The organism is Novosphingobium profundi, from assembly GCF_020524485.1.
In the GTDB taxonomy this organism is placed as follows: Bacteria; Pseudomonadota; Alphaproteobacteria; order Sphingomonadales; family Sphingomonadaceae; genus Novosphingobium; species Novosphingobium profundi_A.
In genome coordinates this window covers 685,747-743,417 of the sequence record NZ_JAIVLF010000001.1, presented here as the reverse complement: position 1 = coordinate 743,417, position 57,671 = coordinate 685,747, and the positions used below count along the sequence as shown (strand labels likewise).

Below are 57,671 nucleotides of genomic sequence, written 5' to 3'. Positions count from 1 at the left end.
GGCACGCGGCCTTCCTCCAGTTCGGCAATGATCCGGTTCGTGACCTCTCCATAGAGGCTCTGACGGTTGTCCTTGGCCATGCTCCTTCACTCCTTCCTTCAACCGCCATTGACCGGCGCCAGGGTAGCGGGGGGCGGCAGGAGCGAACCAGCAGCCCCGCCGGCAAAAGGCGGGGAGCACCTGCAAGGCCGTAACAACGTGAAGGACCCGGGAGCGCAGCGGACGGGTTGCGCCCCGTCGAGGCGGGGCTATCGGGCAGCGACGCCCCCCGTCACCTTGGAGCCGACAAAGGCCAACGCCGCCGCGCGGGTCAGCGCGGCGACCGCTGAAGGGATGCGAGCCGCATCCCGCCCCTGACAGGGATCGTCACGGCCCTGCCGACGAGACGGCGGCGCAGCCGGTGGCTCGGTTGAGCGTCAGCGAAATAGAGCCCGGCCGCGCCATCGGCGCGGATCAGCCTGCAACGCTTGCATCAGCCCTTCACACAGCCCGCTTTGCCTCACCGAGCTCACATGCGCGGCGCACAAAAGGCAGCCCAGTCCTTCATCATGCCACGTCGCTTCTCCAAGAGGTTGCCGCGCCGGTAAGCCGCCTCGGTCTTGTTCTTGACCACATGGGCCAAGGCCGCTTCGGCGACATCGCCTGGGTGATTGGTCGTCTCACTCACCCAGTCGCGGAAGGCCGACCGGAAGCCATGTGCCGTATAAGGCTCCTTCATTTCCTTGAGCAACTTGGTCAGCGTCATGTCGGACAGCGGCGCATTGCGCCGCGCGCCCGGAAAGACCAGCTGGCAATTGGCCAGCCGTAATTCGTTGCAACGCTCAAGGATGCGCAGCGCTGGAGACGTCAAAGGCACGACATGCTCGCGCTGGGCTTTCATGCGCTCTTTGGGAATCGTCCAAAGAGCGGCGTCGAAGTCGATCTCGTCCCAGGTTGCGTGGCGAACTTCCCCCGAGCGCGCGGCGGTGAGGATCGCGAACTGCAGCGCAAGACGACTGAAGGACTCACGCTCGCGCAACCGAATCAAGAACGCCGGAACCTTGTCGAAGGGCATGGCCGCGAAATGCCCCTCTTTCTTGGGCTGACGCGGCAAGCCGCGCGTCACCGCGCGCATGGGCGCTTCCGAATCGCGGTAGCCCGACGCGTAGGCCCAATCGAGGACCGTTCCGACCCGCTGGCGCACCCGCCGCGCGGTCTCAGGCTTGGTCAGCCAGATTTCCGCCAGCAGGTTGCGGATCATGGGGCCGGTGATGGCGTTGACCTGCAGATCCCCGATATGGGGGAAGGCATAGGCCTTGAGCGTGCTCGACCATTGGGCTTCATGCTTTTCGTTGCGCCAGGTCTTGCGATAGCTCGCGAGCACCTTGGCGGCAGCTTCGCGAAAGGTCGGAATGCCTTGCTCCTTTCGCCGCTCGAAGATCGGATCGAGCCCCTGCTCGACCCAGCCCCGAATCTCCCTTGCTCGCTCGCGCGCATCGGCAAGCGACACCTTCGCGGCGCTGCCCAAGCCAAAGTCGCGACGCATTCCATGCTTCTGCACCCGGCAGACCCAGCTTTTCGAACCACCCGGCTGAACGACGAGGTAGAGGCCGTCACCATCGCCCAATCGCCCCGGTCGCGTGGCGGCTTTTACAGCGGTTACGGAGAGCTTTCCCATGCCCAAATTCTCCCACATTCCTTCCCACATTTCCAATCGGACACCGGTGGATGAGGCTGGATGCAGGAGGACGCGAATCACCACGTAAGCCAAGGTATTCCTTGGCTTTTCGTGGACGATTATGAATGTGGGTGTTGCCACCAGTGGCGGAGCGGGAGGGATTCGAACCCTCGATACGGGGTTACCGTATACACACTTTCCAGGCGTGCGCCTTCGACCACTCGGCCACCGCTCCGCATCGCTGGAGCGCGTGCCACTAGCGCCACTTTTTGGCTTTCGCAAGCACTGAGCGCGTGGCATCGTCATTTCATGCGCATTTTCCTTCGGCATCTCCTGCCCTTGCTCGCCGCCACGTCCGCTCTTGCAGTTCCCCTAGCGGCGCAGGAGGGAGCACCGGACGTCACACCCGACAGCATCGTCAAGGCGTCCGAGGCCCGGGAATGGCGTAAGATCGCGCCGTCCGATCTCATGGTCATGGACCTGGCCCCTGCCACAGATGGCACGCCGCGCCGGGTGGTGATCCAGCTCATGCCGCGACCCTTCTCGGTACCCTGGACGCACAACATGCGCGCGCTCGTTGCCGCGCGCTGGTACGACGGCATCGCCATTGTCCGGGTCCAGGACAACTACGTGGTGCAATGGGGCGATCCAGAGGGTGAAAACCCGGCCAAGGCCAAGCCGCTGCCGGACGGGCTCTGCACGCCGGGCGAGGAGGACTACACCACCTCGTTCGCGGAGGAGGACTACTCCGAGTGCGCAGCGGAAGCGCGTGTCTCGGCCGACATGGCCGAAGTCGATTCGCAATCCCTGTTCATCGGAGAGGATCTCCCTCCCGCCTCGATTCCCGCCACAGCCACCGCGAAGGCCGACATGGGCTGGCACATGCGCGACAGCTACGCGCCCTGGGTGGAGTTCTACCAGGGCTGGCCGGTTGCCACCGATGCCCCGGAAGATCCCGACGAGACCGACCCGAGATTCTGGCCCCTCCACTGCTACGGCGCGGTGGGAGTGGGCCGCAATTATTCGCCCGACACCGGTACCGGCGCCGAGCTCTACGCGGTGATCGGACAGGCCCCGCGCCAGCTCGACCGCAACATCGCCGTCGTCGGCCGGGTGATCGAAGGGATGGAGTACCTCTCCTCGCTGCCGCGCGGCACGGGCGAACTCAGCTTCTACGAAACGCCGCAGGAGCGCACACCCATCGTCTCGGTGCGCATGGGTGACGAAGTGGCGGACCTTTCCGCCTTCGAATATCTCGCCACCGACAGCGTAAGCTTTGAAAAGTACGTCGCCTCGCGCGCCAACCGCAAGGACACATTCTACATCCAGCCCACAGGCGGCATCGACATCTGCAACATCCCCGTGCCCATCCGCCACGCCGCGAAATGAGCGAGACACTCACGCACACCGCCTCGCTCTGGCGCTGGACGGGCAGCGCGAACGGGGGGACCTGGTACTTCCTCAGTATCACCGGCGCCGATGCCGAGACGCTGAGCGCGACCGCGCTGATGCGCAAGCTGGAGGGCCTGGGGCGCGGCTTCGGTTCGATCAAGGTCCAGGCGCGTATCGGAGCGACGCGCTTTGCGACCTCGGTCTTTCCCAGCAAGGGCGACGGCGCCTGGCTGCTCCCCATCAAGGCCGCCGTGCGCAAGGCCGAAGACCTAGCCGAAGATGAGCCAGTCGAGGTGGAGCTGACCTTCTAGCCCGCGCCTAGATGCGCTCCGCGTCGGTCACCGCCGCACTTGCCCGTAGCGCCGCGATGATGCGCGTGAGGTGGGCCAGGTCGGCGACTTCGAGATCCGCCTCGTAGGTGCCGAAGGGATCGTCGCGCTGGACCATGTTGAGGCTGGCGACGTTGGCGTGCGCGTTGGCGAAGATCTGCGTGACTTCGGCCAGCGTGCCGGGCCGGTTGTAGAGCACGAGGCGCAGACGTCCGGTCGCGCCCGTCGTGCGCGAGCCCCAGGACAGGTCGAGCCAGTCGGCATCGACGCCATTGGCCAGCGTCAGGCAATCGATCGTGTGGACCTCGACCTTGTGGTCGGGACGGCGCAGACCGACGATGCGATCGCCCGGCACCGGGTGGCAGCACTTGGCGAGCTCGAATCCCATCCCCGCCGTCAGCCCCTTGATCGAGATGGCCTTCTCGCTGCGGGTCCATTCGGGATCGTCGGGCATGGTCTCGGTGCTGCCCGGGACCAGCGCTTCCATCACCTCGCGGTCGGTCACATGGGCCGAGCCGATCGCGAACATGAGGTCTTCCTCACTGCGCATTCCGAGGCGTTCCATTGCGGCGTGGAGCGCCTTCTTGCCGATGCGCTGGGGCAGGCGGGTGACGATCTCGTCGTAAAGCTTGGAGCCGATCTCGGCGATCTCGGCGCGCTCCTTGGCGCGCACCGCGCGGCGGATCGTGGCGCGGGCCTTGCCGGTCACGACGAAGCCCAGCCAGGAGAGCTGCGGCTCGGACCCCTCGCTCTTGATGATCTCCACCACGTCGCCATTGTTGAGACGGGTGCGCAGCGGCATGTGGCGGTTGTTGATCTTGGCGCCCACCGCCGAACTGCCAAGATCGGTATGGACCGCGAAGGCGAAGTCGACCGCGGTCGAGCCCTTGGGCAGCTGGTGCAGCGCGCCCTTGGGGGTGAAAGCGAAGATGCGGTCCTGGTAGATCGCGAGCTTGGTGTTCTCGAGCAGTTCCTCGGCGTCGTGCGTGCTGTCGACGATCTCGATCAGATCGCGCAGCCAGCCGACCTGCCCGTCGGGGCGCGAGCCGCCCTGCTTGTAGGCCCAGTGTGCGGCCAGGCCGAACTCGTTGAGGCGGTGCATCTCGCGGGTGCGGATCTGCACTTCCATGCGCATCGAGTTCTCGTAGATGAGCGCGGTGTGCAGGGACTGGTAGCCATTCGACTTGGGCGTCGAGATGTAGTCCTTGAAGCGCCCCGGGATCATCTGCCAGTGCTGGTGCAGCACGCCCAGCGCGCGGTAGCAGTCGTCCGGGTTTTCGGTGAGGACGCGGAAGGCCATGATGTCGGTGATCTGCTCGAAGGAGACGTGGCGCTCCTTCATCTTGCGCCAGATCGAATAGGGGTGCTTCTCCCGCCCCGTCACCTCGACCGCGATGCCCGCTTCGGCGAGCGCCTGCTTGATGGCCAGCGCAATCGCATCGACCTGCCCACCTTCCTGGCTGCGTATCTGGGCCAGACGCCCGGTGATCGTGGCGTAGCCTTCGGGCTCGAGCTGCTCGAAGGCGAGGAGCTGCATCTCGCGCATGTATTCGTACATGCCCACGCGCTCGGCCAGCGGCGCGTAGATCTCCATGGTCTCGCGCGCGATGCGCTGGCGCTTCTCCGGCTTCTTGATGAAGTGGAGCGTGCGCATGTTGTGGAGGCGGTCGGCCAGCTTGACGAGGAGGACGCGCAGGTCCTCGCTCATGGCAAGGAGGAACTTGCGCAGGTTCTCGGCCGCGCGCTCGTTCTCGGTCATCACCTCGATCTTGGAGAGCTTGGTGACGCCATCGACCAGCCGCGCAACGTCAGCGCCAAAGAGCTTCTCGATCTCGTCGGTCGTCGCCAGCGTATCCTCGACCGTGTCGTGGAGGAGCGCGGTGATAATTGTCTGCTGGTCGAGCTTGAGCTCGGTCATCAGGCCGGCGACTTCGACCGGGTGCGAGAAATAGGGGTCCCCGCTCGCCCGCTTTTGGGTTCCATGCTTCTGGACCGTGTAGACATAGGCACGGTTGAGCAGGGCCTCGTCGGCCTCGGGCGCGTATTCCTTGACGCGTTCAACTAGTTCGTACTGGCGCAGCATCGTTCCATGTCATGTGAAGATTTTTTGGCGCACGGCAAGCCTTGCCGTGCTCAGATGCAGTCTTTGCAACCAGATACGCGCGAGGCCGGGGCAGGCCGGAAAAGATTAACCCCGTGCACGGCGCAAATTCAATCGTTTTCATCGCAAATCCACCGGGGCGAGGGTTAACGCTTCGCCAGCAATGTCCCGCGCATCATCTAGATTGAGAGTGAGGAGAGTCTGCCGCCCGATGCGGAAGACCAGCGAGGAGACCCGACGATATGGGAATGCTGGATAGAGAGGCCGCGATAGCGGGGACGCAGCAGACGGCGGAAGCGAGTGCGATGAAGGCACGGGGCGGCCGCATGGCCCGCGTGACGCGCGCACCCCGCCACCGCACCTTGATGCGCGCGATGATGACGCTGCCCGGTCTGGACGGCACCCCGGTGATGATCCGCAACGTTTCCGAGCAGGGCATGTGCCTTGCCAGCAAGGACCTGCTCCCTTGCTGCGGCGAAGTGATCGAGCTTGACCTTGCCGGGACCTTCGGCCTCAAGGGCGAGGTCCGCTGGGTGGAAGGCCGCGAATTCGGCGTGCAGTTATCCGCCCCTCTCGACCTGCATGGCATCGGTCTGGCCAACCAGCGCCGCAACGGCAACATGGCCGGAACTCTGGGCGGGCAGGTGGAGAACCGCCTCTTGCGCGCCACACCCAAGGCAGAGAGCGCCCCTCTCTACGCCTGCTGAGGCGCCGCCCCCCGGCGTCGTCCTTCCTGGACCTCTCGCACATCCCACGCAGTCGGCCCTTACGCGTCCGGCTGCGTCTGCGTGTCTGTCGAAGGCACATCCTGATGCCTGCACGAACAGGCTGTTCCCGATTGTAAATTTGCGACAAAGGGCCTCCCCGGCACCGTAGACCTTCCCCGTTTTCAAGCGGAAGGGTTCGCGCGGCTGTCACAAACACCGGCTAGGGGGCTTCCCGCAAGCCACTCCAACGTGTCGCTTATTTCGTGAGGGAACCTTTTTTCCGTGAAACTGTCCGCTGTCTTCTCCGCACTTGTCGTCGGTTCGTCCCTTGTCGCGCTTGCCTCTGCCGCACAGGCCGCCGAGGCCGACGGCATTGGCGAAAGCGAAAACGCGATCATCGTCACCACGCAGCGCTATGAACAGCGCGCACAGGACGTGCCCGTCACCCTCAGCGCGCTTTCGGGCGAACGCATGGCGGAAATCGGCGTTTCCGAACTCGACGAGCTTTCGGCTTACGTTCCCGGCCTCAACATCCAGGAGCAGAGCGCCAACAACCCGGGCATCGTGATCCGCGGCATCACCTCGGACAGCGGCTCGGCGCAGGACGCCGCGCGCGTCACGCTCTATTACAACGGCGTCGACATCTCGCGCTCGCGCGGGGCCTACCAGGGCATCTACGACATGGAGCGCATTGAGGTCGTCAAGGGCCCGCAGGCGACCCTGTTCGGCACCGCTTCGACCGTGGGCGCGATCTCGATGGTCTCGGCCAAGCCCAAGCCCGGCCTCTCGGCCGAGATTTCGGGCGGCTACGGCAACTATGACTATTATGAAGCGGGCGGCTTCCTGAATGCAGGCAACGACGTGATCGCGGGCCGCGTCGCGTTCAAGTACAAGAACCGCGACGGCTACGTGAAGAACCTCGCGCCCGATCAGGACGACCTCTACGGCATCAACACGCTGGGCGTGCGCGGCTCGCTGCGCTTCACCCCCACCCCGGACATCACCGCGGATCTCGTCTTCACCTACGACCGCCAGCGCAACTCGGGCACGCCGTTCCTTTCGCGCACGCTCGGCTCGACGGCCGTGGACGACGTCTACGGCGATGCGTACCTGGGCGGCTCGCCCAATTCACAGGAAGTCCTGGGCAAGGACAAGCTGGGCCTCGACCGTGACGTCTACGACGTGAACTTCACCTTCAACTGGGACTTCGCGGACGGCTGGAGCTTCACCACGGTCAACGGCTACCGCAACTTCGATTCGCTGGAGGTCTTCGACGCCGATGGTTCGGCCGCCTCCTATCTGGAATTCGCCGAGCAGGCCGATGGCTGGCAGTTCAGCCACGAGGGCCGCTTCGCCTATGCCGATGACCAGTGGCGCGCCCACTTCGGCTGGAACTACATGATCGAGGACACGCGCCAGTACGTGCCCTTCTCCAGCGAAGTCGGCACCTACCTGCAGTGCACCGCGAACATCATCCCCGGCCTTGGCTGCGTAGCGCCCGACAATTCCGTGCCCGCCGCGCTCGCCACGGGTCTTGCCACCGGCGGCCTGATCGAAAGCGCGCCCTATGCCAGCTGGTTCCAGAACGAGGGCCGCAACCAGTCCTGGTCGATGTTCGGCGAGGCGACCTGGATCCCTACCCCGGCGCTTGAACTCAACGCGGGCGCGCGCGTCCTCATCGAGAAGCGCCGCTCGGGCTATTCCACCTACCAGCCGGTCGCCCCGATCTACGGCCAGCCGCTGCTGCCTTACGCCAACACCGATGGCGAGGTGGTCTACGCGGACCGCAGCTACGCGGCATTCCTGCCGCGCTTCAACGCGCTGCTGCGCGTGACCGACGAGGTCAACCTCTACGCCACTATCTCCAAGGGCCGCCGTTCACCCTCGGTCCAGGTGACGACGCTCACCGACGCCGACACAGGGGCACGCTATGCAGGCCCCAACGAGGTCGGCAACGAGACCGTGTGGAACTACGAAGGCGGCGTGAAGATGGCGAGCGGCATCTTCTCGGGCTCGCTCGGCGTCTACTACCAGCAGTACTCCGACTTCCAGGTCACCGTGATCGAGGCGGGCGGCAACGCGCGCACGATCAGCGCGGGCTCGGCCAGCAACCTGGGCGTCGAGGCCGAAGTCGAGGTGAGCCCCACTTCCTGGCTGCGCGCCTACGCCAACGGTGGCTGGATCGATGGCGGTATCGACAACGATCCCGAGAACGGCAACCTGGCCGGTTCGCGCTTCCGCCTCCAGCCCGAGTGGCAGGCCTCGGCCGGGCTCATCATCGATGCCCCGGTAACCGAGACCGTCGGCCTGTTCCTCTCGCCCAGCGTGACCTACCGCTCGAAGATCTACTTCGAGACGCCCAACACCGAAGCGATCAGCCAGCCCGGCGTGACGCTCGCCAACGTGCGCGGCGGCGTGACCTTCGCCAACGGCCAGTATGAAATCGCGGGCTGGGCGCGTAACCTCTTCGACGAGAAGTACCTCCTCGATGCGGGCAACACCGGCGGCGCCTTCGGGCACCCCACCTTCATCCCGGCCGAGCCGCGCACCTACGGCGTGACCGTGAAGGCCCGCTTCTGACGATCCGGGGTGGCCGGGCACAGGACACGTCCCGCGCCCGGCCACCCCGCCCCTTTTTCGCACTTCCCGATAGCCTGCGACACAGGACATTGCCTGCCATGCCTCTCACTCTCGACCGCCGCCTTCTCATCCAGGGCAGCCTCCTCGGCCTCGGCGCTCTGGCGCTGCCGGGCCTGGCCCAGGCGATGACCGCCCAGGGCTTCACCCACGGCGTGGCGAGCGGTGAACCGTCGGGCAATTCGGTCCTCCTGTGGACCCGCTACGTCGGCAGCGGTGAGACGAAACTGCGCTGCGAGGTCGCCGTCGACGAAGCTTTCCGCAAGGTCGTGTCGGGCGGCGAGGTGATCGCCTCGCCCGAGCATGACAACTGCGCCAAGCTGGTCGTCACCGGCCTTGCCCCCAACCGCTGGTACCACTACCGCTTCATCGCCCCCGATGGCTCCATCAGCGATGTCGGCCGCACCCGCACGCTGCCCACCGGCGATGTCGCGCGCTTCGGCATCGGGCTGTTCTCCTGCTCGAACATGCCCTTCGGCTTCTTCAACGCCTATGCCCATGCGGCCAAGCGCGACGACCTCGACCTCGTCATCCACGTCGGCGATTACCTCTACGAGTACGCGCCCAACGGCTCCTATCCGGCCAAGGCCATGGCCGGGCGCGAGGTCCAGCCCGACCACGAGATCCTGACGCTCGCGGACTACCGCCTGCGCTACGCCTCCTATCGTCTGGATCCGGACCTACAGGCGCTTCACCGCCGCTTCCCGATGCTGGCGCAGTGGGACGACCACGAACTGGCGAACGATGCCTGGATGAACGGCGCGGAGAACCACCAGAGCGACACCGAAGGCCCCTGGAGCGCGCGGCGCGCCATTGCCGAGCGCGTCTACCGCGAATGGATGCCGGTCTCCGACACTCCCTACAACAGCTTCCAGATCGGCTCGCTCGCCACGATCTTCCGCCCCGAAACCCGCATCACCGGACGCGTCGAACAGCTCGATTTCGCCAAGGCGCTCGTAGGCAAGGACGACATCGCCAAGGCCATGATCGAATTTCGCGACGGCGCCTGGCAGGACCCGGCCCGTACCGTTATGGGCGCGAAGCAGGAGCAATGGCTCAACCGCGAGATCGCGCAGTCGGTCAAGTCCGGTACGCGCTGGCAGGTCCTCGCGCAGCAGATCGTCATGGGCTCGCTCAAGTCGCCTACCGAGATGGGCGACATCACCCCTAACGGTGCGGACCCCAAGGTGCGCCAGGCGCTCATGGGCATTGCCGCAGCCAGCAAGGTCGGCCTGCCCTTCAACATGGATTCCTGGGACGGCTACCCAGCGGCACGCGAACGCCTGCTGCGCGCCGCGCGCGAGGCCGAAGCGAACCTCGTCGTCCTCTCGGGCGACAGCCACAACGCCTGGGGCCAGAACCTCAGCGTCGATGGCGCCCCCGTCGGTGTCGAGTACGCAGGCCACTCGGTCACCTCGCCGGGCTTCGAGAGCTACCTTCCCTCGGTTGCCCCGCAGAACCTCGCCCGCGCACTGCAAGGCGCCAACCCCGGCCTCTCGCTGTGCGACGCCAGCCGCCGCGGCTACGTCTCGCTCGACCTTACGCAAGACAGCGTGCGCGGGGCCTGGCACTTCATGAGCACCATCGCCGCGCGCACGACCACAGGCACGACGCACGAAGAGCGCGTGGTGAACTGGGGGGCCCACGCGTTCGCCGCCGTTTGATCGGAAAGTAGAAGAAGGGACATCCGAGGGCCATCGCCCTCGGGCTCCCGGAATCGGCAGCGGCAGTTCGCCTCCGGAACCATCGCGCTGCAAAAGCGAGGATGCGGGGCAATGGGGCTTCGCCCCGGGCGCTCGTTTGCAGAAACGCGCTGCGCTCGACAGGTTTGGGGAGCCCGAGGGCGATGGCCCTCGGAACATCCTTTTATTTCTTCAACCTAGAACGCCCCTGCCCGCTCCAGCTTCGCGGCCATCGCGCGCTCTTCAGGCCGCAACGTCAGCACGCGCACTCCGCTCGCCGTAACCGCAACGGTGTGCTCGAACTGTGCGGAGAGGCCGCCGTCGAGCGTGCGCACGGTCCAGCCGTCCTTCTCCTGGCGCACGCCGCGTCGGCCCTGATTGAGCATCGGTTCGATGGTGAAGGTCATGCCCTCCTCGATCAGGACGCCGGTACCCGGGCGGCCGAAGTGGAGGACCTGGGGTTCCTCGTGCATCTGCTGGCCGATGCCGTGCCCGCAGAACTCGCGCACGACCGAATAGCCCGCGCGATGCGCGTGGCGTTCGATGACGTGGCCGATATCACCCAGCCGCGCGCCCGGGCGCACTTCGGCAATGCCCTTCCAGAGCGCGGCGTAGGTCGTTTCGACCAGCTTGCGCGCGGCCGGGTGGACGTCTCCGACCAGATAGGTCTTGCTGGAGTCGGCGATGTAGCCGCCCTTCTCCAGCGTGATGTCGAAGTTGACGATGTCGCCGTCCTTCAGGACATCGCTGTCCTTGGGCATGCCATGGCACACCACCGAATTGATCGAGGAATTGAGCACATAGGGAAAGCCGTACTGCCCCTTGCTTGCCGGGCGCGCGTCCAGTTCATCGACGATGAAGCGCTCGACCATGGTGTCGATTTCCAGCGTGGACTTGCCCGCCAGCGGCGTACGGTCGATCAGCCCGAAGACCGAGGCCAGCAGGCGCCCGGCTTCGGCCATAAGATCGACCTCCCAGGGCGCCTTGCAGAAGTCCTGGCGGCTCAACTCCAGGTCGCCTCGGGCGGAAGGCTCATCAGGATGGCATCGATGTTGCCGCCGGTCTTGAGGCCAAACAGCGTGCCCCGGTCATGGACGAGGTTGAACTCGGCATAGCGCCCGCGCCATTCCAGCTGCTGCGCCTTGTCGGCGGGCGTGAAGTCCATCCCCATGCGGCGGCGCACCAGCTTGGGGAAGATGGCAAGGAACGCCTCGCCCACCGCCTTCGTGAAGGCGAAGTTCGCCTCCCACATCGCTTCGTCGGCGCATTCGAGGTGATCGTAGAAGATCCCGCCCACACCCCGGTGGACCTTGCGGTGAGGAATATAGAAGTACTCATCCGCCCAAGCCTTGAAGCGCTCGTAGTAATCCTCGCCATGCGCGTCACAGGCAGCCTTGAAGGCCGCGTGGAATTCCTCGGTATCCTCATCGTAGGGCAGCGGCGGATTGAGGTCTGCACCGCCCCCGAACCAGGCCTTGGTCGTGGTGAGGAAGCGGGTGTTCATGTGGACCGCCGGCACATGCGGATTGGCCATGTGCGCAACGAGGCTGATGCCTGTCGCCGAAAATTCCGGGCGCTCCACCGAGGCCCCGTTGATCGAGCCGGCAAACTCCTTGCCGAAAGCGCCGTGAACGGTGGAGATGTTGACCCCCACCTTCTCGAACACCTGCCCCTTCATTAGTCCGCGCGTACCGCCGCCGGTCTCGCCCTTTTCATCGTCGACCGCATCGCGCCGCCAGGGCGTGTACTGGAACGAGGCCTCGCTACCGGCTTCGCGCTCGATCGCCTCGAACTCGGCGCATATCTGGTTGCGCAGGGTTTCGAACCATTCGCTGGCGCGGCGGGTGTAGGGGGCCCAATCGGTCATAGCAGTCCTGTTTCTCGTTGTTGGCACGCGCTTGCCAAATCGGACCGGACACGGCAAGGAAAAGCCATGGTTCCCTTTTCGTTCTGCGCGCAGGAAATGGTCCTGCTGGAAGGCTCCGGTTCGCGCCCCGGTGCGCTCTACTGGCCGCGCGAGGATGCGCTGCTGGTCGCCGACCTGCATCTGGAGAAGGCCAGCTTCTACGCGCGCACCGGACAGATGCTGCCGCCCTACGACAGCCGCGAGACGCTCGAGCGTCTGGCGCAGGCGGTGCGCCAGACCGGCGCACGCCGGGTCTTCGCGCTCGGCGACAATTTCCACGACAGCGCGGGCCCTGAGCGTCTGGAGCCACACGCGGCAGGCATGCTCGATGCTCTCACCCGCGCACTCGAATGGGTCTGGATCACCGGCAACCACGACCCCGAACTGGGAACGGCGGCGGGCGGCACCTGCGTGGCAGAAATGCACGTCTCGGGCATTGCGCTGCGCCACGAGGCTCAGCCCAACGTCACCGAGCCGGAGCTTTCCGGGCATTTCCACCCCCGTCTGGAAGTGACCGCACGCGGGCGCCGCATCCGCCGCGCCTGCACCGTGGCGAGCGAGACGCGCCTTATCCTCCCGGCCTTCGGCGCGCTCACCGGAGGCATGGCGGCCGACGATCCCGCGATACTGGGTGCGCTACAGCCCGCCCAGGCCATAGATGCCCTGATCCCGGCGCAAAAACGGCTTGTTCGCTACCCCCTCTGGCGAAAAGCGGCCTGATTGCCTATATAAGTGAACAAGGCCGGGTCTCCGGCCGGGGCATTCATTGTGGAACGTTTGGAAAATCGCACTTTGCGCGAGGCCACGATTCGCATTAAGGACGCCCGCATTCGCACGATTTCAGAGTAACGACTCAGGAGAACGCATATAGCACCCCCACCCCGGCGCATGATGGCGCCACCGGTCAAGAGCGGACCGCGCTACAACAAGTTCATCCAAGCCGACAAGGTCCGCGTGATCGACGAGAACGGCGAGAATGTTGGCGTCCTTTCGACGCGTGACGCAATCGAGCGTGCGGCCGATGTCGGCCTCGACCTCGTGGAAGTGTCGCCCAACGCCGATCCGCCGGTGTGCAAGTTTCTCGATGTAGGCAAGTACCGCTACGAGGCCCAGAAGAAGGCCAACGCAGCGCGCAAGACCCAGAAGACGCAGGAGATCAAAGAGATCAAGATGCGTCCGAACATCGATGACCACGACTACGACGTGAAGATGCGCAACGTACAGCGCTTCATCGAGGCGGGCGACAAGGTGAAGGTCACCCTGCGCTTCCGCGGCCGCGAACTTTCGCACCAGCAGCTGGGCATGAACCTGCTGCGCCGCGTGCAGGAAGGCGTTGCCGAGATCGCCAAGGTCGAAGCCTACCCGCGCATGGAAGGCCGCCAGATGCTCATGGTGCTCTCGCCCAAGTAAGCATCTCGGGCCTTCGCGCCACGAACTTCCGGAAGGCGCCCCGACAGGGGCGCCTTCTGTCGTTTCAGGGGCCGCGAATTCCTGCGATATGAAAATTCCTTCGGACAACGCAGCACCTGCGGGTCGCCCCCTATTCCCCCTCACGCCCGGGCGTGTGTAAGGCTGGGTGATGCCTGTTGCCACCCAACTCGTCCCCGCTGAACTCGTTCTCGTCGGACCGATCCTCGACATCGTGAACTACACCGGGATCGCCGTGTTCGCGGTTTCGGGTGCGCTCGTTGCCGCGCGCAAGAACCTCGACATCATCGCCTCTATCTTCTTCGCCACCGTCGCGGGGATCGGAGGAGGCTCGCTGCGCGACGTCTTCACGGGCGTTCAGGTCAACTGGATCCTCTCTCCCGCCCCGCTGGTGCTGTGCATCGCAGTGGGCATCCTGGTCTGGCTCTTGCCCACCCGCATCTGGCCCGAGCGTGCGCTGGAATGGTTCGATGCGGGCGGCCTTGCCGCTTTCGCGGTCTTCGGCACCGGCAAGGCGCTGAGCCTGGGCGCAGCCCCCCTTCCCGCCGTAGCCATGGGGGTAATGAGCGCGTGCATGGGCGGCGTCATCCGCGACGTGGTCGCAGGCGTCCCCTCGATCCTCCTGCGCAACGAACTCTACGTCACCGCCGCGCTGCTGGCGGCGGGTGTCTTTCTGGGCCTGACCATGGCCGGGCTGTCGTCCGGGCTCGCGACGATCCTTGCCACGCTTTGCGGCTTTTGCCTGCGCGGCGCGGCGATCCACTGGGGCCTGCGGCTGCCGCGGCACAAGGGGTAGAAGTGATGATTCAAGGGGCCATCACCCCTTGACCCCATACTATCTGCCTCACCTTCCGCGCGCCACGGTGGCTGAGAAAGGTGAGGCAGACAGTTTGGGGAGCCCGAGGGCGATGGCCCTCGGAAAGCCCTTTTCTTACCGGATCGGGTATGTCGCCAGCTTCACATGCAGGATCTGGTTGGCGGCGGTGAAGTTCAGCCCCCAGTCGACCTGGTCCCCGTTCCACACCCGCTCGAAGACCCAGTTGCCTGCCTCGTCGTAGTGGCCCTGCTCGACGCGATCGAGGATGAGGTTCGCACGGGCCGGATCCGCCATCTCGAACGTCACGCGCGCGAAGCGGCCCGTGACAAGGTATTCGTCGGGGGCGATTTGGGCGATAGCCGCTCCACCCTTGGGCCAGTCATTGCCCTTGGCCTCGCCCATGCCCCAGTCGCCGCGCCCGAAGCTGACCTCGGCCTTGTAGCGGCCGAGGTCCAGTACCTCGCGGTGTTCGTCCGCCGGGTCTTCCGGCTCGGCCACGCCCCAGGTCTTGCCCGCAAAGGCCCATTTCGGCCAGAGCCGTTCGAGCCCCTCGAACAGGGCGTAGTTCGCCGAAAACGGGGTCAACGCCTCGTCGTTCAGCTTCGAAGTCACGGGAAAGCTCGGCAAATAGCGCAAGCGGTCGATCCCGAAGGGCGACCAGCCGATCGCGCCGCGCCCCATCGCCTCGAAGAAGAAGCGCGCGTACTCCTTGGCATGACCCGTCTCCGGCACGAAGAGCGCGTTGTCAGGGCGGTCGTACTTGTCGAGGAAGCCGAGGTAATCCTTGTGCTTCGTGGTGTAGATATCGGGACCGACAAGGTCGAGATGCGGCGCGGCCGCCTTGTAGACGTCGATCACGGTGTTGGCCGGGCCGCCGCTCGCGTAGGTATTGGGATCCTGCCAGTCGAAGGGATTGCCGGTCAGCGCGGCGTTCGCGTACATCGGCAGCGGCTTTACCGCCTTTCCCGCAGCGGCAACCGCATCGATGTAGCGCGCGACATGCCAAGAGTGGAAATAGAGCTCGGCATCGCGCCCGTAGAGCTCCTGCCAAGTCCCTTTCCCCTTGCCCGTCCGGCGGCGCAGCGCCTCGGGAACGGGGGCGGCAAAGGCCTTTTCGGCTGCGGGCGAGTGGTCGCGGGCAAGGCCATAGGTGCCCGGCTCGTTCTGGACCTGCACCATGATGACCGTGTTCTGCGGATCGGCCTCCTTCAGGTGGCCCATGAGCGCAGCGAAGGCGCGGCTGTCGGCCTCCAGCGTCGACTTCGCGAAAGGCGAAAGCGCGTAGTGGAAGGTGCCATCGGCCCGGCGCATGCGCGGGAAGCGGGCGTTGTCCAGCTTCACCCAGGCAGGTGCGTACTGCGGGTTGGTGTTCTTCCAGGTCGCGAACCACAGGAGAACCAGGCGCACATCATGCGCGCGGGCTTCGTCCAGCAGGGTATCGACGGCGGAGAAGTCGAACTTGCCTTCCTCCGGCTCGATCTGCTCCCAGCCGATCGGCGCTTCCACGGTGTTGACGTGCATGGCCTCCATCGCGGGCCAGACGCCGGGCATCGCGGCGGGCCAGGAACTGGAATTATTGATCTGCGCGCCCAGCATCAGGAACGGCGCGCCATCGACCATCAGAGCGTGGCGCCCATCCTTCGTGGCGATCCGAGGCAACTCGTCGGCACCTGCCATCGCGGGCAGGGCCGACAGCGCCAGAGCGCCTGCCATTCCCAAGCCGCACCGAACCATTCGCCGAAACATCGCTCTCTCCTGTCTTTCCATGCCTTCTCTACCGGGGCGATCAGACGAGCCCCGGCCCCTCGATCTTGAGCACCGGCACGAAAATGTCCCCCGGCGCGAGGTCGAGATGCAGCACGCCTGCGTCCTGACGGAAGGGCACCGGGCCACCGCCCACCTGTGTGATCCGCGCAATTCGGCCCTTGCCCGCCTGCGCCAGCGCGCGGCGGCCGAGAGCCCGGACCTGGAGCGGCGCATCGCCTGTCGCCAGCACGAAGAGGTAGAGCGCGTCCTCCCTGGTCGTGAAGCGCACGTCGCCCGGCACGAAGCCTTCAAAACCGCCCTCGTTCTGCATGCCGACCTGAAGCTGGGTCGGTCCCTCGCCGTAGACGTGCCAGGGGCGCGAGCCATAGACCGCCTCTCCGTTCACCGCGAACCAGCGTGCGAGATCGTCGAGGATCTTCTCTTCCTCGGCATCGATCGTGCCATCGCCGCGCTGGGGCACCGACAGGAGCAGGTTGCCGTTCTTCGAAATGACGTCGGCCAGACGCTGCACCACGGCGGCGGCGGGCACGTAGCTCTTGTCGGTAAAGCGCGCGCGGTTGTAGAACCAGTCGCCCAGGCACGTGTCGGTCTGCCAGGGCTCGTCCCAGAGATGGTCTGTGAAGCCGCGCTCGACATCCTGCACGAGCCCGAAGCGCGCGCGCGGGGTCAACTGCTTGGCCGTCAGCACCACGTCGATCTTGCCGTGCCATTCGAGCGAGCGGTTGTAATAGTCGGCCGCTGCGGCGAGGCCATAGGGCCCGAAGGGCAGCTCGTAATTGTCCGTATAGCAGAAGTCGGGGCGGTACTTTGCCACCAGGTCCATCTGGCGCAGCAACCACTGGCGCGCGAAGGCGGTGTCACCGGGCGGCACGGTCTCGATCCACTCACCGTCGTGCGCGTCATGCCAGGCGTTCATGGCCGCGACGCTATCAATGCCGTCCGGCGCGACCATGTGGCGGCCGGTATAGAGATCCTGCGGATCGAGCCCCTCCCACCAGGTGCCTGCGCCATCCTCCTTCGTCAGATGGTAGGCATCGTAGCGCTCACCCGCACGCGGCCCTTCGGGATCATAGGCATAAGCCGGCTGATACCAGTGCCAGGCGTGCGAGGTGTGGTTGGAGACACCAAACTTGAGGCCTGCCCGGCGCGCCGCCTTCTCCCAGGTCCCGACCACGTCGCGCCCCGGCCCGACGCGCAGCGAGTTCCAGCCGTGGTGCGCGGAATCGTAGCAATCCAGGTTGTCGTGATGGCAGGCGAGGCTGACAAAGTACTTCGCGCCCGCTTTCACGAAGCGGTCCATCAGGCCTTCAGGGTCCCACTTGTCGGCGGTCCAGCGCTTCTGGACCTCCATCATGCCCGTGTCAGCGGGATGGCCATAGGTGCGCAGATGGTGCTCGTACATGGGGTGGCCCTGCATGTACATGAAGCGGCCATACCAGTCGCCCTGCTCGGGCACCGACTGCGGCCCCCAGTGCGACCAGATGCCGAACTTGGCGTCCCGAAACCAGTCCGGGTAGCGGTAGTTCGCCACCAGCGAATTCCAGGTCGGCTCGACCGGCCCAGGCTTCGTCGCGATCTGTCCCTGAGCCGATCCGGCCAGTCCGGCAAGACCGCCTGCTCCAAGCATGCTGCCGAGGAAGGCGCGCCGGGACGGATGTAGCCCCTTCAGCATGGTGCGCACCGCCTCGTGGCTCGGCTGTTCCTGCGTGACGCGGACATGCGGATGGCTCTCCCAGAAAAGGTAACGCTACCACCAACTAGCGCGGCATCGGCGTTTGTTTCAAATTAATTCAAGAGGCCGAAAAAACGGCACGATTGGGCGATACAACTATGATTTATAGTCAATATCGCCCCCTCAGGACTTGCCCGAGGGGGCACACTTCTGCATGGGAGGGCCTGGCCTGCCTCACTTTTGGAGGAGGAGAGGCGAGGCAGGCCAGACCCCGCAAGGCAGTTACGGACGCTCGATCCGCACCGCCTTGCCATTCCATGTCACTTGCGCATCGTAGCTCGTCGCCTCGGCCACACTGTCGCCGGGTGCGATCCACTTCACGCGTACGGTACGGCTCTGGGGCATGCCCTCGTAGCCCTGCCCCTCACGCGCGCCGAGCGTGACGGTGCCGGTGGCATCGTCGTAGCGGATCGGCATGCGCTCGAACGCACCGGTCTTGTAGCCGAGCGAGCGGCCATCGTCGTTGTAGAGCGAGAACGCACCGTCCGCGCCGGTGTAGACGACCAGCGTCACGGGCGCCTCGGGCTGTTCGTCGACATACTGGATGACCGGGCCCATCGGCACGATCGAGCCCGCCTTCACGAACAGCGGCATCCGCTCGGCAGGCGCCGGTACGGTCGCCGAGGTACCGCCCTCGTAGGCCTTGCCGGTCTCGAAGTCGTACCAGGTCAGGCCCTCGCCCGGGAACCAGACCTCGCGCTCACGCACCTGGTAGTCTGCGACCGGCGCAACCAGGAAGGCCTTGCCGAAGAGGAACTGGTCGTTGACCGCGCGAGCCTTTGCATCCTCGGGGAAGTCCATGACCATGCCGCGCATGATCGAGCCATCCTTGAGGTAGGTGTCCGCGCCCAGGGTGTAGATGTAGGGCATCAGGCGGTAGCGCAGCTTGTCGTACCACACCATCGAGGTGCGCATGTCCGAACCTTCCGGCGCGATCTCGAAGATCTCGCGGTAGGGGAACTCGCCGTGGCTGCGGAAGATCGGGCTGAAGGCGCCGAACTGGAACCAGCGCAGGTTCAGCTCCTGCCATTCGGCAAGGTCTTCCGGCGTCGGGTTCTCGACGGTCCAGCGCGGCTCGACCGAGAAGCCGCCAATGTCGTGCGTCCAGTTGGCAAAGCCCGACATGGCGGTGTTCACGCCCGCCGAAATCTGCGCCTTGAGGTCATACCAGCGCGTCGCAACATCACCCGACCACACGGCCGAGCTGTAACGCTGCAGCCCTGCGAAACCCGAGCGCGTCAGCAGGAAGGGGCGCACGTCGCTCTTGTAGGACGACCAGCCGTCGTAGAACGCCTCGGCATTCATCAGCGGGAACGAGTTGAAGAACTCGGCCGCAGGACCAGCTGCGGTCGGGCCCATCGTATCGATGCGCTTCTCGATCGAGAGGTTGGAGTGCAGATCCGGCTCGGATGCGTCCGCCCACCAGGCGTCGAAGCCCTTGACCGCGATCTTCTTCTCGATCTGATCCCAGAAAATCTCGCGTCCCTTCTCCGAATAGGGATCATAGAAGGAGTTGAGGTAGCCCACGCCGACCCAGTCCTTGTTCCCCTGCTCGATGTTGCCGTGGTACATCGCGCCCGCGGCATCGAGCTCCTTGTAGTTCTCGGTGGTGGGATAGAACTTGGGCCAGACCGAGATCATGATCTCGGCGTTGTTCGCGTGGACGTCCTCGACCATCGCGGCCGGATCGGGGAAGCGCGTCTCGTCGAAGTCGTGGCTGCCCCAGGCATCGTCCTTCCAGTAGCGCCAGTCGAGCACGATGTTGTCGATGGGATAGTTCAGCTGGCGATAGGTGTGGAGCACGTCGAGTAGCTGGCTCTCGTCCTCGTAGCGCTGGCGCGACTGCCAGAAACCGTAGACCCACTTGGGCATCATTTCCGACTTGCCGGTCAGCTCGCGGTAGCCCGCAACGACACCGTCCATGTCCTTGCCCGGAATGAACCAGTAGTCCTTGTCGCGCGCGACCTCGCTCGTGAACCAGACCGAGTGGCGGTCGGCCTCGGGCATCGGGTCCTTGTGCAGCAGCGCCATGTAGCCCGCGTTAGGCTCCCACTCGATGCGCACCTCGGCGTCCTTGCCCGCGGTCAGCGGCACCTCGAAATCGGCGTACCAGGGGTTCCAGTTCTGGCGCCAGCGGTCGAGCAGCAGCTCGCCATCGACGTAGACCTTGTAATAGCTCGAACCATAGAGCTGGAACTGGTGGGTGCCGGTCTTCTCGGGGTGGAGCGTGCCGGTCCACACCACAGTCTGGGTCTGCACCGCGTTACCGGCCGTGTTCTGGCCTTCGGTCGCGGCTTCGGTCTTCGCCTTGGCGGCTTCGGGCCACTTGGCCTGGTCCTCGATGTACTGGTAGTCGATCGAAGCTTCCTGCTGTTCGACGGCGAGCTTGCCATCGAGGAAGTACTGCGCCTTGAAGCCGGGCTTGCCGTCCGAGGTGACCTTCAGGCCGCCCTCTTCGCCCACCAGCGCGTAGGGCATCGGGTTGCCGAAGCGGGTGATGCTCTCGTTGTCCCAGAGCAGGCCGTAGTTCTTCGTCGAGACGAGGAAGGGCGTGCCGATATCCATGTTGTGCTGGGCAAGTTCCACGTCCTTGCCGTTGTAGTCCATCACCGCCTGCTGGTGCTGGCCGAGGCCATAGATGCCCTCGTCGGTGCCGCGGTTGAACTGCTGCGAGACGGTGACGTAGGGCGTGCCGTCAGCCGAAGTCTGGGTGAAGACGGCCGGCGCGCTTTCGCTCAGGAGCTCCGCGCCCTTGGCGTCGTAGAAGCGCACCTGCCCGGTCGCGGTGTTGATCGCGGCGCTGGCCTTGGCCGCGCTCACAAAGACATAGCCCTGCTTCTCGCTTACCTTGTAGGTGCCCGCCTTGGGCGGATTGGGCGCCATCAGGCTGGCGTTGGCGGCGGGCGCCTCGAAGCCCTTGGCATCGGCCACCACGTGGAAGATGCCCTCGCCGTGGAGGGTTACCGTCACGGTGTCGGACGGGCCGCTGTCGGGGGTGACGATGACGCCGCCCTCGATCTTTTCCACGCTGGCGGCCAGCGCCGGCATCGAACAGAGCGCAGAGCCGGCAAGCAGCGCTGACAATTTCACAAACTTCATTTTCGTATCCCCTGCCCTGTCAGGCTCTCACTTGGATGAATAGAAACCGGTGGTGACCTTGAGCACCTGCGGCCGGTCGATAAGGTTGATCCCGTAGTCGGTCTGATCGCCGTTCCAGCGTCGTTTCAGCACCCACCTTCCGTTCTCGAAGGTGCCCTCCTCGACCGAGACGACCACGCCGTTCGCCGCGCCATCAGCCGGACTGAAGCGTACGCGCACGTGATCGCCCATGACGAGGTACTCGGTCTGGGACAGCTGCGCGACCGCGACACCGCCCACCGGCGCCTCGGCCCATTCGGGCGGCTCGGAGGGGAGCCAGGTCCAGTCCTTCTCTCCGAACTGCCACTGCCCCCAGTCCGCGCTGATCTTCCACTTGCCCAGCACCGTCTCGCGCGGCGAGCCGTCGTCGGGCTTGGCCGTGCCCCAGGTCGGGCGGGTATAGGCGATCTTTGCCCATTCGCGCGCAATGGGCGCGAGCGTCGCATAGGGCAGTGCAAAGGCGCCCAGCGTCTCATCATCCAGCGTGCGCGCGCCCAGCGGGTAGTTGAAGAAACCCGTGTCATCCATGCCGAAGGGCGCAAACCCGATCCCGCCGCGCCCGATGGTGGGCCAGAAGAAGCGCGCGAACTCGATGGAATTGCCGATCTCGGGCACCATCAGCGCGTTGTCGGGCCGGGCGTACTTGTCGAGATAGGCGACGATGTTCGCGCTCTCGCGGTCGTAGATGTCCGGCCCGGCAAAGTCGATGTCGGGCGCGGCCGCCTTCCAGATGTCGAGCACGTCCCACTGCGGCCCGCCGCTGGCAACACCGGTGGGATCGGGCACGTTGGAGGGGCCTGCAAGCGAGGCGTTGACGTACATCGGCAGGTTCTTCACCGCCTTGCCCGCCTTCGCGACCTCGTTCACGAAGTGCGCGACATGCCAGGTCTGAAACGCGCGCGGGGCCTGCGCGCCGTAGACCTCTTCCCAGGTCCCGGACTTTCCCTCGGCGTTGGCAAGCGCCGCCGGAATGGCCTTGGCGAACTGCGCGTTGGCTGCGGCCGAATAGTCGCGCGGGACGCGGTAGGAGCCGGTCTCGTTTTCGGGCTGGACCATGATGACGGTGTTTTGCGCGTCATGGTCGCGCAGGTATTCCATCACCTTCACGAAGGCCCGGCGGTCTGCATCCAGCGTATTTTGCGAGAGCGGCGAAAGCACATAGTGGTCCGAGCCATCGGGCGCCTTCATGCGGGGAAAGCGCGCGTTGTCGAGCTTCACCCAGGCCGGAGTATAGCTGGGGCTGGTGTTCTTCCAGGTCCCGAACCAGAGCAGGACGACGCGCGTGTCGTGCGCGCGGGCACCTTCGAGCAGCGCCTCCAGATAGCTGAAATCAAAGTGCCCCTCGACCGGCTCGACCTGCTCCCAGGCAATCGGGATCTCCAGCGTGTTGGCGTGCATCGCCTCCAGCACCGGCCAGACCTCGTCCAGCATCGCGGGGTAGTTGCTCGAATTGTTGGCCTGCGCGCCCAGCATCAGGAACGGCGCGCCATCGACGATCAGCGCGTGGCGCCCGTCCTTGCTTTCCAGGCGCGGCAATTCGCCGGGCGCGGCGAGCAGGGGGCCAGCAAGCGCCGCCCCGGCCAGAAGCGCCAGGGACGCTGCGATACGTGGAAACTTCATCACTTCCTCTCCCCCGCGCCGCTTTTCGGATCGCCATAGACGATGCCGCGGCCGTCGGTTGCAATATAGACGCGCCCGAACAGACGCGGATCGCCAGTCACCATGCGGATGCGCAGACCCCACTGGTGCTTGTCATCGTTGATGCGCTGCCAGTTCGCACCGCCATCAAGCGAGCGCCAGATCGCGCGCACGCCCTGCTTCGTCCCCAGCGCATAGAGCGCCGGGACGCCCGCCTCGGACGCGCCCTTGCCAAGGCCATAGCGCTCGACGTCGAGGTCGCCGCCTGTCCGGTCCCAGTTCTCCCCGAAATCGGGCGAGTGCCACAAGTCGCCGCCCAGTTGCAGCCACAAGTTTCCAGCGCGGCTGGGATCAGCGAGGATCGGCGCGGGCGCCTCGCGGTTGGCCGAATAGGCGGGCGAGAGATCGCTGGGCAATCCATGCCCCCCCGCTTCCATGAAGTGCGCGCCGCCATCGTAGCTGCGCACGATCCGGTTGTTCGCAAAATCGATGGCGTAGAACCGGCGGGCATCACGCTTGTCCGAGGTTACCCGCACGCGAGAGGGCAGGCCTTCGACGGCGTGCCAGCTTGCCCCGTGGTCGCGCGAGTATTGCGGCTCATCCGTCTCGACAAGGAACGTGCTCCCGTCCGCCGAGACGGTGATCGCCGCATTTCCGGTCTCCTCAGGCAGAGGCGATCCATCGGCGTGGCGCTCGCCCTCGGGCACATAGAGCGGCTGCCAGCTCGTCGCCCCATCGTCGGACCAAGCAAGCGAGGTGTCCGGCACTGTGCGGGCGTGGGTATTGCCGCTGCGCACGAGGATCTGCGGCGCATCGCCCGCATAGTCGAGCGTGTTGGTGTTGGAAAGAAACGGGTTCACGTGCTGCGTCGCTGGCGAGACCGCGAAGTCGTCATGCCGGAAGCCACCAATGTCCCCAAAGCCGGAGATCAGGTGTGCCCCGCCGGTCGGGCTGACCATTGTGATGATCGCGGTCTGCTCCACGCCCTTTGTCCAGGGCTGCCAGTGCATCGTGTCGCCCGCGTCCAGCTCGTCCGTTGCATAGACCGTCGCGCCCGTCACATAGGCGGCGTGCCCGGCATCGTAGGGATCGATAGCAAGCCCCGCGATCCAGTGCCCGAAATTCGCCTTGTCGCCGAAGTCGAGGAAGGGCGTGGCCGACACATCGCGCACCGAACGCTTCCAAAGTGCCTCCCAGTGCGCCCCTGCATCGCGGCTCAGCCAGACGGTGTCGACGGGATTGCCCCGGTCCACGGTGCTGACGGCCAGCATGGCAGGGTCCTGCGCCGAGACAGCCACGCCCATGTAGCCCCCCACGGGCGCTTCCGGGCCCTTCTGCGGCGTCACGTCCCGCCAGCTTTCCCGCGCCGGATCGAACCGCCAAACCGCGCCGCGCGTGATACCATTGGGACCGATGGCGTCGCACAGCGTGACCGTCAGCACATGATCGCTGCCGACCACGGCCTTGACCGCAAGGAGCCCCCTGCCCGGACCGCCCGCAACCGCCTGCCAGGTTTCTCCACCATCCTCGGAACGGTAGATGTGCGCGCCTTCAGGATCGGCGTTGCCCACGAAGACACGCCCCTTCACCGCCGGATCGAACACCACGAAGGAAAGCCCGCCATGCGTTGCGCGGCGCCCCTCAGGGATGCCCAGCCCTTCCAGCGGAAAGGCTTCGACCTTGCGCCAGCTCGCGCCCGCATCCTCGCTGCGCCACAGCCCCTGGTGCCGCGAGCCGAAGAACAGGCGCTGATTGTCGGACGGATCGATGGCAAGCCGTTCGCCCAGACCGCGTCCGTCCTCATTGCCGCCCATCGCGAAGGGAACATCGCTGCGCACCCAGTTCGCACCATAGTCGCGCGAGCGGAAGATGGCGGCCGCGCCGCCCTTGTGCATGCCCGCCGCCAGATAGACCGTGCCCGCATCGACGGGATCGGCGGCCACGCTCTCGATGCCCATGAAGCTGCCTTCGGAGACGCCGTCGAGAAGCTGCACCCAGCGGTCCGCCTTCGCGTCCCAGCGATAAGCACCGCCCATGTCGCTGCGCAGGTACGCCAGTCCCTTCTCGATGGGACTGAAGATGATGCCGGGCGTGAAACCACCTCCGCCGACGCGCACGTGCTGCCAATCGTAGGAAGCCGATTCGGCTCGTTCGGAGCGCGCAAGGACCTGACCTGCAGACGCGGCCAAGGCCACTCCCGCGAGAGGTAATGTGAGCGCATAAAACGCCGCCCTACGTGCCTTGCCCCAGGCCATAACTGCCCCGCTCTCCTCACGATCGAACCTTCTGGCCGACCAATCCCAAAGTCGCGTCTTGACGCTGTCGTGGTTGTCATAGATAACGCTAACACCTGCGGAGGGGAATAGCACTGATGAAAAATATACCGGCCCTTGACAGGGGCCTGCCCGAAGACTGGCGCGCCGGCACGTTTCTTGGCCGTATCGAGACCAGCGAAGGCCCCAGCCCCATTCTGATTCGCGACGGACGTGTCTTCGACATGGCCAAAGTCGCGCCGACCGTCGCCGATCTCATCGCGCAGAACGTTCGCGAAGGCGGCACAGAACTGGGCGGAATTGAAGTTCTGGACGAAGCCGCCCTGCTCAGCCCAATCGATCTGCAGTGCGTAAAGGCCTGCGGCGTGACGTTCGCGGTCTCCGCGCTCGAGCGCGTGATCGAGGAACGCGCCCGCGGCGACTACCGCAAGGCCCAGGAACTGCGCGGCAAGATCGAGGATGCGCTGGGCGGCTCGGTCCGCACCACCGTCCCCGGCTCGCCCGAGGCCGATGCTCTCAAGCAGACGCTGATCGGCGAGGACCTGTGGTCGCAGTACCTCGAAGTCGCCATCGGGCCGGACGCGGAAGTCTTTACCAAGTGCCCGGTCCTGGCAACCGTGGGGCAGGACGCCGAGATCGGCGTGCGCTCGGATTCCAGCTGGAACAACCCCGAACCCGAAGTGGTGATGGTGGCTGGCCCCGATGGCAAGGCCGTGGGCGCGACGCTGGGTAACGACGTCAACCTGCGTGACTTCGAGGGCCGCTCGGCCCTGCTCCTGGGCAAGGCCAAGGACAACAACGCCAGCTGCTCGCTTGGCCCCTTCATCCGCCTCTTCGACGAGAGTTACACCATCGAGGACGTGCGCAGCGCCGATGTCGCGATGACCATCGAGGGCACCGACGGCTACCGCCTCGAAGGCCACTCGACCATGCGGGAGATCAGCCGCGATCCCGAGGACCTGCTGGGTCAGGCGATGAGCGAACACCAGTACCCGGACGGCCTTGTGCTGTTCTGCGGCACGCTGTTCGCCCCCACGCAGGACCGCGACGAGCCGGGCAAGGGCTTCACGCACAAGGTGGGCGACACGGTCACCATCTCGAGCGCGCGGCTGGGCACGCTGACCAACACCGTCCGGACTTCGGCCGAGGTCGCCCCCTGGACCTTCGGCCTTTCCGACCTCTTCCAGAATCTCGCCAAGCGCGGGCTTCTTTGAAAACCATCCAAGCAAAAGAACGAGAATAGACGTGGGCGAGCAGGACACGATGCTGAGCAAGGCTTCCACCGATGGCGTGAGCGCTATCTATCCCGAACTCCAGGACGCGAAGGTCATCGTCTCGGGCGGCGCGAGCGGCATCGGCGAGGGCCTGGTCAAGGCGTTCGTGGCGCAAGGGGCGCAGGTCGCTTTCGTCGATATCCAGGACGAGGCCGGTAACGCGTTGGCACGCGAGCTGGCGCAAGATGCGCGCCACGCGCCGATCTACCACCACCTCGACCTCACCGACATCGGCGCGGTGCAGGCAACGATGGCAGATCTGGTCGCGCAGCTTGGCGGCGTCGACGTGCTCGTCAACAACGCCGCGAACGATGATCGCCACGCTGTCGCCGACGTCACGCCGGCGTTCTGGGAAGAGCGCATGAACGTGAACCTGCGCCACCAGTTCTTCGCCGCCCAGGCCGTCATCCCCGCGATGAAGGCCGCCGGTGGCGGTGCGATCATCAATTTCGGTTCGATCTCCTGGCACCTGGGCCTGCCCGACCTCGTTCTCTACCAGACTGCCAAGGCCGCGATCTCGGGCATGACCCGCAGCCTCGCGCGCGACCTTGGCCGCGACAACATCCGCGTCAACACGGTGGTCCCGGGCAACGTGAAAACGCCGCGCCAGGAAAAGTGGTACAGCCCCGAAGGCGAAGCGGAAATCGTTGCCGCGCAATGCCTTTCGGGCCGCATCATGCCCGACGACGTCGCCGCACTTGTCCTCTTTCTTAGCTCGCACGGGGCCCGTATGTGTACCGGCCACGATTACTGGATCGACGCCGGCTGGCGCTGATCCGGTCCCTTCGAGCCTATAAAGAACACAAGGACGAGAGAGTGAGAGCGATGCAGGCAGACCATTTCCTGAAAGTCGGCGCGCACCTTGGCGAAGGCCCCTGCTGGATCGACGGCGCGCTGTGGTTCGTCGACATCAAGGGCAACACCGTCTTCAAGGTCGATCCCGAGACCCACGCGCTCACCCGCTGGGCCACGCCCGAGCACGTGGGCTGGGTCCTGCCGAGCGCGCACGGCGACCTCATCGTCGGCCTCCAGTCGGGCCCGCACCGCCTCGATCCCGAGAGCGGCACCCTCACCCGGATTGCGCAGGTCCACACCGACCTGCCCGACAACCGTCTGAACGATGCCGCCATTGATGCCCAGGGCCGCGTGTGGTTCGGCTCGATGGACAATCTGGAAGAGAGCGAAACCGGTGTTGTCTTCGTCCTCGACAAGGGCGAAGTGCGCGAGAGCGCGATCCCGGCGATCACCATCACCAATGGCCCGGCGATTTCGCCGTGCGGCAATTGGCTCTACCACGTCGACACCATCGGGCGCCGGGTTTTCCGCCACGCCATCCAGGCCGACGGCACGGCGGGTGAAGGCGAGCTCTTCCTCGACTTCACCACGCCCGATCGCGACGACTGGGGGCATCCCGACGGCGCGATCTGCGATGCAGAGGGCGGCATCTGGCAGGGCTTCTTCGGCGGGGGCGCCGCGCGCCGCTTCGCGCCCGATGGCACCCTGACCCACGAGGTTCGCTTCCCGGTCAGCAACGTCACCAAGATCACGCTGGGCGGCCCGGACGGTCGGACCGCCTACGCCACGACCGCGCGCCAGGGCCTGAACGAGGCCGAACTGGCCGCGCAGCCGCAGGCGGGCGATCTCTTCACCTTCCGGGTCGATGTACCCGCAGGCGCGCCACGCAGCGCCAACACCTGATTTGAGCGCGGGCCGCACGCTGCCCCCAAGACGTGCGGCGGCCCGTTGGGAAAGGATTACTGGAATGGACAGGGTTGAAATCAACACCCGCCTGGTGGCGCTCGTCGTCGCCGTGGCAACCATCGGCGGGTTCATGTTCGGCTACGATTCGGGCGTCATCAACGGGACGCAGAACGGGCTTGAGGCGGCCTTTGACCTCGGCAGCCTGGGCATCGGCATCAATGTCGGCGCGATCCTTGTCGGCTCCTCGTTCGGCGCCTTCATCGCAGGCCGCCTGTCCGACCGGATCGGGCGGCGCGGCACGATGATGCTGGCCGCCGTCCTCTTCCTCGTCTCCGCCCTTCTCGCGGGCGCGGCAGGTTCCTCGGCCATCTTCATCATCGCGCGCATCATCGGCGGGCTCGGGGTCGGCGCAGCCAGCGTCACCTCGCCGGTCTATATCTCCGAAATGACGCCCGCCGAAGTGCGCGGACGCCTCTCCAGCGTGCAGCAGGTGATGATCATCACCGGCCTTACCGGCGCCTTCTTGGCCAACTTCGTGCTGGCGCGCTGGGCCGGTGGTTCGACCGCGACGCTCTGGCTGGACTTTCCGGCATGGCGCTGGATGTTCTGGCTCCAGGCGATCCCGGCCCTGATCTACTTCCTCGCGCTCCTGGGCATCCCCGAGAGCCCGCGCTACCTTGTCGCGCAAGGGCGCATCGAGGAAGCCCGCGAGGTGCTGACCCGCCTCTTCGGCGCCGCCACCGCGCAGCGCAAGGTCGCCGAGATCGAGGCCTCGCTCGCCGCCGACCATCACCAGCCCAAGCTCTCCGACCTCGTCGACAAGGCCACCGGCAAGATCCGCCCGATCCTGTGGGTGGGCATCGGCATCGCCGTGTTCCAGCAGCTCGTGGGCATCAACGTCGTCTTCTACTATGGCGCCACGCTGTGGCAGGCAGTCGGCTTCACCGAAGACTCCGCGCTCCAGATCAACATCATCTCGGGTGCGCTTTCGATCGGCGCGTGCCTCATCGCCATCGCCTTCATTGACCGCATCGGGCGCAAGCCCCTGCTGCTGATCGGCTCGGCGGGCATGACCGTAACGCTGGGCGTGGTCGCCTGGGCCTTCTCGACTGCCGTCACCGGCGCGGACGGAGCCGTGAGCCTGCCGGGCAACGCAGGCCTCATCGCGCTGATCTCGGCCAACGCCTATGTCGTCTTCTTCAACGTCAGCTGGGGCCCTGTCATGTGGGTGATGCTGGGCGAGATGTTCCCCAACCAGATCCGCGGCTCGGCGCTCGCCGTGGCCGGCTTCGCGCAGTGGATCGCGAATGCGGTGATCTCGGTCAGCTTCCCGACGCTGGCCACGACCCCCGGCCTCTCGGTGACGTACGTGCTCTATGCGCTGGCCGCCCTCGTCTCGTTCTTCTTCGTGCGCGCCACGGTGATCGAGACGCGCGGCCGCGAACTCGAGGACATGTAAGGATGCGCTTGGCCTCGGGCGACTGGGCCCTCACGCTCGATCCGTCAGCGGGCGGCCTGATCCGCACGCTGACCCGGCGGGGCGCGGACATCCTGCGCCCCATGCCCGAGGGCAGCGAAGACTCTCTGGAAAGCGCCTGCTTTCCCCTCGCGCCCTACGCCAACCGGATCGCGCACGGGCGTTTTGACTGGGGAGGCGAGACCTTCTCGCTCACCCCCAACCATCCGGCCATCGCCCACCCGATCCACGGCACTTCCTGGCTGGGCGAATGGATGGTGCGCGACAGCCGGGAGGACACGGTCACGCTGGTCCACGCGCATAAAGCCAATATGGACTGGCCCTGGTCCTTCGCGCTGACCCAGACGCTGCACCTGAGCGCGCAAGGGCTTACCGCGCGCCTCCAGATCACCAACACCGACACACGCGCGATGCCTGCGAGCCTGGGCTTCCACCCCTGGTTTGCGCGCGCGGACGTCACCGCAATTTCCTTTGCGGCCAAGGGCCTGTGGCTGGGCGATGCCGAGATGCTCCCGACCGAGCACACCGCCCCCGATGCCCTTGGGGACTGGAGCACGCCCGCTCCGCTCGACCTGCCGCACCTTATCGACAACTGCTACACCGGATGGAACGGCGCCGTGCGCATCGCGCGCCGCGACGGCGACCTCGTGCTCGAAAGTGCGGGCACGCCCTACCTCCACCTCTTCGTGCCGCAAGGCGCCGACTTCTTCTGCGCCGAACCGCAAACGACCATGCCCGATGCGGTCAACCGCGACGCGCCCGCCCCGCTGGAACCCGGCGCCACGCGCACGCTTGAAATGACGATCCGCTCGGCCTGAGAGGGCTCAGACGGTGGCAGGAACCCGCGTTGCCGGACGGCGGCGCGGGGCCGCGTCGGACTGCCGGCGCACGAGCTCATAATCGACCATGATGCGCTGCTCGCCCACTTCGGCGCTGCGCTTGTTGCGCAGGAACGTCGCGAGGAGCTCGACCGCCTGACGGCTCATCGCCGCGATGGGCTGGTGGATCGTGGTGAGTTCGGGCCAGATCGTCGTCGCCATGGCCACATCGTCGAACCCGCAGACGGTGAGATCGCCGGGCACGTCGAGCCCGCGCCGATGCGCGACCGCAACAGCCGCAGCGGCCATGTCGTCATTGCTGGCGAAGATCGCGGTCGGCGGGTTGTCCTGCGCAAGCAGCTGCTCGGCCGCATCGAGCCCGGAGCGGTAGGTAAAGAAGCCCTGCGCGACGAGCGCCTCGTCATAGGCATAGCCCGCGTCGGCCAACCCCTGAAGATAGCCTTCATGGCGGTCCTTGCTGGCCGCAAGATCGGGGTGGCCAAGGATGAAGCCGATCCGCTCATGCCCGAGGGAGGCGAGGTGCGCGGTCATCTCGCGCGCCGCGCTCGCATCGTCGATCAGGATCGTGGCGATGCCGTCCTGCTCCTTGGGCGTGGCGACGGCCACGGTCGGGATGCCGGACTCGCGCAGAACGCCGAGGACTTCCTCGGATTCGCAGATCGGCGGGGGCAGGATCACGCCATCAACGCCGCCTGCGACCATGCGCTCCACCGCCGCGGCCAATTCCTCGCCCTCTTCCACCTTCTGGATGACGATCTGCACGTCAAGCCGGCCTGCCTCTTCCAGGCTGCCGACGATGAAGGCCGAAAGGAACGCCTCGGACGGGTTGGAATAGAGCAGGCCGATGCGGATCTGGGAGGCTCCAGCCAGGCTGCGCGCGGCGCGGTTGGGCGCGTAGTTGAGCTTGGCGATCGCCTCGTTCACGGTGTCGCGCGTGGACTGGCGCACTTTGGGCTCGGCATTGATCACGCGCGAAACGGTCATCATCGAGACGCCCGCCATCGCGGCCACGTCTGCAATCGTTGGGGCTCCCGTCTGCCGCGATCGCGGGGACCGGCGTTTGCGCTCACTATCTGCCATAAGCCGACTTTAGCAGGACTTCGCCAAAGGCAAAGGCGTAGCCTTGGCGATGCCAAAATTTTCACATCGGCGAAAAATGGTAGCGCAATCATTCCGCATGTCCTACGGTTCCCGCGAAGAATTTCTGGACGAGGATGACATGAGGCGTTTCAACCGCATCGCGCAGGCGTTTGCGCTCAGTTCCTGCGCGGCGCTCGCGCTGGCCCAGCCTGCTCTTGGCGACGAGGCCCCCGCGCCCACTCCGGTGCACCCGGAAAAGTGGCCCGCGGCCAAGAGCCCCGACTTCATTGATCCCGCGATCGAGGCGAAGATCACCAAGCTCATGGCGCAGATGTCGCTGCGCGAGAAGGTCGGCCAGATGATCCAGGCCGACACCGCCGCGATCACGCCTGAGGACCTGCGCGAATATCCGCTCGGATCGATCCTCGCAGGCGGCAACTCGCCCCCGATTGGCGCGCCCGACCGCTCACCCGCCGAGCCCTGGATCGCCACCAGCCACGCCTTCGATGCGGTCGCGCTGGAAAAGCGCAAGGGGCACGTCGCCATTCCCATCATCTTCGGCATCGATGCGGTCCACGGCAATTCCAATGTCGTGGGTGCCACGCTCTTCCCGCACAACAGCGGGCTTGGCGCAATGCACGACCCCGAACTCATGCGCGAGATCGGCCGGGCCACTGCCGCCGAGACTGCCGCGAGCGGCATCCACTGGGCCTTCGGGCCCACGCTCGCCGTGCCGCAGGACGATCGCTGGGGCCGTGCCTACGAAGGCTATTCGGAAAACCCCGCACTCGTCGCCGCCTACGCCGCGCCGATGATCGAGGGCCTGCAGGGTACCCCCGGCACCCCCAACACCGTCCAGGCAGGCCGCGTCTCGGCCAGCGTCAAGCACTTCCTGGGCGATGGCGGCACCACCGAGGGCATTGACCAGGGCGACACCCAGGTCGACGAGGACACCCTCATCCGCATCCACGATGCAGGCTATCCGCCCGCCGTTGATGCGGGCACGATGACCGTCATGGCCTCATTCCAGAGCTGGAACGGGATCAAGATGCACGGCAACAAGGCCCTGCTCACCGATGTCCTCAAGGGCCGCATGGGCTTCGACGGCTTCGTCGTGGGGGACTGGAACGGCCATGGCCAGATTCCGGGCTGCACCAACACCGATTGCCCCGACACCTTCAACGCCGGGCTCGACATGGCGATGGCGCCCGACAGCTGGAAGGGCCTGTTCAACTCGACTCTCAAGCACGCCGAGGATGGCACCATCCCGATGGCGCGCATCGACGATGCCGTGCGCCGTATCCTGCGCATCAAGTTCAAGCTGGGCCTGTTCGACACGGCCCGCCCCTACGAGGCCAAGTGGCAGGACGTGATGGGCGCGCCCGAGCACCGCGCGATTGCCCGGCGCGCCGTGCGTGAGAGCCTCGTCCTCCTCAAGAACGAAGGCGTGCTCCCGATCAAGTCGAGCGCCAACGTCCTCGTCGCGGGCGAGGCAGCCGACGACATCGGCCGTCAGTCGGGCGGGTGGACGCTCTCCTGGCAGGGCGATGGCAACACCAACGCCGATTTCCCGGGCGCAACCTCGATCTACGCCGGCATCGAACAGGCGCTTGAAGCGGGCGGCGGCACAGCCACCCTCTCGGTCGACGGCAGCTTCACGCAGAAGCCCGATGTCGCCATCGTCGTCTTCGGCGAGGAACCCTACGCGGAGCTTCGCGGGGACATCCGCAGCCTCGAATTCCAGCCCGGCGACAAGAAGGCACTCGCGCTCCTTGCCAAGCTGAAGGCGGCCGGGATCCCGACCGTCTCGGTCTTCCTTTCGGGCCGCCCGCTTTGGGTAAACCCCGAGATCAACCAGTCCGACGCCTTTGTCGCGGCCTGGTATCCGGGCTCGGAAGGCGCCGGTGTGGCCGACGTTCTGGTGGGCGGTACGACCGACTTCACGGGCGCCCTCTCGTTCAGCTGGCCCAAGCGCGCCGACCAGTTCCGCCTCAACGCGGGCGATGCGGACTACGACCCGCTCTTCGCGCTCGGCTATGGTCTGAGCTATGCGAAGAGCGGCCACGTCCCCGCGCTCGGCGAGGAGCCCGGGATCGATGCCAGCGCGACCAATTCGAGCACCTACATTGCCGATGGTATTCTTGCGAAGCCCTTCACGATGAGCCTCGACGGCGCGGTCTCGCAGCGTCTCGTCGACAGTGCCGACCGCCAGGAAGGCGCGATCCGGCTCGACTGGGCGGGCGAAGGGCAGATGAACATCGATGGCCCCAACCTCAAGCTCGACCGCGAGGCCAATGCGGACATGAACGTGGAGGTGATCTACCGCCTCGACACTGTGCCGACGGCCCCCGTCACGCTTTCGCTGGGTTCGGGCACAGTGCGCATCGACGAAGCGCTGGCGCAACCGGGCACCTGGTCTTCGCTCAAGATCTCGCTCAAGTGCTTCGGCCAGCATGGCACGTACCTGGGCGGCATCACCAAGCCCTTCGCGCTCAAGGCCAAGGCGCCCTTCGCGGTCTCGATCTCGGACATGCGCATCGCCACCGACCCGGCCGGAACCGTCTGCCCCGAATAAGGAGGTCTCGCGCGATGACTGCTTCCCCCGCCACCTCGCGCCGGGCCCTGCTCGGCGGCCTCGCCGCGCTGGGCGTGGCCGCCACCGCGCGCAGCCGCAGCGCGCACGCGGGCCCCAAGGCGATCACCACCTCGGGGCCGACGATCCCGCTCTGGCCAAAGAAGGCGCCCGGGGCCCCTGCGCGCCTGCCCGAACGCAAGGTTTCGCAAGGGAGCACGGACCCCAGCTTCGATGAGCGCATCGTGACCGGCGTCGGCACGCCCTGGCTCGAGGTGCGCCAGCCCGCCTACCGCAATGGTTCCGCGGTACTGCTGATCCCGGGCGGCGGCTACGGCTTCCTCGCCTGGGACAATGAGGGGGAGGAGCAGGCCCGCTGGCTGACCCAGCGCGGCGTCACCTGCTTCATCCTCTCCTACCGCCTTCCCGCAGAGGGCTGGGCCAAGCGCGCCCTCGTGCCCTTGCAGGACGCGCAGCGCGCCATGCGGATCATCCGCTCGCGCGCCAGCGAATTCGCGCTCGATCCGAAGCGCTTGGCCGTGCTCGGCTTTTCGGCGGGCGGCCATCTGGGCGGCAGCCTCGCCACGCGCTTTGCCGAAGAGACCTATGCACCGCTCGACGCGATCGACGAAGTCTCCGCCCGCCCGGACCTTGCCGGGCTTATCTACCCGGTCATCTCGCTGGCCGAACCCTTCACCCACGCCGGGTCGCGCGACAACCTGCTGGGCGAAGGGGCGCCCGCCAAGGATGCCAAATACGCCTCGGTCGAGAACCGGGTTGGCGCGGACACCCCGCCGGTCTTCCTCACCGCAGCGAGCGACGATGGCCTCGTGCCCATCCAGAATTCGCTCGCGATGTACTCGGCGATGCTCGCGCAGCAGCGCCCGTGCGAATTCCACGGCTTCGACAAGGGCGGTCACGGCTTCGGCGTGCGCCTCGATCCCGCCACGCCCGCCCACGCCTGGCCCGACCTGTTCTACGCCTACGGCCAGCGCCACGGAGTCTTCGCGGCATGAAGCGCCTTGGCCTGCTGGTCGCCGGAGCGGCCCTCCTGATCGCGGCGGACGAGCCCGCGCCCTACCAGTCGAGCCCGGAACGCCGCACCGTCGAGGAGACCCGCGACTGGGGCCCCTGGGCCGGCCCATTCCGCGACAAGCTGGTCCCCTCCATGATGCGCGACTTCGGTGAGCGCTATCTCTACGCGCCCGCCAACGCGAAGCTGGCACCGCCCGCGCCGGGCGAACAGCGCGTTGTCTTCATGGGCGATTCGATCACCGACTTGTGGAATCTCGAACGCTTCTTTCCCGGCAAGCCCTATGTGAACCGCGGCATCGGCGCGCAGGTCACCGCGCAGATGCTGGTTCGCTTCGAGCAGGACGTCGTCGCCCTGAAGCCCCGCGCCGTGGTCATCCTGGGCGGCGTCAACGATGTCTCGGGCATGCTTCAGGTGGAGACCACCGAGGGTATCGTCAGCAACATCACCGCGATGGCCGACATCGCCGAGCGCCACGGCATCAAGGTCGTGCTCTGCTCGATCCTGCCGGTCACCAACACGCCCGAGGCGCAGTGGGTCGAGGCCGAACGCAAGCCCGCCCAGTTGCGCGCGATCAACGCCCGGCTGCGCGCGCTTGCCGCCGCACGCGGCTACGCCTTCGCCGACTACGCCCCGGCGATGAAGACCGACAAGGGTCTGCTGAAACCGGCATTCACGAAGGATGGCATCCATCCCACCGCGGCGGGCTATGAGGTCATGGCTCCGATTGCCGCAGCGGCAATCGCGCAGGCCCTCAACGACGATAATCGCTAAGCGATCAGTTCGCCCAAATCGAAAATTTTCAAGCGCCTTTCCAATAGGAAACGCGCACCGTGACGCGTTCGCGCAACACTGGACCGACAAATGTTAGCGGTCATCATTTTGTGTTGCGCGGGTATTTCACCGGTGATAGTAGCCAGCGCCACGGCGCGGCAATCGTCAGCATTCGTACCTATAGTTTTTGCCGCATCGCAAAATGATAGCGCTATCTAATAGATGCAGCGCAGCAGAGTTGGGACAGGAGGGCACCGAAATGGCAGCGTTCACTCGCATTCGTAACAGTTTCACCGGAATCCGTGGGGATATGCTCCTGCGCGCAGGCACCTCCGCGACCGCACTCGCGATCTGCGCCATGCCCGCGCTCGCCGCGGCTCAGGAGGCGGACACGCCTGCCGAAGCCACGCTCAACGAAGAGCAGGCGATCATCGTCACCGGCATCCGCGCCTCGCTCGAGAGCGCGATCGACCGCAAGCGCGACGCCGAAGTCGTCGTCGATTCGATCACCGCGCAGGACATCGGCGCCCTTCCCGACCGTTCGGTTTCCGAAGCGCTCCAGCGCATCCCGGGCGTCACCCTGCAGCGCACCAGCGAGGCGCGCGATCCCGCGCGTCTGTCGGGTGAAGGCGGCGGCGTCTTCATTCGCGGCCTCTCCTTCGTGCGCTCCGAGCTCAACGGCCGTGACGTGTTCTCGGCCAACAGCGGCAACTCGCTTTCGTTCGAGGACATCTCGGCCGACCTCATGTCGGGCGTGGACGTCTACAAGAACCCCTCGGCGGACATGATCGAGGGCGGCATCGGCGGCACCATCGACCTGCGCACGCGCAAGCCCTTCGATGCGCCGGGCTTCGTGGCTGCGGTTTCGGGCGACGTGAACTACGCGGACCTGCGCTCCAAGAGCTTCCTGTCGGGCAGCGCGCTCGTCAGCGACCGCTTCGACACGGGCCTGGGCGAAATCGGCGTCCTCGTTTCCTACTCGATCAGCAACATCGGCAACCGCACCGACTCGATCTCGGCCGACCGCTTCCTCCAGCGCGAGATGCCGACCGACGCGAACGGCTACAACGCGGGCGACACGGTCTACGTGCCCAACTCGGTCGGCTTCCGCCGCATCGACTGGCAGCAGGAACGCCGCGCCTTCGACGCCTCGCTGCAGTGGCGCCCCTCGGGTACGCTCGAGTTCACCGCCGAGGCGCTGATCTCGACCGCCAAGCCGCGCGACACCGAATACTACATCGGCAATTCGACCCAGATGGACCCGTCGACCCCGGGCTTCGTCTACGGTGAACAGAACCAGCTTGTGTCGGGCGTTGCCGACAACCAGCAGCCGCTGCTCGACACACGCGCCGGCAGCCAGGACAAGAAGAACCAGGACTACTCGTTCAAGGCCCTGTGGGAGCCCGACAGCCACTGGACCGTCACGGCCGATGTCCAGTACTCGAAGTCGACCGCCAGCGTCTATTCGATGACCGCCTTCACCGGCACGGACGTGGGCACCACCTTCGACTTCGACCTCGACGGCAACACCCCCTACATGAACATGCGTCCGACCGACCCCTCCCAGTCGCTTGCCGAAAAGGGCGCGAACTGGTGGGCCGCCGCGATGGACCACCTCGAGGACAACGAGGCGGACCAGTGGGCGATCCGCGGCGATGTCGAATACAAGTTCGACGAAGGCTTCCTGAAGTCCCTCAAGGTCGGCGGCCGCTGGTCGGACCGCACCGCGATCACGCGCCAGACCACCTACAACTGGGGCCTTCTTTCGGGCCAGTACTGGCTTCCGGGCAACGAAGTGCGCCTTGATGAGACTGGCTACCCGGGTGGCCCGCAGATCGCGGACCTGCCCAACCAGTCCACCTTCGTGCCCTTCAACAACTTCTTCCGCGGCGAAGCCAGCAACCCGACTTCGGGCCTCTGGCTGCCCGCACCCAGCCTCGTCAACCAGGGCACCGGCCATGCCTTCGACTACCTGGGCGCCACGCTCTCCAACGGTTGGGGCTGGGCTCCGCTCAGCGACGACTTCTCGCAGACCACCGGCCAGGGCGGCATCAACAATCAGGGCCAGGAAGTGCTCGCGGGTTACGCGATGGCGCGCTTCGGCATGGACTACAGCCCGGTCGGCCGCTTCGACGGCAACGTGGGCGTGCGGGTAGTCCACACCAAGCTCAATTCGCTGGGTTCAGCGATCAACGTCGGCACCATCTCGACGACCTGTGACCCGGCCGTCGCGACCAGCTGCGATGATTTCAACAGCGCCATGGCCTTTGCCTCGGGCGATCTGGGTACTTCGATCACCGCGGGCAGCAACAGCTACACCGATGTTCTGCCCAGCTTCAACCTGCGCTACTTCGTGACCGACGACTTCCAGGTTCGCTTCGCGGCCTCGAAGGGCATCTCGCGTCCGACCTTCGCGCAGCTGAACCCCTACACCTCGCTGAACTTCTCGTTCGACAACGACGGCAACCCCAACGGCACGGGCGTGGGCGGTGCGACCACCGCGTTCACCGGCACCGCGGGCAACCCGGACCTGAAGCCCACGCGCTCGAACAACTTCGACCTCAGCTTCGAGTACTACTACGGCCGCTCGAACAGCCTGACGCTGGCGCTCTTCTACAAGGAAATCAGCGACTACATCTTCGTCGGCCTGGAGCAGCAGGAGTACACCAGCGGCGGCGAGACGATCACTTTCGACGTCAACCGCCAGACCAACGGTGCCAAGGGCAAGATCAAGGGCTTCGAGCTGGCCTACACCCAGTTCCTCGACTTCCTGCCCGGACCGCTCTCGGGCCTGGGCTTCACCGGCAACCTGACCTACGTCGACTCGACCGGTGGCGCGAACTCCTCGGTCAACGTCTTCGACACCGCCAACGGCGAGAACGCAGGCCTCAACCTGCCGCTCGAAGGCCTCTCGAAGTGGTCCTACAACGTGGCCGCGATCTACGAGACGCCCGGCATTTCGGCCCGCGTCGCCTACAACTGGCGCAAGAAGTACCTGCTGACCACGTCGGCTGCGAACATCAACTACCCGGTCTGGAACGACGACTACGGCCAGCTTGATGCCTCGATCTTGGTCAACGTGAACGAGCACCTCAAGGTCGGCGTGCAGGGCACCAACCTGCTCACCTCGCGCACGTACCTGCGCGTGGGCGATCCCAGCTTCCAGCCGCGCTACAGCTGGACCGAGACCGACCGCCGCGTCGCCATGGTCGTGCGCACGCGCTTCTGATACCAGCTCCTCCCAAGGCCCCGGCTTTCTCCGCAAGGAAGAGGTCGGGGCCGACTTCTGACGGGAGCATCATGCCAATGGCCGGATCCGAACCCCAGCCTGTCCATTTCGTCATTGCCGGAGGCGGCAGTGCGGGCTGGATTTCGGCCGCGGTACTGGCTCGTTTTCTCCCGCCTCCCGCCGCGCGGATCACTCTCGTCGAATCCGAGGACATCGGCATCATCGGCGTCGGCGAGGCGACCGTCCCCCTGATCGGGGAGCTCAACCGGTTTTTGGGCATCCACGAGCCCGAGTTCGTGGCCGCCACCAACGGCACCTTCAAGCTGGGCATCGAGTTCGCCAACTGGGGCGAGATCGGCAACCGCCACTTCCACGGCTTTGGCGACTACGGCGCCGATATTGCCGGGCTTCCCGTCCACCAGCACTGGCTGCGCCTTGCCCGCGAGGGTCAGGTTCCGGCGCTGGGCGACTTTTCCATGGCCGAGGTGCTGGCCTCCCAGGATCGTTTCGTGCCGCACGAAGCGCTTTCGGGCGAAGCCGCGCAGTTCCGCCACGCCTTCCACTTCGACGCTGCGCTCTACGCCGCGTACCTGCGCCGCTTGGCCGAAGGCATGGGCGTCAAACGTATCGAAGGGCACATCGAACATGTCACCCGCGATGGCCAGAGCGCCCATGTGCGCGCCCTCCAGCTTGACGGGGATCGGCGCGTCGAGGGCGACGTGTTCCTCGACTGCACCGGCTTTGCCAGCCTGCTTCTGGGCCAGGCGCAGGGCGTCGGCTTCGAGGACTGGAGCCAGTGGCTTCCCTGCGACCGCGCCGCCGCTGTTCCCTGCGCGCGCGCGGGACGCTTCACGCCCTTCACCCGCTCCACGGCGAAGAAGGCGGGCTGGCAATGGCGCATCCCGCTCCAGAACCGCACCGGAAACGGCCATGTCTATTCGAGCGCCCATATCTCGGACGACGAGGCCGTCGCGCAGCTTCTGGATGGTCTCGACGGCGAGGCGCTGGCTGAACCGCGCCTGCTGCGCTTCACGCCCGGGCGCCGCTCCCGTTTCTGGGAGGGCAACGTGATTGCCATCGGCCTTGCCGCAGGCTTCCTCGAACCGTTGGAATCGACCGCGATCCAGCTGATCCAGACCGGCGTCACCCGGCTCGTCGAGTTCCTGCCCGGCAAGGTGCCCGACCCCGCACTGGCGGCCGAATACAACCGCCAGACCGCGCTCGAATACGAGCGCATCCGCGACTTCATCATTGCCCACTACTGCCGCACGCGCCGCACCGAACCGCTCTGGCGCCAGGTCGCGGCGATGGACCTGCCAGGCACCCTTAGCGCCAAGCTCGACGCCTGGGATGCCTGCGGCCGGGTTCCGATGTACGATCTGGAATCGCACCAGGAACCCAGCTGGGTTGCCATCATGCTGGGCCAAGGCGTGCTGCCCCGCACGGTCAATCCGCGCACCCGGTTGTTACCTGAAAAGGACCTGCGCGCCCTCCTCGACCAGCGCCGCACCACGCTCGCCCGCGCCGCCGAGCGGCTGCCGGACCATGCGACCTTCATCGCCAGGACCTGCGCCGCAAAACCTGCCCCGGCGGCCTGAGGCCCGTGCTCAGTCGAGGATGCGCTTCTTGAGGTGGTGCAATCCCAGATACATGCCGATCACCATGACCGGCGTCAGCGCGGCTACGACAAGGTGTGCATGGAAGTGCGGGGCCAGCAGTTCCACCCCTTCGAGCATGTGAGCGATGAGGCTGATCCCATAGTAGCTGAGCGCTACGACCGAGAGGCCCTCGACCAGTTGCTGCAGGCGCAGCTGGCGCGTGCTCGAGCGTTCCATTGAGGCAAGCAGGCGCCCGTTCTGGTTCTCGATGCGGGTCTCGACGCGGGTGCGCAGCAGCGAGACCAGCCGCTCGGTGCGCTGGGCCAGCTGCTCCTCGCGGCGGCGATGCGCGGCGCAGGTGCGCACCGCGGGCAGGAAGCGGCGCTGGGTAAAATCGGCGAGCGAGGGATGCCCCGGACAGGCGCGTATGTGGAGCCCCTCCAGCCGGTCCTCGACGATGGTGGCGTAGGCCTGCGTCGCGCTCAGGCGGTAATCGGTCTCGGTCGAATGGGCGATCAGCTCCATTGAAAGGCGCGTGACCTCGCTCAGGAGATCATCGTCGCGCACGGCAGGGTCGGCGACCTGCGAGGTGAGATCGCTGAGTTCATCCTCGATCCGGTCCAGCAGCTTCCAGCCATCCTGCGCCACCGGCAGGCCTAGCAGCGCCAGATTGCGGTAATTGCCCAGTTCCTGCAGGCGCTGAACCGAGCGCGAGAGATCGCCGCCCGCCATACCGTTGGCCGCCACCAGGATCTGGCCGTAGCCCTCGTCGCGAAAACGGAAGTCGGACCACACCCGCGCGGCCTGTTCGCCGTCCTGGCAGGAGATATGGCAGCTCACAAGGTCGAGCGGGTCGTAGCCCATCGCCGGGATCAGCGTGCGGGCGGCGTCCTCGTCCGGCACGATCAGCACGCGGATCGCACGCAGGACCTTGCCCGGCATCCCCTTGGCCCAGCTCAGCGCTTCCAGTGCAGCCGGATCGGGCGTGAAATTGCCCTCTCCGTCCACCAGCAGGCGGTCGATGAACAGCGTCGTCGTGCTGGCCTCGCTCTGGCGCTCCCAGCCAAAGGCAATGCCGGGGCCGAGCGATCCGGCGCGATGGCGAGGGTTCTCGCTGCGCCCGGCGACACCGCCCGAGGGCAGCGTCTCGACGCAGCGTAGTTCGGCCTCGCGCTGGTCCGGTTCAAGCACGCGCACGAACTGCACGATCGTGGAGGGCGCGCAGACGTGAGGCCAGCGCCGCAGGTGCATTTCCCCGACGATACGCCGCCGGAGGTCGTGTTCGTTCAGCATGTCCCCGTGTCCTCCTGCCAGTCCCCGATCATCTCGCCCCTGTTCAGCCGCGCCGCGGCCACCGCCGCTTGCCCCAACGAAAGTCCGCCATCGCCTGCCGGAACCCGTCGATGGACAAGGGGCACAGCCCCCGCATCCTCAATCCGCTGCGCCACCGCCTCGCGCAGGATGCGATTGTTGAACACCCCGCCGCTCAGCGCCACCCGACCATGGGATAAGGACGCCTCCCCCGCGCCTGCCAACGCGACAAGTGCATCGGCCAGCCCCAGGTGGAAGCGCGCGGCCATCTGCCCGACCGGTACGCCCGCGCCCAGATCGCGCGCCAGCGCCTGCCACAGGTGCGCGAAGTCCAGCCGCGCAAGGCCCGCCGCATCGCGCGCGAGCGCAAAGGGATAGCCTGCCTCCCCAGTCACGAAAGGTCGGGCCGCGGCCTCCAGCGCCATGGCGGCCTCGCCTTCGTGGGAGATGCTCGGCCCGCACACGTCCAGCGCCGCCGCCACCGCATCGAACAGCCGCCCGCCCGAGGAACAGACCGGGCTGTTGAGCCCCTGCGCAATGGCGCGTTGCAGGACCTGGCGCGATGGTCCTGCGGGCACGCGCTCGGCCAGCAATGGCACCGCGTCGGCCCACTCGTCCCCGAAGGCATGGCGGAGGTGCGCGAGCAGGTTGCGCCAGGGCTGTTTCATCGCCGCCGCTCCGCCCGGAAGCGCCACGGCGGGCAGCGCGCCGGTCCGCGCGGCCTCGCCATAGCCACCGCGCAGCACCTCACCGCCCCACAGCGTACCATCGCCGCCAAGGCCAAGGCCATCGCACACAAGGGCCGTGACCGTCTCGCCCGCCGCGACGCCATTCTCGGCCAGACACGCCGCAAGGTGCGCGTGGTGATGGTCGACGGTGACAAGCGGAAGGCCGCGCTCGTGCGCCAGAGCCCTGCCGATCCGGGTGGAAGCATAGTCCGGGTGGCCGTCCACCGCGATGGCGCCCGGCGTGAAAGCGTAGAGATCGCAGAATAGGTCGAGCATGCGCCGATAGTCGGCGCGCGCGACCGCGTCCTCGAGATCTCCGATATGGGGCGACAGGACGGCCTCGCGCCCACGCAGCAAGCAGAATGTCGCCTTGAGCTCGCCCCCCATGGCCAGGATCGGCACGGGCGCGGCGAGGCTTTCGGGCAGAAGGATCGGGTCGGGCGCGAGTCCGCGTGCCCGGCGCAGGACCACGGGCCCGCGCGCATCAAAGGCCATCACGCTGTCGTCGATGCGGTTGACGATGGCCCGGTCATGGCCAAGCCAGGCGTCGGCGATCCCGGCAAGTTTCGTGCGCGCCTCGCCATCATCGGTCACTTGCGGCTCGTCGCTGCGGTTGCCCGAGGTCATGACCAGAGGCGCCTGCAGCGCATCCATCAGGAGGTGGTGGAGCGGCGTGTAGGGCAGCAGGAGCCCCAGGTGATCCTGCCCCGGCGCCACGCCCTCGGGCAAGGCGGCTCCGTCCTGGCGAAGCGGCAGGAGGACGATGGGCGCGGCCGGGCTCTCCAGCGCCTGCGCGGCTTCGTCCGACACTTCGCACAGCTCCCGCCCGGCTGTGAGCGAGGGAACCATGACCGCGAAGGGCTTGGCATCACGGGCCTTGCGCGTGCGCAGCTTTGCCACGACTTCGGCATCTGAAGCGAGACAGGCGAGATGGTAGCCCCCCAGCCCCTTGATCGCGACGATGCATCCCTTGCGCAGCAGGTCCACGCTGGCGGCCAGCGGATCGAGCGCGCCCTCCCCCTTTCCGCTCAACTCCAGCCGGGGACCGCAGGCGGGGCAGGCGATGGGCTGGGCGTGAAAGCGCCGGTCCGCTGGGTCCGCGTATTCGCGCGCACAAGCCTCGCACAGCGCGAAGTCGGCCATGCTGGTACGGGCACGGTCATAGGGAAGCGCGGACATGATCGAGAGGCGCGGACCGCAATGGGTGCAGTTGCCAAAGGCATAGCCATAACGCCGGTCGGCCGGATCGCGCAGTTCGGCGCGGCACGCCGGACAGGTGGCCGCATCGGGCACGATGCCCGTCGTCACGGCCCCACCGCCACTGCGCGCAATCGCGAAGTCCTCGCCACATGCGAACGGCGCGGTCCCCAGCACCTCCACTGAGAGAACGCGGGCCAGCGGCGGAGCCTCGTGGCGCAGACGCGCCTCGAAATGGTCGAGCGCCTCGGATGGGCCTGCGACGCGCACAAGAACACCCTCGCCATCGTTGGCAACATCGCCCGCCAGCCCGAGCGCGCGGGCGCACTGCCACACGAACGGACGGTAGCCGACCGCCTGCACCTGTCCGCGAACGCGCAAGGTCCGGTAACTGCGATCCACGGTGAGAGGATCGGCGGCGCGCGCCATCAGTGCACCGTGCAGACCATGCACGGGTCGAACGAGCGGACCACGTGCTGCACCGCGACCGGCTCCTCTTCGCCGGGCCGGATCGGGGTTCCCTCCAGCGCCTGCTCCAGTGGGCCGGGAACACCGCGCCTATCGCGCGGGCTGAAGTTCCAGGTGGTGGGCGCGATGATCTGGTAGTGGTCAAGCCGCCCTGCGTCCGCGCACAGCCAGTGTCCCAGCGATCCGCGCGCGGCTTCGGTCAGCCCGGCGCCTTCCCCGACCGGGGCCAGCGCGCTGTGGTCGATGAAGGGTGCATCGGGATCGATGGCGGAAATCCAGCCCTCCATCGCGGGTACGACGAGCGCGAGTTCGAGCATACGCGCCGCGATGCGCGCGGTGACATGGCCGCCCTTTCGGGCCATATCAAGCGCGAGGGGGTGGCCATCCACGAGCAGGCGGGAAAGCGCGCCCACTTCCACCACCTGTCCGCCCAGGCGCGGCGCCTTGCACCACGAATAGGCATCCTCGTTCTGCACGTCAGGCACCGGCGCATCGCGCAAAGGCCCGTGCGCACCGGCCATCTGCGCGTACCAGGCGTGGCTCACGTCCTCGGCGATGGACGCGGTCTCAAGCGGTTGCACCGCGCCTGCCACCCACACCCCTTGCGCGAAGAGATGCCCTGCACCCTGTTCGTAGGCGCCAAAGCTCATATGCGCGTTGCGGGTACGCCCGAGCCGGTCCAGCTCCAGCGCGCGCGCCACCTGGAGGAACTGCGCGAAGTCGCTGCTGCGCCCCTCGCTCCAGGCGTGGAGAGCCTCGGTGCTCGCCAGCTCGCCCACGGCTTCCAGCTTGTCCCCGAAGAGCGTGGTTTCCAGGTACTGACGGAAGCGGCGGATGAGGGTGAGCACCTGGACCTTCTCAGGCCGCGAGATCGCCCGGGTCGAGCCTCCAGGCTGGATCGAGAGCGTGTGCGGCCACTTGCCCGCCAGCAGCCCCATGATTTCCATCCAGCTGGCGCGGGCCTGCAAGGCCTCGCGCGCGGCGCTGCCCTTGATCGCGCGAAACCGCGCCGCAATGGGCGCGTACCAGGCTTCCCTAGCGTACACCTCGCGCGCGAAGTCGGGCATGAAAAAGAGGTAGAAATGCGTAAAATGGTCCGCCAGGTTCTCGACCGCGTGGACAAGGTTCACCGCGTAGCCCCCCGCCTCGGGCACGGCCGCGGGACTGAGCCTTGCCAGCGCACGCGCGGCCGCAACCGACTGCGAGACCGAGCAGATGCCGCAGATGCGCGGCGCATAGACCAGCGCGTCGTGGACCGGCTTACCCACCAGCATGCGCTCGAACCCGCGGTAGAGCGGCGAGGAGACCTCGGCGCTGACCACCGTGTCGAGACTGGTGTCGAGGCGCACTTCCAGATCGCCTTCGACCCGGTTGAAGGGCCCCATGATGAGGCGTGTGCCCTCCCCGCTCATTGCTTGCCCTTGCCCGGCTTTGCGCCACCGGCATCCCGCGCCTTGTCGCGCGGCAACGTCACCATGCGGTCGCGCGCGGCGTTGTCCTTGAGGCGCGCGGGCGTGGCCGCCTTCGACAGCGAGGCGAGCGCGACGAACCAGGCCTTGGGCATGTCGGTGGGCAGGCCCACCGGGATACCGGAAATCTTGGGCGTCTGGGTAAATTCATGGCCCGGCTCCTCGAAGCCCGGCGCGGTGCAGTTGATGCAGGGATAGTTGCCATCAAGGCAGGAGCCCGACCCGTTCCAGGCACGGATATTGCAGTCCGCGCGCGCCTGCGTGCCCTTGCAGCCCAGATGCTCCATCATGCAGCCCATGTCGCACAGGTTTTCCGCGCTGGCCTTGAACTCGTAAAACTCATTGCGCGCGCAGCCATGGTGGACAAGATGCCCGGTGTAGGCGAGCGGCCTTTGCCACTCGTCGATATCGCGCTCATCAAAAACCCCTGCCGCAATCTGCTGAACGGTCTGGGTAAACCAGTCGGGGTGGATCGGACAGCCCGCAATGTTGATGACCGGCAAGCCCTTGCCCGAACGGAAGTCGGGCCCCAGCAGGCCGCCCGCCTGGCGCCCGTCGTAGGCAAGCCCCACCGCGCCGACCTCGTTGCCGCCCGCTGCCGTAATTCCGCCAAAGGCCGCGCAGCTGCCAACCGCAAGCACATAGTCCGCGCGCAGCGCCACGCGCTCGATCACGCGCATCATCGCCTCGTCGGTCCCGGCCATGCGGTGGAACAGGCCGGTGCCATCGGGGCCCGTCATCACCGAACCTTCGAGGCAGAAGATATCAAGAGGTTCATCGCCTGAGGCGACCGCCTCGATCCGCGCGCGCGCCTCCCTCCCGCTGGCCGCGCTCAGCGACGGATGCCAGACGATCTCCACCCCGGCCAGCTCCAGGGCCGAGACGAGATCGGGCCCCTGCGCGCCAAGCAGCGAGAGCGTGCAGCCCCCGCAGCCCCCCGATTGCAGCCAGAGCAGGCGCACGGGCCGGGTCATGGCGTGCCCTCGCCAGCCGGAAGCGCCAGGATGAACGAAGCGCCCCCCGACGCGTTCTCAGCGTAGGCGAGGCTCCCGCCCAGCTTTGCGGCCATATTGTAGCTGACGTAGAGCCCAAGCCCCGTTCCCGAACCGATCGGCTTGGTGGTGAAGAAGGGTTCGAAAATCTTGTCGCGGTTGGCGGTCGCGATACCCGGTCCGTTGTCCGCTACCTCCAGGTAGACCAGCGCGCCCTCGCGCCAGGCGGTCACCCGCACCTCGCCCGCTTCGCGGCCCTCCAGCGCGTCGCAGGCATTCTGGATCAGGTTCACCGCGATCTGGTGCAGCTGGCCCTTACGGCTTGTCACGTCGAGCGGATCGGGCAGCTCGAAGTGGAAGTCGGGCCGCGCACGCTGGGCCTTGGCCACCCATTCCGCCGCCGTGCGCACAAGCCGGGTGAGATTGAAGGTCTCGGGCGTTTCCTCCTGGTTGGAGGAGAAACGCCGCAGGTCCTGGACGATGTCGCGCACCCGTTCGGCACCTTCCAGCGTCCCGTCGACGAGGGGGCCGATGTCTTCCAGGATACGGTCGATGCGCAGCTGCGTGCGCAGCGCCTCCAGTTCGGGGTCGGAGGGCGCGCGGCCCGTCGCCTCAAGATAGCGCGCAATCGCCTCGCCGTAGCGCTTGAGCGCGTACATGTTGCCGAAGACAAAGCTGATCGGGTTGTTGAGTTCGTGCGCGACGCCCGCGACAAGGCGGCCGAGCGCGGCCATCTTCTCGCTCATCAGAAGCTGTTCCTGCGTGCGCTTCAGCGTGCTGTGCGCCTCGTCAAGTTCGCGGTAGGCGCGCTGCAGTTCGCCCAGCGGCCTCCCGACGAAGACGAAGCCGCAGGAGCGCACACTTCCCTCGCGGCGCGGGGCGATGTTGGTGGAGATGAGGCCAAGCGCCCCGCCGGGCATCTGGAGGTGCCATTCGCGCTGGTCGACCAGCGTGCCTGCGCGCACCTCGTTCATCGCCGCATGGACGTCCTTGCGCTCGCCGGGCGCAAAGAGCGCCTCGACCTCGCGTCCCAGCAGCGCCTCCTCGCTCTCACCCAGAATGCGCACGAGCGCGCGGTTGGTGCGCAGGATGTGCCCCTCGGCATCGCAGGCGATGACGACATCGGTCATGGCATCGAGAACGGAACCGATGAAGTCGTGCGCCTCGCCCAGTTCGCGGTGCTGCTCCTCGAGCGCGGTCTGCGATTCCACGAGCTCGGAATAGACCGCATCCATCTGCTGGATGACCTCGATCCACAGCTCCTCGCCGCCGCCTTCGCCCAAGGCCCCGGCGATCCCGTCGATCCCGCCCGCCAGCAGCGGCGGGGGTGTCGGGGTGCCTCTATGTCCCTGGTCCGCCACGGATCAGTGCACCGCGCGGCGGGCGATGGGATGGACGTTCTCGAGCCCGTAGCGGTCGAGCTTGGAGCGCAGACCCACGCGCGAGAGGCCCAGTTCGCGCGCGACCTGGCTCTTGTTCCAGCGGTGGCGGATGAGCGCATCGCGGATCATCTCGGCTTCGAGCGCCTCGACCCGCTCCTTGAGCGAACCGCTCGCCTGTTCGGCCGAACGGGCTGCGGGCGCGGGGCTCTCGGCAGGTGCCTCGTTCGTGGTCTCGACGCGCGGGGAGCCCCCTTCGCCGCCGCGCACGCGCGAGGAGAGGACATCGACATCGAGCCACTCCCCCTCGCGCCCGCGCACCACCATGCGCTGCACCTCGTTCTGGAGTTCGCGCACGTTGCCCGGCCAGGGATAGGCAACGAGCCGCGCCATGGCCGCCTCGCTCACGCCCCGGACCGGCTTGTCCATGGCCTTCGTCGCCTGGGCGAGAATGGCCTCGACAAGGACAGGCAGGTCGCAGGTGCGGTCCTTGAGGTCGGGCAGGCGCACGATCATCCCGGCAAGGCGGTAGAACAGGTCGGCGCGGAAGCGCTTGGCGCGTACTTCCTCGTCCAGGTTGCGGTTGGTCGCCGCGATCACGCGCACGTTGACCTTGCGCGTGACGGTGCCGCCAAGCGGGCGCACCTCGCCCTCCTGCAGCACGCGCAGCAACTTGACCTGAAAAGCAGCCGACACCTCGCCGATCTCGTCAAGGAAGACGGTGCCTCCATCGGCGCGCTCGAACAGGCCGATGTGGTCGGCCACCGCGCCGGTAAAGGCGCCCTTGCGGTGGCCGAAGAGCTCGCTCTCCAGCAGTTCGTCGGGCAGCGCGCCGCAGTTCTCGACCACGAAGGGCTTGTCCCAGCGGTGCGAGCCATAGTGCAGCGCGCGCGCGGCCAGTTCCTTGCCGGTCCCGGATGCGCCGAACAGAAGGACGGGCAGGTCGTACGGCGCGACATCGGCCAGCTGGCGGCAGACACCCTCCATCGGACTGCCCGGCGCGCGCACGATGCCGTCCTCGAAGCTGTAGGCGCGGCGCAGCTTGTCGCGCCTCTCGCCCACCAGCTTGTCGGCGGCTTCGGGCAGCATCTTCAGCTCGATGGCGAGCAGGTCATTCTGGCGCTGGAGGTCGAACAGGCGGCAGGCGGCCTTCAGCGTCAGCAGCAGGTTGTCGGGGTGCCAGGGCTTGGTGATGTACTGGAAGATGCCCGCTTCGTTGATGCCATCGATGATGTCGTGGGCATCGGTGTAGCCCGAGATGATCATGCGGATCACATCGGGCCAGCGGGTCTTCACCTCGGTCAGGAAGTCGACCCCGGTGCGCTCGGGCATGCGCTGGTCGCACAGGATGACGTGGACGTTCTGCGCCTCAAGGTGCCGTTCGGCCGCCGCCGTGCTGGCCGCGGTCAGAACCTCGAAATCGTGATCGAGAATGCGGCGCAGCGATTCAAGCGAACGGATCTCATCGTCGACGACTAGCACCACAGGCAGGCTGGAGACGGAATCGGGCATCAGCAGATCCTCGGCAATTGTTCGCCCGAAAGCCAGTCGACAATGCGCGTGCCTCCAATCGCGGTGGTCATGCGCACGAAGCCGGGCTCTTCGGCCGTGACCGTGCCGATCCGCGCGGCATCGGTGCCCTCGCCATGGCTGCGCATGATGGCAAGCAGCGTCTCGGCGTCGGCCTCCTCGCAGATACAGACCAGCTTGCCTTCGTTGGCGATGTGGAGCGGGTCGAGGCCCAGCAGTTCGCAGGCCGAGGCGACCTCGCCCTTCACCGGGATCACCGCTTCCTCGATCAGAACGCCCAGCCGCGTACCCTCGACTAGTTCGTTGAGCGTGGAGGAAAGCCCGCCGCGCGTCGGATCGCGCAGCAGCGCGATGCCCGGCACGGCGGCCACCATGTCGGCGACCATGCGGTGGAGCGCGGCGCTGTCCGAGGTAATCGTGGTCTCGAACTCCAGCCCCTGGCGCTGTGACATGATCGCGACGCCATGGTCGCCCAGCGTGCCCGACAGGAGAATGGCCTGGCCCGCGGCAAGGCGGTCCGGTCCGATCTCGACGCCGTCCGGCACGACGCCGATGCCGGTGGTGGTGATGAAGACCCCGTCACCCTTGCCGCGCTCGACAACCTTGGTGTCCCCAGTCGCAATGGGCACCCCGGCGCGGCGGGCGGCCTCGCCCATGGAGGCCGCGATGCGTTCGAGGTTGGCAAGCGGGAAGCCCTCCTCGATCACGAAGGCAGCCGTCAGCGCAATCGGCCGCGCGCCGCCCATCGCGACATCGTTGAGCGTGCCGTGAACAGCGAGCGAACCGATGTCGCCGCCGGGAAAGAACAGCGGCGAGATCACGTGTCCGTCGGTCGAGACGACGATGCGCCCGGCCGGACGGTCCAGCCGCGCGGCGTCGTGTCCCTGCTCCAGCAGCGGGTTCGCGAAATGGGGCGCGAAGACCGAGGCGATGAGTTCGCTTGTCGCACGTCCGCCCCCCCCGTGGCTCATCGTCACGCGCGCATCGGCGGGAAAGCGCTTGGCGCGGATCGGCTGCATTGCGGTCATGCGGCCTGCTCCGCCATGGCCTTGTCCTTTGCCATCTCGGCCAGCGTCTCGGCGCGGCGGTAGGTCCAGTAGGCCGCGCACGAGCCTTCCGAACTGACCATGCAACTGCCCATCGGGTTGTCGGGCGTGCAGACGGTGCCGAAGAGCTTGCAGTCCTTGGGCTTCTTCACCCCGCGCAGGATCGCGGGGCATTCGCACGACTTGACCTCGCGCGAGGTCTTGTCGCTCAAGTCAAAGCGCGCCTCGGCATCGAAGGCGGCATAGGCGGGCCGGATCGCGAGCGCGCTCCTGGCCACCATGCCAAGCCCGCGCCATTCGAAGGCCGGGCGCAGCTCGAAGATTTCGTCGACGAGGTCCTGCGCCTTGGTGTTGCCCTCGCGCGTGACGACACGCGCGTACTGGTTCTCCACCTCGACCCGGCCTTCGTTGACCTGACGGATCAGCATCAGCACCGACTGCAGGACGTCGAGCGGCTCGAACCCGGCGATGACCACCGGCTTGCGGTAGGTCTCGGAGAGGAACTCGTAGGGCTTCGAGCCGATCACGGTGGAAACGTGGCTGGGCCCCAGGAACCCGTCGAGATGCACGGCCTCGTCCGGATCGATGTCGGGCGCATCAAGGATGTGGCGGATCGCTGCGGGCGTCAGGACGTGGTTGCAGAAGACCGAAAAGTTGGTGAGCCCTTCGTCGGCGGCCTGCCGGATGGCGAGCGCGGTAGGCGGGGTCGTGGTCTCGAAACCGATGCCGAGGAAAACGACCTGCCGGTCGGGGTTCTGGCGCGCGATATCCAGCGCATCGAGCGTGGAATAGACCATGCGCACATCCGCACCTTGTGCCTTCGCGCTGAGCAGTGAACGCCGCTTCGAGCCGGGCACGCGCAGCATGTCCCCGTAGGAGCACAGGATCACGCCGTGCCGCTCGGCCAGTTCGATGGCATCGTCGAGGCGGCGGATCGGCAGGATGCATACAGGACAGCCCGGACCGTGGACGAACTGGACGTTCGCGGGCACCAGATCCTGCACGCCGTAGCGGAAGATCGCGTGGGTGTGCCCGCCGCAAAACTCCATGAAGTTGTAGCTGCGTACAGGATCAGCCTCGGCCCGGATCGCGGCGGACAGCTTCTCGGCAAGCGCGCGGTCGCGGAATTCCTCGACGTACTTCATGCAGCGTCTCCCGCGATCTCGTCCAGTTCGGCCTGGAGCAATCCGCCTTCGGCCATCATCGCCAGGGTCCGCTCGGCCTCCTCCTCGCTGATCTTGTGGAGCGCATAGCCCACGTGGAGGAGGACGTAATCGCCCACCGCGACCTCGTCGAGCAGGGCGACGGAGACCGTCTTGACCACCCCGCCCAGCGACACGGTGGCCATGTCGTCGGCAAGGACGGCGGTGACGAGAGCGGGAATGGCAAGGCACATGGCGTGAAGGTCCTATTCGGCCGCGAGCGGCGCGGTAGCAGGCAGCGTGGCCGAGGCCATCATCGCCCCGCCCTTGAGCCACTGCATCCAGGCCTCCATTCCCTCGCCCGAACGTGCCGAGACGCGCAGCACACGGGCGCGCGGATTGACCCGGCGCACGTTGGCCTCGGCCTCCTCGATATCGAAATCGAGGTGGGGCAGAAGGTCCACCTTGTTGAGGAGAACGAGGTCGGAGGCGGCGAACATGTCGGGGTACTTCAGCGGCTTGTCCTCGCCCTCGGTGACAGAGAGGATCGCCACCTTGTGCGCTTCGCCAAGGTCAAAGCCCGCCGGACAGACCAGGTTGCCGACATTCTCGATCAGGAGAACCGAGCCCTTCGCCGGCTTCAGGCTTTCCACCGCGTGGCCCACCATGTGGGCATCGAGGTGGCAGCCCTTGCCGGTGTTGACCTGGATCGCGGGTACGCCCGTTGCACGGATTCGGTCGGCATCGGCGCTGGTCTGCTGGTCGCCTTCGATCACGGCGAGATCGAGCGTGTCCTTGAGGGCCTCCAGCGTCTTGCACAAAAGCGTGGTCTTGCCCGAGCCCGGCGAGGAGACGAGGTTGAGCACGAACATGCCATCTCGCGCAAACTGCGCGCAGTTCGCCTGCGCATAGCCATTGTTCTTGCCCAGGATATCGGCTTCGAGCTGGATCAGACGGGTCTGGCTCATGCCCGGAACCGAGGTCCCCGCCGCCCCCTGACCATAGTGCAGATCGCCATGCTCACCGTGGTGGTGATGGCCCCCGTGATCATGGTGATGATCATGCGCCTGATGGTGGTCATGGTCATGGTCGTGATGATGATGCCCATGGCCATGATGATGGTGGTGATCGTGGCCGTGCGCATGGGAATGGGCCTGCGCCTTGCCCTCGATCCGGGTTTCCCCGTCGCTACAGCCGCACACGGTACACATCAGAAGACCTCCAGTTCACGAATGCTCAGGTTCTCGCCGCCCGTCACCTGCATCTGGTAGCTGCCGCAGTGCGGACAGGCATCATAGCGCTGCGCGATCTCGACTTCGCGCGCGCAGGGCAGGCACCAGCCCTGCCCCTTGGATTGGTGAATCTCGAGCCGTGCCGTCTCGGCGAGGGACCCGCGCATGACGACATCGAAGCCAAAGCGCAGCGCCTCAACCTCGACGCCGGAAAAGGCCCCGACATCAAGCGCGACTCGTTCAACGCGGGTGAAGCCCTGGGCCCCGGCCTGCTCCTCGATGATCTGGCGGATGGATTCGCACAGCGCCATCTCGTGCATCAGACCACTCCTTCCGCGGCCGGAGAGGCGAAAGTGAGGCGGTACTCCATGCAGGGATCGATCGCGGCCAGAACCTCGCGCATGACCGCCTCGCGCTCTTCGGATGGCCAGGCAAGCGTGCCATCGGCCACGGTTTGCAACCACATGCGTCCCGGCCCATAGGGCGCGAAGGCGACATCGGTCGGCGAGCGCATCTCGCACCGCGCGATGCGTCCCTCGGCCACCTCGACCTCGTGAACAAGGGTTCCGCGCGCGCAGGCGATTTCCGCGCGGCCATGGCCGGGCGCGTCGGAGCGCGCGGCAAGGAATGCAGCGTGGGGCCTACCTGCAATGTGGGGGGCAGCAAGCCGGGCAAGCTCGAACAGGCGCGCGGCGTGATGGGAGGCAAGGCTTCCGGGATCGAGTTGCGCAACGAACATCTGCCGGGCGCAGCGATCGACCGGGCTTCCCGGCGGCGGGGCGGGATGGATCGGCACCGCGCTCGCATCGATGGCGCGCGCCAGCAGCCGCGCGGCGGGCGTTGCGCCCGCGAAAGCCCAGCGCAGCGTGGCACCGCCTCCTGTCTGCTCCGCAAGCCAATGCCCGGGGGAGCATCCGAAGATCGCCTGTGTCAGCACCTCGTCAAGCGCCCCGGCATCCCCGGCGCCCTGCGTGGCCGCCAGCAGCGCGGCGGCCGACGCATTGTGCGGGCTCTCGCCCAGCAGCGCGGGCCAGCCCAGGAGGATATGAAGCCCGGTCTCGCGCACCACCTCCAGACTGACGCCATGGCGGGCCGTCTCCAGCTCCTGTGCATCAATTTCAAGGTTCTGCGCAGCTGCCAGCGCCACACGGGATGCCAGTTGCTGGGCCTTCACGCAGATCGCAAAAAGCCGCCCGATCATCGCGGGCATCGCGTCCGCACGCGCGCCCGTCACCAGCCGCGCCACCGGGCCGGTGCCCGCAAAATCGATGAAGATCGGCTCCTCCTCACCCGGGCCGGGCAAGGGCACGTCGATACGAAGGAAGGGCCCCTGCACCATCAGCCGTGCTGCCCCTCGCTGCGCCGCAGACCGAACAGGGCGCGGCGGTCGAGATTGCGGGGCACCTCGGTTTCCAGCTCAGGGCTCTCCGCGATGCGCGCCTCGGCCGCAGCTTCGGCCTCGCGTGCCTCGATTGCCGCAAGCCGCGCGTCCAGTGTGCCATGGCTGTCGGGACGCACCATTGCCGTGCGAAATTCCTCCGAGGTTCCGGTTTGCCCCGCGTCATTCCCACGCGCGCCTTCGGGGGCGTCGAAGAGCAGATCGAGCGAGACGTCCGCAGTCTCCACCGCGCCCTCCATGTCGGCGAACTCGAACATCGGCGAGAACAGAGAACAACTCCAATGCCAGCCCAGGCCAAGCTCGTGCCCCGCGATACCCTCATAAGTCCCCGAAGGCAGCGCGAAGGTGCTCGGACTGCCGATGCGCGGCGGGGGCCCGCCGTCCGTCGAACCGGGCGCGTTCACGGGAAGGAACAGGAGATTCATGAACCAGGGCGTGACCAGAATACCGACATGGTTCTCCCCATAGCGCCGCAAGCCGCGCATCGAAACACCGAGACGGGGATTGAGTATGCCGATGTCCGCCATGCGCGTGCGCGCGATGGTCTCGTAAAGCCCTTCGATCCGAGCAGAGAGATCGGACAGCGAGAGGTCAGTCATGCAAAGTTCGGTCGAGGTCTCCATGAGGTCAGTCCGGAATGACCATGAAGTCGCCCTTGGCGCCATCGCACTCCGGGCAGGTCCAGTGATCGGGCAGCGCCGCGAACGGCGTGCCCGCCGGGATCTGCCAGTACGCGCAGCCTTGCGAAGGCTCGTAGATGTGCCAGCAGATCTTGCATTCCAGCCGCGTGTCGTCGGACAGCTTGGAGGCATCGCCGCCATAGCTGCCGGCGAAGAAATGGTCCGTGGAGGGTGTCGGGGACGCGGACATGCTCAGGCGTCCGCCGGGGCGTAGATGTCGAGGATCTCGGACAGGCGCTCGACCGAATCCGTAATGTCCTCGGGCGCGGCCAGCGCGACCTCGGGGATCGGGCTGATCTCGATCGAGTTGAGGATCAGGGTGTCCTGCGAATTGTAGTAGCGTACCCACCAGGTGTCGCGCGTGCCGCTCGCGCGGATGCGGCAGTTACCATAGCCGCGCGACAGGACGATCAGCTCGCCCGGCCCCAGCACGCTCTCGAGGAAAGCCAGGTCCTCCTCGGTGTGCGGCAGGAGCGAGAGGTTGATGATGTGCGGCCCCCGGCCCGCTTCGCGCGCATGGGGCACGTGCTCGTTGATCTCGCTGACGAGCGCAGGCGCGTTGAAGATGTTGGGGCCAGCGCTTTCAGGCAGGTCCACATGGGACTGCGCGCCCGCGAACGCCTGTGCCAGGAGGTCCTGCGGGAAGGCGCCGATCTCGGCGTAGTCCGCGCTGCGGCGGCCATCGGCGCCGGCGACGCGCACGCGCCACAGCCCGGCCAGGACCGATTCCTGCGCCTGCGCATCGCCGCCTGCGACAATGGAGACCTCACCCTCGCCCAGCAGTTGATCAACGAAGGTAAGGTCGTCCGGCGCGAGGCCCATGAGGTCGATCCGGCCGCCCTCGCCCGTCGCCTCGGCGTGGCGCAGCGCGTCCAGCATCGCGCCCAGAGCGGCCAGCGCGGGGGCGTGCCCCGCCGCATCGTCCGCCTCGGGCACGTGGGCGGCAGAGAAGGTGCTCATGCCGCTGGGCATGATCATGTAGTCAAGCTTGGAGCCGTCGAAGCTCTCGGGCTGGCTGCCCGGGCCAACGAGTGCGCCCATACCAGGCACAGAGGGGAAGGACGTCATGGGATGGGGGCTCCTCAGCGGCTCTCGCCGCAACCGGCGGGCAATTTGTAGGCAGGCGGATCGCTCGGCTCGCGTCCCAGGATCTCGGGGATCTCGACCAGATAGTCGGACCAATCGCGGATCCCCTCGATGGCGCCGAGATAGCGCCCCTCGCGCAGGAAGACGAGCGTGGGAAAGGCGGTAAAGCGGAAGCGGCGCTGAAGGGCGCGCTCGTCCTCGCGCGCGCAGACCAGCACGCGCGCATGGCCTGCCAACGCCTTGTCGAGTTCGGGCAGGACCACGGCCACATCGTTGCTCTCGGCCAGACGGCGGTGGTCTCCGCAGAAGAACAGCAGGGCCAGCGCAGCCCCCTCGAGTGCGGCGTCGAGATCGGCCTCGCCCACGATCGGGTAACCATGGCGCTGGCAGATGCCCTCCAGCAGCGGCGAGAAATCGAGTACGGGGGTCATCAGTTGGGGGCTCCGCTGCGCAGGTGTTCGGGCAATTGGGGTTCACGGTCGATGAGGTCGGCAAAGGCGGCCTCGATATCGACCTCGCCGCCGTTCATGATGGCTTCGAGCGCGGTCAGGGCATCGCGGCTGCGCAGCGCACTCACCTCGTCCATCTTCTCACGTGCGGCGCCAAGGAAGGTCATCAGCCATTCGCCGGAGGCAACATCGCCCACCAGCAACGTGTCGATCTCGACCCAGACATCGCCGTTGGCGCACAGCGCGCGGCCGGGCCCGGCGACCTCGACCACCTTCATGGGGATACCCAGGCACATCAGCGCGCGCCCTCGTGGTCCGTAGCCCCAGCCGCATCCAGCGGCATGCGGCTGACCAGTTCGGCCATCTCGGCGTCAAAGTCGGCGGGGGGCACGAAGCCTGCGCCCAGCACGCGGTCGTCCCCGTGACGCGGCGCGATCTCGGCGTCGGGGCGCTCACCCTCGTAGCGTTCGAGCACCATCTCGAGACTGCCGATGCTTTCGGCATCGCCGAGGGGAACGGTGCGGCGCTCGCCCACGATGCCAAAGCCTGCGAGGTAGTCGAGCGCCATCGCGATGGCAGGCTCGATCTTGTCCTTGACCTGCGAACGCAGTGAGCCGCCGTAGTCCTCCAGTTCGACCGGCTGCACGCCGATGAGGAGCTGGTGCGCGGGCGGATCGCCGAGCATCTCGGCCATCATCAGCACTTCCTGGAAGCCGGTCTGGTGCAGAGAGACCTTCTTGGCGCCAAGGAAGCGGGGGACTTCCTCGCCCTCCACACGCTTC

At 66.5% G+C, this 57,671-nt stretch carries 47 protein-coding genes and 1 tRNA gene (2 of these 48 only partly in view); 18 read left to right on the top strand and 30 right to left on the bottom strand.

The genetic code is table 11. The features are described from left to right. The 3 genes from LC060_RS03230 to LC060_RS03220 form a co-directional block, all read right to left on the bottom strand. Positions 1–80, bottom strand: partial view of an ArdC family protein gene (locus LC060_RS03230; protein ID WP_226632652.1) — the 5' end (the start) only. 808 nt of this gene lie to the left of the window's left edge; only the first 80 of its 888 coding nucleotides appear in the window; its start codon is at positions 78–80; the stop codon falls past the left edge of the window. A 428-nt stretch (positions 81–508) separates the two neighbouring features. Further along, the gene (locus tag LC060_RS03225; RefSeq protein ID WP_413465083.1) at positions 509–1,741 is read right to left on the bottom strand and encodes a tyrosine-type recombinase/integrase; all 1,233 of its coding nucleotides are present in this window, start codon (positions 1,739–1,741) and stop codon (positions 509–511) included. A 60-nt stretch (positions 1,742–1,801) separates the two neighbouring features. Continuing rightward, positions 1,802–1,892, bottom strand: a tRNA-Ser gene (locus LC060_RS03220). A 74-nt stretch (positions 1,893–1,966) separates the two neighbouring features. Here LC060_RS03220 and LC060_RS03215 point away from each other — a divergent pair. Further along, positions 1,967–3,046 carry a peptidylprolyl isomerase gene (locus tag LC060_RS03215; RefSeq protein ID WP_226632650.1) on the top strand — a complete coding sequence of 360 codons (1,080 nt, stop codon included), beginning with the start codon at positions 1,967–1,969 and terminating at the stop codon, positions 3,044–3,046. Beyond that, the gene (locus LC060_RS03210; protein WP_226632648.1) at positions 3,043–3,360 is read left to right on the top strand and encodes a DUF1905 domain-containing protein; all 318 of its coding nucleotides are present in this window, start codon (positions 3,043–3,045) and stop codon (positions 3,358–3,360) included. Before LC060_RS03215 ends, LC060_RS03210 begins: the two co-directional genes overlap by 4 nt. A 7-nt stretch (positions 3,361–3,367) precedes the next feature. Here the strand turns inward: LC060_RS03210 and LC060_RS03205 are convergent, their stop codons facing one another. Then, positions 3,368–5,461: a RelA/SpoT family protein gene (locus LC060_RS03205; RefSeq protein ID WP_226632646.1), complete on the bottom strand. Its 2,094-nt coding sequence runs from the start codon at positions 5,459–5,461 to the stop codon at positions 3,368–3,370. Between the two features lie 323 nt (positions 5,462–5,784). On the opposite strand from LC060_RS03205, the gene LC060_RS03200 reads away from it, so the two are divergent. The 3 genes from LC060_RS03200 to LC060_RS03190 all read left to right on the top strand — a co-directional run bounded on the left by LC060_RS03200 (position 5,785) and on the right by LC060_RS03190 (position 10,487). Further along, the gene (locus LC060_RS03200; RefSeq protein ID WP_226632644.1) at positions 5,785–6,186 is read left to right on the top strand and encodes a PilZ domain-containing protein; all 402 of its coding nucleotides are present in this window, start codon (positions 5,785–5,787) and stop codon (positions 6,184–6,186) included. 282 nt (positions 6,187–6,468) lie between these two features. Then, positions 6,469–8,766 carry a TonB-dependent receptor gene (locus tag LC060_RS03195; protein ID WP_226632635.1) on the top strand — a complete coding sequence of 766 codons (2,298 nt, stop codon included), beginning with the start codon at positions 6,469–6,471 and terminating at the stop codon, positions 8,764–8,766. 98 nt (positions 8,767–8,864) lie between these two features. Next, positions 8,865–10,487, top strand: coding sequence for an alkaline phosphatase D family protein (locus LC060_RS03190; protein WP_226632634.1), 1,623 nt, complete (start codon positions 8,865–8,867; stop codon positions 10,485–10,487). A gap of 215 nt (positions 10,488–10,702) precedes the next feature. Here LC060_RS03190 and map read toward each other — a convergent pair whose 3' ends face one another. Both map and hemF read right to left on the bottom strand, forming a co-directional pair. After that, positions 10,703–11,512, bottom strand: coding sequence for a type I methionyl aminopeptidase (map, locus tag LC060_RS03185; protein ID WP_226632632.1), 810 nt, complete (start codon positions 11,510–11,512; stop codon positions 10,703–10,705). Beyond that, on the bottom strand, positions 11,509–12,372 hold the full coding sequence (gene hemF, locus LC060_RS03180; RefSeq protein ID WP_226632630.1) for an oxygen-dependent coproporphyrinogen oxidase: 864 nt from the start codon (positions 12,370–12,372) through the stop codon (positions 11,509–11,511). The genes map and hemF overlap by 4 nt, the downstream gene beginning before the upstream one ends. Positions 12,373–12,438: 66 nt before the next feature. On the opposite strand from hemF, the gene pdeM reads away from it, so the two are divergent. From pdeM to LC060_RS03165, 3 genes are all read left to right on the top strand, one after another. After that, positions 12,439–13,131 (top strand): ligase-associated DNA damage response endonuclease PdeM, encoded by a 693-nt coding sequence (pdeM, locus tag LC060_RS03175; protein WP_226632628.1) that lies wholly within the window; start codon positions 12,439–12,441, stop codon positions 13,129–13,131. 168 nt (positions 13,132–13,299) lie between these two features. Then, positions 13,300–13,821, top strand: coding sequence for a translation initiation factor IF-3 (gene infC, locus LC060_RS03170; protein ID WP_039388811.1), 522 nt, complete (start codon positions 13,300–13,302; stop codon positions 13,819–13,821). 169 nt (positions 13,822–13,990) lie between these two features. Further along, on the top strand, positions 13,991–14,635 hold the full coding sequence (locus LC060_RS03165; RefSeq protein WP_226632626.1) for a trimeric intracellular cation channel family protein: 645 nt from the start codon (positions 13,991–13,993) through the stop codon (positions 14,633–14,635). A 135-nt stretch (positions 14,636–14,770) separates the two neighbouring features. Here LC060_RS03165 and LC060_RS03160 read toward each other — a convergent pair whose 3' ends face one another. From LC060_RS03160 to LC060_RS03140, 5 genes are all read right to left on the bottom strand, one after another. Beyond that, positions 14,771–16,369 (bottom strand): DUF5597 domain-containing protein, encoded by a 1,599-nt coding sequence (locus tag LC060_RS03160; protein WP_226632624.1) that lies wholly within the window; start codon positions 16,367–16,369, stop codon positions 14,771–14,773. A 73-nt stretch (positions 16,370–16,442) separates the two neighbouring features. Further along, positions 16,443–18,095 (bottom strand): alpha-L-fucosidase, encoded by a 1,653-nt coding sequence (locus LC060_RS03155; protein ID WP_226632622.1) that lies wholly within the window; start codon positions 18,093–18,095, stop codon positions 16,443–16,445. 282 nt (positions 18,096–18,377) lie between these two features. Further along, positions 18,378–21,254, bottom strand: coding sequence for a TIM-barrel domain-containing protein (locus tag LC060_RS03150; protein WP_226632620.1), 2,877 nt, complete (start codon positions 21,252–21,254; stop codon positions 18,378–18,380). Positions 21,255–21,281: 27 nt separating this feature from the next. Continuing rightward, positions 21,282–22,913 (bottom strand): DUF5597 domain-containing protein, encoded by a 1,632-nt coding sequence (locus tag LC060_RS03145; protein WP_226632618.1) that lies wholly within the window; start codon positions 22,911–22,913, stop codon positions 21,282–21,284. Continuing rightward, positions 22,913–25,126, bottom strand: coding sequence for a hypothetical protein (locus LC060_RS03140; RefSeq protein WP_226632617.1), 2,214 nt, complete (start codon positions 25,124–25,126; stop codon positions 22,913–22,915). Before LC060_RS03140 ends, LC060_RS03145 begins: the two co-directional genes overlap by 1 nt. Positions 25,127–25,302: 176 nt before the next feature. Between LC060_RS03140 and LC060_RS03135 the strand changes: the two genes are divergently transcribed. The 5 genes from LC060_RS03135 to LC060_RS03115 are packed head-to-tail and all read left to right on the top strand — an operon-like array spanning position 25,303 to position 30,474. Further along, positions 25,303–26,418: a fumarylacetoacetate hydrolase family protein gene (locus LC060_RS03135; protein ID WP_226632615.1), complete on the top strand. Its 1,116-nt coding sequence runs from the start codon at positions 25,303–25,305 to the stop codon at positions 26,416–26,418. 49 nt (positions 26,419–26,467) lie between these two features. Continuing rightward, a complete protein-coding gene (locus tag LC060_RS03130; protein ID WP_226633602.1) occupies positions 26,468–27,253 on the top strand; it encodes an SDR family NAD(P)-dependent oxidoreductase in 786 nt (261 codons plus the stop codon). A gap of 50 nt (positions 27,254–27,303) precedes the next feature. Continuing rightward, complete coding sequence (locus tag LC060_RS03125; RefSeq protein ID WP_226632613.1) at positions 27,304–28,176, top strand: SMP-30/gluconolactonase/LRE family protein; 873 nt, start codon at positions 27,304–27,306, stop codon at positions 28,174–28,176. Further along, positions 28,139–29,638, top strand: a complete 1,500-nt coding sequence (locus LC060_RS03120) for a sugar porter family MFS transporter (protein ID WP_264191669.1) — start codon at positions 28,139–28,141, stop codon at positions 29,636–29,638. Before LC060_RS03125 ends, LC060_RS03120 begins: the two co-directional genes overlap by 38 nt. Positions 29,639–29,640: 2 nt before the next feature. Continuing rightward, positions 29,641–30,474, top strand: a complete 834-nt coding sequence (locus LC060_RS03115; protein ID WP_226632610.1) for an aldose 1-epimerase — start codon at positions 29,641–29,643, stop codon at positions 30,472–30,474. 6 nt (positions 30,475–30,480) lie between these two features. Here LC060_RS03115 and LC060_RS03110 read toward each other — a convergent pair whose 3' ends face one another. Then, positions 30,481–31,575 (bottom strand): LacI family DNA-binding transcriptional regulator, encoded by a 1,095-nt coding sequence (locus LC060_RS03110; protein ID WP_226632607.1) that lies wholly within the window; start codon positions 31,573–31,575, stop codon positions 30,481–30,483. Between the two features lie 139 nt (positions 31,576–31,714). Here LC060_RS03110 and LC060_RS03105 point away from each other — a divergent pair, with 139 nt between their 5' ends. The 5 genes from LC060_RS03105 (at position 31,715) to LC060_RS03085 (ending at position 40,781) form a co-directional block, all read left to right on the top strand. Further along, positions 31,715–34,150 carry a glycoside hydrolase family 3 protein gene (locus LC060_RS03105; protein WP_226632606.1) on the top strand — a complete coding sequence of 812 codons (2,436 nt, stop codon included), beginning with the start codon at positions 31,715–31,717 and terminating at the stop codon, positions 34,148–34,150. A 14-nt stretch (positions 34,151–34,164) separates the two neighbouring features. Then, positions 34,165–35,163, top strand: a complete 999-nt coding sequence (locus tag LC060_RS03100) for an alpha/beta hydrolase (RefSeq protein ID WP_226632604.1) — start codon at positions 34,165–34,167, stop codon at positions 35,161–35,163. Next, a complete protein-coding gene (locus LC060_RS03095) occupies positions 35,160–35,954 on the top strand; it encodes a GDSL-type esterase/lipase family protein (RefSeq protein WP_226632602.1) in 795 nt (264 codons plus the stop codon). Before LC060_RS03100 ends, LC060_RS03095 begins: the two co-directional genes overlap by 4 nt. Positions 35,955–36,213: 259 nt before the next feature. Beyond that, positions 36,214–39,183: a TonB-dependent receptor gene (locus LC060_RS03090; protein WP_226632600.1), complete on the top strand. Its 2,970-nt coding sequence runs from the start codon at positions 36,214–36,216 to the stop codon at positions 39,181–39,183. A gap of 77 nt (positions 39,184–39,260) precedes the next feature. Further along, complete coding sequence (locus tag LC060_RS03085) at positions 39,261–40,781, top strand: tryptophan halogenase family protein (protein WP_226632598.1); 1,521 nt, start codon at positions 39,261–39,263, stop codon at positions 40,779–40,781. A 9-nt stretch (positions 40,782–40,790) separates the two neighbouring features. Here the strand turns inward: LC060_RS03085 and LC060_RS03080 are convergent, their stop codons facing one another. The 18 genes in view from LC060_RS03080 to LC060_RS02995 are tightly spaced (at most 28 nt apart) and all read right to left on the bottom strand, a layout consistent with a single transcriptional unit that may run on beyond the window. Beyond that, a complete protein-coding gene (locus LC060_RS03080) occupies positions 40,791–42,074 on the bottom strand; it encodes a DUF3422 domain-containing protein (protein ID WP_226632596.1) in 1,284 nt (427 codons plus the stop codon). Continuing rightward, positions 42,068–44,446: a carbamoyltransferase HypF gene (hypF, locus tag LC060_RS03075; RefSeq protein WP_226632594.1), complete on the bottom strand. Its 2,379-nt coding sequence runs from the start codon at positions 44,444–44,446 to the stop codon at positions 42,068–42,070. The genes LC060_RS03080 and hypF overlap by 7 nt, the downstream gene beginning before the upstream one ends. Further along, positions 44,446–45,897 carry a nickel-dependent hydrogenase large subunit gene (locus LC060_RS03070; protein ID WP_226632592.1) on the bottom strand — a complete coding sequence of 484 codons (1,452 nt, stop codon included), beginning with the start codon at positions 45,895–45,897 and terminating at the stop codon, positions 44,446–44,448. The genes hypF and LC060_RS03070 overlap by 1 nt, the downstream gene beginning before the upstream one ends. Continuing rightward, the gene (locus tag LC060_RS03065) at positions 45,894–46,928 is read right to left on the bottom strand and encodes a HupU protein (protein ID WP_226632590.1); all 1,035 of its coding nucleotides are present in this window, start codon (positions 46,926–46,928) and stop codon (positions 45,894–45,896) included. The genes LC060_RS03070 and LC060_RS03065 overlap by 4 nt, the downstream gene beginning before the upstream one ends. Further along, positions 46,925–48,307, bottom strand: a complete 1,383-nt coding sequence (locus tag LC060_RS03060) for a sensor histidine kinase (protein ID WP_226632588.1) — start codon at positions 48,305–48,307, stop codon at positions 46,925–46,927. Before LC060_RS03060 ends, LC060_RS03065 begins: the two co-directional genes overlap by 4 nt. Positions 48,308–48,310: 3 nt before the next feature. Then, positions 48,311–49,837, bottom strand: a complete 1,527-nt coding sequence (locus LC060_RS03055) for a sigma-54-dependent transcriptional regulator (protein ID WP_226632586.1) — start codon at positions 49,835–49,837, stop codon at positions 48,311–48,313. After that, entirely contained in the window at positions 49,837–50,883 is a 1,047-nt protein-coding gene (gene hypE / locus LC060_RS03050; RefSeq protein ID WP_226632584.1) for a hydrogenase expression/formation protein HypE, read from the bottom strand. The genes LC060_RS03055 and hypE overlap by 1 nt, the downstream gene beginning before the upstream one ends. Continuing rightward, on the bottom strand, positions 50,880–52,046 hold the full coding sequence (hypD, locus tag LC060_RS03045; RefSeq protein WP_226632582.1) for a hydrogenase formation protein HypD: 1,167 nt from the start codon (positions 52,044–52,046) through the stop codon (positions 50,880–50,882). Before hypD ends, hypE begins: the two co-directional genes overlap by 4 nt. Then, complete coding sequence (locus LC060_RS03040; protein WP_226632580.1) at positions 52,043–52,297, bottom strand: HypC/HybG/HupF family hydrogenase formation chaperone; 255 nt, start codon at positions 52,295–52,297, stop codon at positions 52,043–52,045. Before LC060_RS03040 ends, hypD begins: the two co-directional genes overlap by 4 nt. A gap of 12 nt (positions 52,298–52,309) precedes the next feature. Next, complete coding sequence (gene hypB / locus LC060_RS03035) at positions 52,310–53,254, bottom strand: hydrogenase nickel incorporation protein HypB (RefSeq protein ID WP_226632578.1); 945 nt, start codon at positions 53,252–53,254, stop codon at positions 52,310–52,312. Next, positions 53,254–53,595: a hydrogenase maturation nickel metallochaperone HypA gene (gene hypA, locus LC060_RS03030; RefSeq protein ID WP_226632576.1), complete on the bottom strand. Its 342-nt coding sequence runs from the start codon at positions 53,593–53,595 to the stop codon at positions 53,254–53,256. The genes hypB and hypA overlap by 1 nt, the downstream gene beginning before the upstream one ends. Continuing rightward, positions 53,595–54,614, bottom strand: a complete 1,020-nt coding sequence (locus LC060_RS03025) for a hypothetical protein (RefSeq protein ID WP_226632574.1) — start codon at positions 54,612–54,614, stop codon at positions 53,595–53,597. Before LC060_RS03025 ends, hypA begins: the two co-directional genes overlap by 1 nt. After that, entirely contained in the window at positions 54,614–55,273 is a 660-nt protein-coding gene (hybE, locus tag LC060_RS03020; protein ID WP_226632572.1) for a [NiFe]-hydrogenase assembly chaperone HybE, read from the bottom strand. Before hybE ends, LC060_RS03025 begins: the two co-directional genes overlap by 1 nt. 28 nt (positions 55,274–55,301) lie before the next feature. Further along, positions 55,302–55,544, bottom strand: a complete 243-nt coding sequence (locus LC060_RS03015; protein WP_226632570.1) for a rubredoxin — start codon at positions 55,542–55,544, stop codon at positions 55,302–55,304. A gap of 2 nt (positions 55,545–55,546) precedes the next feature. After that, positions 55,547–56,422 carry a hydrogenase expression/formation protein gene (locus LC060_RS03010; protein WP_226632568.1) on the bottom strand — a complete coding sequence of 292 codons (876 nt, stop codon included), beginning with the start codon at positions 56,420–56,422 and terminating at the stop codon, positions 55,547–55,549. Between the two features lie 14 nt (positions 56,423–56,436). Continuing rightward, positions 56,437–56,871 carry a hydrogenase-1 expression HyaE gene (locus tag LC060_RS03005; protein WP_226632566.1) on the bottom strand — a complete coding sequence of 145 codons (435 nt, stop codon included), beginning with the start codon at positions 56,869–56,871 and terminating at the stop codon, positions 56,437–56,439. Beyond that, positions 56,871–57,185 (bottom strand): HypC/HybG/HupF family hydrogenase formation chaperone, encoded by a 315-nt coding sequence (locus LC060_RS03000; RefSeq protein ID WP_226632565.1) that lies wholly within the window; start codon positions 57,183–57,185, stop codon positions 56,871–56,873. The genes LC060_RS03005 and LC060_RS03000 overlap by 1 nt, the downstream gene beginning before the upstream one ends. Further along, a protein-coding gene (locus tag LC060_RS02995) for a HyaD/HybD family hydrogenase maturation endopeptidase (RefSeq protein ID WP_226632563.1) crosses the window boundary here: on the bottom strand, positions 57,185–57,671 show its 3' portion. It continues 242 nt past the right edge of the window; 487 of the gene's 729 nt are visible here — the last part of the coding sequence; the start codon falls outside the window, past its right edge; the stop codon is at positions 57,185–57,187. Before LC060_RS02995 ends, LC060_RS03000 begins: the two co-directional genes overlap by 1 nt.

Excerpts from the sequence above, each read along its gene's own strand:
- LC060_RS03215 (WP_226632650.1), top strand. The coding sequence starts at position 1,967 with ATGCGCATTTTCCTTCGGCATCTCCTGCCCTTGCTCGCCGCCACGTCC.
- LC060_RS03210 (WP_226632648.1), top strand. The coding sequence starts at position 3,043 with ATGAGCGAGACACTCACGCACACCGCCTCGCTCTGGCGCTGGACGGGC.
- LC060_RS03205 (WP_226632646.1), bottom strand. The coding sequence starts at position 5,461 with ATGCTGCGCCAGTACGAACTAGTTGAACGCGTCAAGGAATACGCGCCC.
- LC060_RS03200 (WP_226632644.1), top strand. The coding sequence starts at position 5,785 with ATGAAGGCACGGGGCGGCCGCATGGCCCGCGTGACGCGCGCACCCCGC.
- LC060_RS03190 (WP_226632634.1), top strand. The coding sequence starts at position 8,865 with ATGCCTCTCACTCTCGACCGCCGCCTTCTCATCCAGGGCAGCCTCCTC.
- hemF (WP_226632630.1), bottom strand. The coding sequence starts at position 12,372 with ATGACCGATTGGGCCCCCTACACCCGCCGCGCCAGCGAATGGTTCGAA.
- pdeM (WP_226632628.1), top strand. The coding sequence starts at position 12,439 with ATGGTTCCCTTTTCGTTCTGCGCGCAGGAAATGGTCCTGCTGGAAGGC.
- infC (WP_039388811.1), top strand. The coding sequence starts at position 13,300 with ATGATGGCGCCACCGGTCAAGAGCGGACCGCGCTACAACAAGTTCATC.
- LC060_RS03165 (WP_226632626.1), top strand. The coding sequence starts at position 13,991 with ATGCCTGTTGCCACCCAACTCGTCCCCGCTGAACTCGTTCTCGTCGGA.
- LC060_RS03160 (WP_226632624.1), bottom strand. The coding sequence starts at position 16,369 with ATGGCAGGCGCTCTGGCGCTGTCGGCCCTGCCCGCGATGGCAGGTGCC.
- LC060_RS03155 (WP_226632622.1), bottom strand. The coding sequence starts at position 18,095 with ATGCTGAAGGGGCTACATCCGTCCCGGCGCGCCTTCCTCGGCAGCATG.
- LC060_RS03150 (WP_226632620.1), bottom strand. The coding sequence starts at position 21,254 with ATGAAGTTTGTGAAATTGTCAGCGCTGCTTGCCGGCTCTGCGCTCTGT.
- LC060_RS03145 (WP_226632618.1), bottom strand. The coding sequence starts at position 22,913 with ATGAAGTTTCCACGTATCGCAGCGTCCCTGGCGCTTCTGGCCGGGGCG.
- LC060_RS03135 (WP_226632615.1), top strand. The coding sequence starts at position 25,303 with ATGAAAAATATACCGGCCCTTGACAGGGGCCTGCCCGAAGACTGGCGC.
- LC060_RS03130 (WP_226633602.1), top strand. The coding sequence starts at position 26,468 with ATGCTGAGCAAGGCTTCCACCGATGGCGTGAGCGCTATCTATCCCGAA.
- LC060_RS03125 (WP_226632613.1), top strand. The coding sequence starts at position 27,304 with ATGCAGGCAGACCATTTCCTGAAAGTCGGCGCGCACCTTGGCGAAGGC.
- LC060_RS03120 (WP_264191669.1), top strand. The coding sequence starts at position 28,139 with ATGTACCCGCAGGCGCGCCACGCAGCGCCAACACCTGATTTGAGCGCG.
- LC060_RS03115 (WP_226632610.1), top strand. The coding sequence starts at position 29,641 with ATGCGCTTGGCCTCGGGCGACTGGGCCCTCACGCTCGATCCGTCAGCG.
- LC060_RS03110 (WP_226632607.1), bottom strand. The coding sequence starts at position 31,575 with ATGGCAGATAGTGAGCGCAAACGCCGGTCCCCGCGATCGCGGCAGACG.
- LC060_RS03105 (WP_226632606.1), top strand. The coding sequence starts at position 31,715 with ATGAGGCGTTTCAACCGCATCGCGCAGGCGTTTGCGCTCAGTTCCTGC.
- LC060_RS03100 (WP_226632604.1), top strand. The coding sequence starts at position 34,165 with ATGACTGCTTCCCCCGCCACCTCGCGCCGGGCCCTGCTCGGCGGCCTC.
- LC060_RS03095 (WP_226632602.1), top strand. The coding sequence starts at position 35,160 with ATGAAGCGCCTTGGCCTGCTGGTCGCCGGAGCGGCCCTCCTGATCGCG.
- LC060_RS03090 (WP_226632600.1), top strand. The coding sequence starts at position 36,214 with ATGGCAGCGTTCACTCGCATTCGTAACAGTTTCACCGGAATCCGTGGG.
- LC060_RS03085 (WP_226632598.1), top strand. The coding sequence starts at position 39,261 with ATGGCCGGATCCGAACCCCAGCCTGTCCATTTCGTCATTGCCGGAGGC.
- LC060_RS03080 (WP_226632596.1), bottom strand. The coding sequence starts at position 42,074 with ATGCTGAACGAACACGACCTCCGGCGGCGTATCGTCGGGGAAATGCAC.
- hypF (WP_226632594.1), bottom strand. The coding sequence starts at position 44,446 with ATGGCGCGCGCCGCCGATCCTCTCACCGTGGATCGCAGTTACCGGACC.
- LC060_RS03070 (WP_226632592.1), bottom strand. The coding sequence starts at position 45,897 with ATGAGCGGGGAGGGCACACGCCTCATCATGGGGCCCTTCAACCGGGTC.
- LC060_RS03065 (WP_226632590.1), bottom strand. The coding sequence starts at position 46,928 with ATGACCCGGCCCGTGCGCCTGCTCTGGCTGCAATCGGGGGGCTGCGGG.
- LC060_RS03055 (WP_226632586.1), bottom strand. The coding sequence starts at position 49,837 with ATGCCCGATTCCGTCTCCAGCCTGCCTGTGGTGCTAGTCGTCGACGAT.
- hypE (WP_226632584.1), bottom strand. The coding sequence starts at position 50,883 with ATGACCGCAATGCAGCCGATCCGCGCCAAGCGCTTTCCCGCCGATGCG.
- hypD (WP_226632582.1), bottom strand. The coding sequence starts at position 52,046 with ATGAAGTACGTCGAGGAATTCCGCGACCGCGCGCTTGCCGAGAAGCTG.
- LC060_RS03040 (WP_226632580.1), bottom strand. The coding sequence starts at position 52,297 with ATGTGCCTTGCCATTCCCGCTCTCGTCACCGCCGTCCTTGCCGACGAC.
- hypB (WP_226632578.1), bottom strand. The coding sequence starts at position 53,254 with ATGTGTACCGTGTGCGGCTGTAGCGACGGGGAAACCCGGATCGAGGGC.
- hypA (WP_226632576.1), bottom strand. The coding sequence starts at position 53,595 with ATGCACGAGATGGCGCTGTGCGAATCCATCCGCCAGATCATCGAGGAG.
- LC060_RS03025 (WP_226632574.1), bottom strand. The coding sequence starts at position 54,614 with ATGGTGCAGGGGCCCTTCCTTCGTATCGACGTGCCCTTGCCCGGCCCG.
- hybE (WP_226632572.1), bottom strand. The coding sequence starts at position 55,273 with ATGACTGACCTCTCGCTGTCCGATCTCTCTGCTCGGATCGAAGGGCTT.
- LC060_RS03015 (WP_226632570.1), bottom strand. The coding sequence starts at position 55,544 with ATGTCCGCGTCCCCGACACCCTCCACGGACCATTTCTTCGCCGGCAGC.
- LC060_RS03010 (WP_226632568.1), bottom strand. The coding sequence starts at position 56,422 with ATGACGTCCTTCCCCTCTGTGCCTGGTATGGGCGCACTCGTTGGCCCG.
- LC060_RS03005 (WP_226632566.1), bottom strand. The coding sequence starts at position 56,871 with ATGACCCCCGTACTCGATTTCTCGCCGCTGCTGGAGGGCATCTGCCAG.
- LC060_RS03000 (WP_226632565.1), bottom strand. The coding sequence starts at position 57,185 with ATGTGCCTGGGTATCCCCATGAAGGTGGTCGAGGTCGCCGGGCCCGGC.